A 57,671-nucleotide genomic window follows, 5' to 3' on the forward strand; every position below is an offset into this window, starting at 1 on the left:
CTAAAATCCTTCTCTCATCCAAATAATGGAGTACCGCGGGGATGTCTACGATACCACCACGGGCGCCCATTAAGAAGAATATGGGTTTGCGAAAGTGGAAAAGGTATTCCTTATCGACCATTCCTGTCGTTTCTCGAGTCAAGGGAATATGAAAGCTCAAGATATCGGCCTGTTTGACTACCTCTTCCATAGAAACTTCACGCACATATGGATCGGAAAAACCGGTTTTATACTTGTCGTAAGCGATGACTTGCACCTCAAAGCCCGAGAGTTTGCGTGCCATAGCTTGTCCGTTGTGGCCATAGCCAATCAGTGCGACTGTACGTCCCTTAAGCTCGTAACCGCGATTTTCCTCCCTACGCCATTTGCCCGCGCTGATTTCGCGGTGCCCACGGTTCAAGTTGTTCATTAAACTGAGCAACATACCGATCATGTGCTCGCCAACGGCATCTCTATTTCCTTCATTGGCTGGTATTAACTGTATGCTTTTGCGGTGGGCATAGGCTTCGTCAATATTGTCCATACCGGCGCCGGCTCTTGCAATGAAACGCAATCGAGAAGCTTTGTCGATAAAGTCTTCGTCTACTTGAAACTTCGAGCGTATAATCAAACCCGTATAATCCGCGATAATAGATGCAGCTTGTGATTTGTTCAATGCCGGTTGATAGTCAAAAGCAATTTTTGCAAGGCGTAGCTTTTCCAACAATACTTCATGTACATCATCAACAATTAAGATAGCGTCTCCCATTATTATTTATTAATAGCCATAAAATCTTCGTTTAATAGTTTGCGCAATTGGAGCTGCTTGAGTTTTTCCGGTAGGATCCGCATCAGCGCATTGCGAGCAGCGATGAGGAAAGGGTTTTCCCATTGCGCAACTTGTCCGATCTGCCAAGAAGTACGGGTGATATAGCGTGTGCGCGCTAGTCGGCGTTGGTTGAAGTGTTGAAATGCGGCAGTGGGTATGGTATTCTGCTTAAGCTCATCCACTAACACGGCAACATCTTCTATAGCTTGGCACGCTCCCTGCCCTAAATTAGGTGTGGTGGCATGTCCCGCATCGCCAATAAATAAAATTCTGCCGTAATTGAGCTGTGCTAACGGCTTTATATCGACAATGTCGTTCCACAAGAGCTCCGCATCTGAAGTTTGTGTCAATATTTGTCGGATCGTCTCATGGTAGCCCGAGAAATGCGTCAGGAGATCTTTCACTTGAAAATTTCTAAAGATGGGGTTGTCCGCTACCGAATTGATGCAGGCATACCAATAGAGCTTATTGCCCACAAGTGGCGTCATGCCGAAACGCCCTTTTGCTCCCCATGTTTCCGACCCATGTTGAAGCTGTAGACTGCTGTTGTCGATAATGGCACGCCAACAGGTGTAACCCGCATAGCGAGGTACGGCATTCGGGAGCAATTGCTGTCGAAGACGGGATTTTACTCCATCGGCCACAATCAAAGCGTCAGCTTCCACCGAGCTGCCATCATCGAAATGTATGCGAACCCTTTCACCATCCTGACGGGCATGGACGGCTTCCCTGCCCAAGATTACCGTATCTGCGGGAAGTTTGTTCAGTAAAAATGTATGGAGATCTCCGCGATGAACGGCGAAATTTTTCTGCTGTAGGTTTTGGGTAATACTATCCGTATCGGGTGCGGCCAATATACCGCCATATTGATCCAGAATATTATAGGAATCTAGGAAATGGCCGATCTGCTCGACGCCCGCACGCAGACCAAGGTAGTCGAACGCTTGCATGGCGTTTGCTGCAAGACCAAAGCCGGCACCGATTCCGCGCAGTATCGGTGCACGTTCGTAGACGATAGCGTTTATGCCGATGCTTCGAAGACCAATTGCTGCCGTCAGTCCGGCAACACCACCGCCAATAATAGCAAATTCCGTCTTCATAAAATCGTTTAGAGCGCTCCGCTTATTTCCCTAGTCAAGATTTCAAAATCTTTTACCGACAGGCGTTCTGCACGCAAGTCATACAAGGGGTTTTCGCTCATACGCTCTTTTGGAATGACGGCTGATAAGGAGTTGCGTAAAGTTTTTCGACGTTGGTTAAAGGATGCCTTGACCACGCGCCAGAATAATTTTTCGTCGCAATCCAGTGCTACCCGTTCATTTCGAGTCATTTTCATCACGCCGGATAGTACTTTGGGTGGTGGATTGAACGCACCGGCCTTTACGGTAAAGAGGTACTCGACATCATAGTAGGCCTGAAGGAAAACACTCAGAATACCGTACTCTTTGCTGCCGGGCTTTGCCACGCAACGTTCGGCAACTTCTTTTTGAAACATACCGGTCATCTGTATGACCCTATGGCGCTCATCTAAAATTTTAAAAAGTATTTGTGAAGAAATGTTGTACGGGAAGTTTCCGATAATGGCCATTGTCGAACCGAAATATCTATCGAAATCTAACGCTAGAAAATCCCCATGGATCAGCCGCTGTTCCAGTTGCGGATATTTCTCCGCTAGATAGGCGACAGATTCATCATCTACGTCGATCATCCAGGTTTCGTAAGCTGCTTTCTCTAATAAAAAATCAGACAAAACGCCCATTCCCGGTCCGACCTCCAGTACCTGTGTGAATCCAAGTGAGGGATCCAAGGCCTCTACGATCTTCTGTGCGGCATTTTTATCGTTGAGAAAATGTTGTCCAAGATGTTTTTTTGCGCGTACTGTACTCATATCGGTGATTTACGCAAAGATAAGCATCTTCGGCTTGCCACCGACTAAAAATCCATTTTATTCTACTCCTTGTTGTGCTCGTCGACCATCCGAGTTCTACAAATCTATGTAGGATACAGTAAAAGATGAAAAGGAGACAACGAAAATACTTAAAAATGGGGCAAGCGAATGACCGCAAGATACTCCTTATCTGTTTTGTAAGCACCCGGATAAAACATAAAACGTGAGATTACCTGCTTTTCACGCTAAGATTTGACATTATTTTTCGTTATTTTTGAAGGATTAAAGTGAACAGTTATGCTTGAAAAATTAAAAATTGGTATTACCATCGGCGATGTCAACGGAGTTGGTTTGGAAGTGATTATTAAGTCGTTGATGGACAATCGCGTTTTGGAATATTTTACGCCAATTGTTTACGGTAATACGAAAGTGGCTTCATTTCATCGGAAGGCTATTGGCATACAGGATTTCAGCTTTAATGTGATTCATAGTGCTGATCAAGCGAACCCTAAGCGCGCCAATATGATCAATTGCTGGCAAGAAGATGTAAAGATCACGCTCGGTGAACAAAATGAAGTGGGGGGCAAATACGCTTTTCTATCCTTGGATAAAGCCGTAGAAGATCTTCGTGCCGGTACCATTGACGCCTTAATTACCGCCCCGATCAATAAACATAATATCCAGCAGGAAGGCTTCAACTTTCCCGGACATACAGAATTTTTGCAGTCGAAAATGGACGCGAGCGACGTGCTTATGTTTATGATTGCAGACGAGCTGCGTATCGGCGTCGTGACAGGGCATATTCCTGTTAAAGATATCGCGGCATCCATCAGTGTAGAAGCTATCGTACAAAAGCTGAAGATGATGAACGATAGTTTACGTAAAGATTTTTGGATTCAAAAGCCGAAGATTGCTGTGCTTGGTTTAAATCCCCATGCCGGCGATAACGGTCTGATCGGAACTGAAGATGACGAAATTATCAAACCTGCCATACAGCAGGCAAAGGAAGAAGGGGTGTTTTGTTTCGGTCCTTATCCTGCAGATGGTTTTTTTGCGGGCGATGCTTTTACCAAGTTTGATGGGGTCTTGGCTATGTATCACGACCAAGGACTTATACCTTTCAAGCATATTGCCTCGCGCAAAGGAATTAATTTTACAGCGGGCCTGCCGATCGTGCGCACCTCTCCGGACCACGGAACGGGCTATGATATTGCCGGTAAGAATATGGCCTCTCATGAGTCATTCCTCGAAGCTATTTTCGCCGCTGTGCATATCGTCGAACGTCGGCGTGAGCAAGCGATTCTTGCCGCAAATCCGCTAGCCTTCCGTCGTCTATCTAAAGATCGCGATTAAACTAGACATCTTGCCATCGTATTTGCTGGTGCTGGATAAATATGCGCTCTATCATGGCGATAGAAAGATGATCCGCTATGCGGTTCTTATTTTATCCGCCTCTTTTATTAAATAATCATTATTTTTGACCATTGATAGGCTTAGGCCTAGAAATGATTGCTATGCGAGAAAATTTACAACACCCTATATTTCAGATAATCAGAGATTTAGCGGATAGGGAGCAGGTGGACTGTTATGTTATTGGTGGCTATGTTCGTGATCGTATTATGGGCAGGCCGTTTAAAAATGACGTGGATGTTGTGGTTGTTGGAAGCGGTATAGATTTCGCAAGTAAGCTCGGCGAGCAGTTACATACCAAAGTAGCCGTTTACAAGAATTTCGGCACTGCTATGCTGGTACACGACAACATCAATATTGAGTTTGTGGGGGCCCGGAAAGAATCTTACCGATCAAACTCCCGTAACCCTTCTGTGGAAGATGGCACATTGGAAGACGATCAGCATAGACGCGATTTTACCATCAATGCGATGGCTTATGGATTGAATGCACAAAATTTCGGGCAGTTGCTGGATCCCTTCCATGGTCGTCAAGACATCGAACTGCGAACTATCCGTACACCGCTGGATCCAGATATTACGTTTTCAGACGATCCATTGCGCATGATGCGGGCCGTCCGTTTTGCCTCACAATTGGGTTTCAAGATTGATGCACTCGCACTCGCATCGATGGTATCCAAGGCCGAGCGTATACAGATTATATCGAAAGAACGTATAATCGAAGAGTTGAATAAAATTGTTCTTTCCCCGAAGCCATCCGTTGGTTTTCGATATCTTTTCGATACGGGTCTATTGAAGTTGATCTTCCCCGCGATGCAAGACCTCCACGGGGTGGACGTCATCGACGGACGGGGGCATAAGGACAACTTTTACCATACCCTTGAAGTGTTGGATAACATCGCGGAATACAGTTCCGATCTGTGGTTACGTTGGGCTGCTATCATGCATGATATTGCAAAGCCGGCCACCAAAAGGTTTGATAAGCGAGCGGGATGGACCTTTCACGGACACGAGGATCGTGGTGCCAAAATGGTGCCTAAGCTTTTTGCAGAATTAAAGCTGCCGTTAAATGATAAGATGAAGTTCGTGCAAAAATTGGTACAGCTGCACCTTCGTCCGATTGTCTTGGCACAGGATATCGTTACTGATTCTGCTGTCCGCAGGCTCCTCTTTGATGCGGGGAACGATATCGATGCCCTGATGGCTTTGTGCCATGCGGATGTGACGACCAAAAACGCGTACAAGAAAAGGAAATATCGAGACAACTTTGAATTGGTCAAACAAAAGTTGCGCGATGTGGAAGAACGTGATCAGATCCGAAACTGGCAACCACCGGTGACAGGCGAGGACATTATGGAGCTGTTCGATTTGAAGCCCGGCCGCATCATTGGTAAGATCAAAAACGCGATGCGAGAGGCTATTCTAGAGGGAGATGTTGCCAATACGCGGGAGAGTGCCCTGAAGTTTGTCCTTCAGCAAGGTGAAAGTTTGGGACTCGTCCGTAAGAACACCGCGAAGCTTTAATTTTTTAAAATTTATTGTATTTTTATCCTTCGGTAAAAAACTAAACGATACAACAAAGAATGGCTATTTACAGATTTCGAGTGACTTTTGAGGATTATGAGGATATCTACCGTGAAATTGATATGCCCTCAAAAGGTACATTTTTAGCGCTTCATGAGGCAATTCATCAATCGACAGGCTACAAAGCAGATGTTTCTTCTTCTTTCTATGTCAGTAATGACCAATGGAAGAAAGGCACGGAAATAGCACTTCTTCCTTCATCACGAAAAGCCGATACGGGCGTTCTGTTGATGGAAACCATCCGCCTGAGCAAATTTATTGATGACCCACACCAAAAGTTCTATTATATATACAATTTTGACCGTCCTTATGATTTTCACGTTGAGCTGGTCAAGATCCTGAAAGAAGAGGATGGCAAAGTCTATCCTTTGATCTCGCGGGTGGTGGGCGATGCTCCGAAAAACGCTTCTGCAGCAAACTTCCCGTTATCCACTGGTATAGACGACGATGATGAGGATGAGGAGATTACAACCGACGAGACCGAATATGGCGTAGATGACGAAGAGGAATTCGATATGTTCGATGATGGTGAAAGTGAAGGCGAAGAGCAAAGCGAACAGAAAAGTGGGTACGAGGATGAATTTTAATCATTTATCAACGTGCAACACATACAGCAAATGCCTTAAGTTAATTACTTAAGGTATTTTTTTCACGGTAATATGAGGGAAAATAAAAAGCGGCTCCTTGTCGTTGTCGGGCCTACGGCTGTCGGAAAGACAGCATTGGCAATCCGATTGGCGCAACATTTTAAGACAGAGGTGCTGTCCGCAGACTCGAGGCAGTTCTATCGAGAAATGTCTGTTGGCACGGCAAAACCTACGCGGGAGGAATTGCAGCAGGTGCCCCATCATTTTGTGGATTCGCATACCGTTGCGGAGGAATATTCAGCGGGCGACTTCGAGCGTGATGCCTTGAAATTATTGGATAGTCTGTTTCTTGAACATGACCATGTTGTACTTGTGGGTGGATCTGGTCTTTTTGTCCGAGCCCTTTGTGAGGGATTGGACAATTTCCCTAAGCCCCCAATGGCGGTTCGGGACAAACTTAATGCGCTTCTCCACGAAAATGGTTTGGAGGTTCTGCAACAACGATTACAGAACGTAGATCCCGCATATTATGCAACGGCCGACATACAGAACCCGCAACGGGTTGTCCGTGCGCTGGAAGTTTTTGAAGCAACCGGCAAGCCCTTTTCATCTTTCCGACAGCAGGAAACCGTAGAAAGACCATTTGAAATTTGCACGATCGGTCTTAATATGGAACGATCTGAACTCTATGAGAGGATAAATCGGCGTGTAGATAACATGATGGACAACGGCTTATTGGAAGAGGTGAAATCGTTATTGCCTTATCGCGGCAAGCCGGCTCTACTGACTGTTGGGTATGCCGAAATATTCGATCACTTAAATGGCCAATGCAGCTTGGAGGACGCCGTTGATCGAATTAAACAGAACTCTAGACGATATGCCAAGCGGCAGATAACTTGGTTTAAGAAGTATGGAAATACACGCTGGTTTTTGCCAAATGCTTGGGACGAAATTTTAGCCTATATAGGCCGTTAAAAAAAGGGACAATCCATGACCGTCCCTTTTTCTATGCTATATAATAAAGTTCCAACCAAATGGATCTTCGATTTTACCGTAACGTAGCTGATTTAAGTAATCCAATACCTTGTTCGAGAACTCACGGCCCTCTACTGCTGGCAGTTCATAATCTTGACCCTCGAATCCGATTTTGGAGATATGCGTTATTGTAGCAGCGGTCCCTGCGGCGAAGGCTTCGGTTACACGGCCATCTTTAATGCCATCCAACAACTCCTGTACGGATACCTTACGTTGCTCGGCTTTAAAGCCCCATTTCTCTGCAAGTTCCATAATCGTACGCCTCGTAACACCGTGTAAGATGGTGTCGCCGTGTGGAGTGATGATGGTATCGCCGATACGGAAAATAAGATTGGCGGTACCTGCTTCTTCGATGTATTTGTGTTCAGCGGCGTCGGTCCACATGATTTGATCGTAACCTTCGTCATTGGCTAATTGTGTCGGATAAAGCGATAGCGCATAGTTGCCCGCATTTTTGGAAAAACCTACGCCGCCTTCTGCCGCACGGGTGTAATGGGTTTCTACTTTCAAGCTGATGGGCTTACTGTAGTATGCACCTACTGGACAAGTGATGATTATAAACTTATAGGAGGCGGAGGGGTGCACACCTAATGCGGCCTCGGTAGCGAACATAAACGGCCTGATATATAAGGACGTTCCATCCAAAGCGGGCACCCAGGCCTTATCGACCTGTAGGAGCTCCTTCAGGCCTCCTAAGAAGATTTCCTCTGGTATCTCCGGCATCTGCAGGCGTCGTGCAGATTTGTTGAATCGTTCCCAATTTTTATCAGGACGAAAAATACTGACCGTGCCATCGGCAAATTTGTAACCTTTAATGCCTTCAAAGATTGATTGACCATAGTGTAAGGAAGACATGGAGGGACTTATGCGCATCTCGCCATATGGAACGATGCTGACGTCTGTCCATGCGCCGTTGTCATAATTAGCCACCAGCATATGGTCTGACATGATTTGACCAAACTTCAGATTGTTGAAATCCACTTGCGAAAGTCTCGACTGTGTTGTCTGCTCTACGCGAATGGAGGAGGTATTCGTCTCGCTCATCACATTAAAAATTAAGAATGTGCAATTTAGGAAAAAAGAATCAAAAGATTCTCACCTCGATGATCGCTATTGTTTATTGATTGATGATTTTGAGGAGATCATCCAAGTAGGAACGATCGTTTGCTAGCCGAGGAACCTTATTTTGTCCGCCCAACTTTCCGCGAGAAGCCATCCAACGGTAGAAGAGATTTTTTTCTGCGTTGTGGACGATTGGGAAGGACAATGCCATGTCTTTGTAACGTTTGGCATCATAATCCGAATTGATCTCACGCAAGGTGTTGTCCAATATTTCGCAAAATTCCTGGAAGTTGCGCGGTTCTCGTTCAAACTCAATAATCCATTCATGCGCACCGGCTTTACCCTTATCGAAATATACCGGCCCCGCCGTGTAATCTTTGATAATGGCTTCTGTTATTTGGCAAGCTCGCTGCAAGGCGTGTTCGGCATTGTCGACGATGACCTCTTCACCGAACGCGTTGATGTAGTGTTTGGTTCTGCCGGATATCTGAAAACGATAGGGGGACAGTGACGTAAAGCGAATGGTATCACCAATCTTATAGCGCCATAGGCCCGCATTGGTAGATATAATTAGTGCATAGTTTTTATGGAGCGCGACCTCGTGCAAAGCGAGCGTTTGTGGATGCTCTTCGTGCATATGCTCGACAGGAAGAAATTCGTAATAGATACCATAATCCAGCATCAATAGCAAATCTTCGGAACCGGACTGATCCTGCAATCCGAAATAACCTTCTGAAGCATTGTAATTTTCCAGGTAATACATGTTTTCGGAAGGGATGAGTTGCTTGAACTGTTCCCGGTAGGGTTTGAAGCTTACGCCACCGTGCCCATAAAACTCCAGATTAGGCCATACCTCCATGAGGTTTTCCTTGCCGGTCAACTCCAGCACTCGCTTCGCCATGACGATGTTCCAAGTGGGGACGCCGGCGAGACTAGTTACATTCTCTTTGATTGTAATCGATGCTATTTGGTCGATTTTTTCTTCAAAATTTGGATTTAAAGTCACCTCCAAGTTCGGGGTACGCTTAAATTCAGCCCAAAAAGGTAAATTACGAATAAGGATAGAGGAGAGATCGCCGTAGTAGGAGTCTGGGCTGAAATTATTTATTTGCGAGGAGCCACCAATTACAACGGACTTACCCGTAAACACTTTATTGTCGGGCTTATTGTGGCAATAGATCGACAGCATGTCTTTACCGCCCTGATAGTGGCAATCTTCCAATGCTTCCATGCTCACTGGAATAAATTTCGATCGATCAGATGTTGTTCCGGATGATTTAGCAAACCATTTTACATCGGTGGGCCATAGCAGATTTTGCTCGCCTTTGATCATGCGTTCTACATAGCCTTTGATATGGTCGTAATCTTGGATAGGAACCCTGTTCTTGTATTCTTCTGGCGTAAGGATACTGGTATAATCATACTTTTTTCCCCATTCTGTCGCTTCGGCTGTTGCAATAAGACTTTGGAACCATTCATCTTGGACATCATGGGGATATTTCATGAAAAGCTCGATCTGATGAATGCGCTTTTTCATAATCCACGTGAAGAGAGAATTGAGTAATTCCATAGTTAAGTACTGTCTGTGGGCTTTTGTTTATAGCTTTTTTCTTCGTAGTTCGAAATGACGACCGAGATAAAACTTACGGGCGAGCTCATTATCCGCGATCTCCTCGGGCGTGCCGGTGAGCATTATTTTCCCTTCGGTCAGCAGATAGGCTCTATCAGTTATCGACAATGTTTCCTGCACATTGTGGTCAGTAATGAGTACGCCGATATTCTTTCGCTTCAATTTTGAGACAATGGTCTGTATTTCTTCCACAGCAATAGGATCCACGCCGGCAAATGGCTCATCGAGCAGGATAAAATTTGGGTTAGCAGCCAGTGCGCGTGCAATTTCTGTCCTTCGCCTTTCCCCTCCAGAAAGGAGGTCGCCCCGATTTTTACGTACCCTGTTCAGGCTAAACTCTGCCAGTAGCTCTTCGAGTTTTTCTACACGCTCTTGCTTATTTGGATAGTGGATCTCCAAGACAGCTAAAATGTTGTTTTCTACAGAAAGCTTTCGAAAGACAGATGCTTCCTGCGCAAGGTAACCGATGCCTTTCTGAGCCCGCTGGAACATGGCGTCCTGCGTGATTTCTTGCTCGTCCAAAAATACCTGGCCATCGTTTGGCTTTATCAGGCCGACGATCATATAAAAGGAAGTGGTTTTCCCTGCCCCGTTAGGACCCAGCAAACCGACGATTTCACCCTGTTCCACATGGAAAGATACGTCGTTGACAACGGTGCGCTGTTTATACTTCTTGATTAAATTTTCGGCCCTTAAAATCATCTGTTCCTTAAACGTTTGATTACAAATATATTTTAATATCGAATCGCTTTGATATTTAATTGTAAATTCTTTTTTCCGCGCCAGTTGTTTTCTTCAATGGTATAGCAAATATCAAAAGGTTTTCCGGCGTTTATATGATCGATATGACTCGCTAATCCGAAGCCAATGCAATCAAAACGATGAACACCTTCTTGGTGTACCGTAATCTTAATATGGTTGCTTCCAACGACATAGCCCGTGCCATAGACGTTGCGGCTCAAAAGAATTGGCGCCTCGTTATGAGGTCCAAAAGGCTCAAACTGGCGAAGTAAGCGGTAAAACTTGGCATCGATATCTTGAAAAGCCAGTTCTGCTTCGATCAACACTTCCTGTTGAAGCATTTCTGGTTTTATATTGCTGCTTACTACCTGTTCGAATTTTTCTTGAAAAGCGGGCACGTTTTCCAAACTCATGGTTAAGCCCGCTGCATACTTATGCCCGCCATATTGTTCAAGTAGATCGCTGCATTCACTAAGCGCTTCGTAAAGATCAAAGCCTATCACAGATCGCGCCGAGCCGGCAATATGACCGTTCGTTTGTGTCAAAATGATGGTGGGGCGGTAATATTTCTCCGTTAATCGCGAAGCTACAATACCGATCACCCCTTTGTGCCAATCCTCCTTAAACAATACCGTGGATTTTCTAGCCTTTAATATTTCATCATTGTTGATGATTGCTAAGGCCTCTTCCGTTATTTTAAGGTCGAAATCCTTCCGCAGGTTATTTTGGTCGTCTACGGTCACAGAGAAATCCTTTGCCTCTTGCAGCGACTTGGATATCAGTAATTTGACGGCATCTTTTGCATGCTCGATCCTGCCCGCCGCATTGATACGTGGTCCAATTTGAAAAACGATGTCATTCACTGAGAATTGACCTGTCTTGTTGGACGAAAGGTTGATCAAGGCCTGCAATCCGCAGTTGGGATTGGTATTCAATTTCTTCAGCCCAAAATGGGTCAAGATCCGATTTTCTCCGGTTATAGGTACAATGTCAGACGCAATGCTAACGGCCACTAAATCCAAATACTGGTAAGCAAGTTGGATGTCCATCGCATTTTTTTGTATAAAGGCTTGGATGATCTTGAAGCCGATGCCACATCCCGATAGTTCTTTATAAGGATAAGGGCAGTCTATACGCTTAGGATCGAGTACGGCAACGGCGTCGGGTATATGGTCGCCGGGCAAATGGTGGTCGCCTATGATAAAGTCAATGCCTTTTGCTTTCGCGTAGCTTACTTTGTCGATAGCCTTGATACCACAGTCGAGCGCAATAATTAACGAAAAGCCATTTGCTGCCGCGTAGTCTACCCCTGCCAAGGAGATACCATATCCCTCGAGGTACCGATCGGGGATGTAAAATTCCAGCCCCGAATGAAAGTCACGGAAAAAACTGTAAACGACAGACACCGCGGTTGTGCCATCCACGTCATAGTCGCCGTAAATGAGTATTTTCTCCTTATTGCCAATGGCCTGTTCGATTCGTGAGATGGCTTTTTCCATGTCACGCATCAAAAAGGGGTCGTGCAACATGTCCAACATGGGGCGGAAGAATTGTTTGGCGGTGTCGAAGGTGCTGATGCCGCGATTTAAAAGCAACTCCGCAATAACCGAGTTTACGCCCAGCTCATCACGTAGTTTGTTCGTTTTTTTGACATCATTTTTTGGCTTTACTACCCACCTTTTTTGCATATCTTTGCACCTGTATTAACGTGTAAATATACGTTTTGTAAATTGGTTTACCTAATAGATGGCCGCTCGGAAGAACGAATCCGTTGTGGCATACGTTATTATAAAAATAAAAAATGATTCAGGCATATTCTCTTTACGAAGGTTCTTTTTCTGTTGACGCATCGAAGGAGTTTGTTCCCTTCGATCCCGAAAAAGATGATCCCTTAAGCCGTAAGGGCTCCATATTCGTTCATGTACATCCTATTCTCATCGTATCGGACGATGGCCTTATCCTCTGCGATACCGGCTTGGGCTTTACAGATGAGCAGAATGCATTGTTGATACATCAAAATATTCGAAACTTGGGCTATGAGCCTGAAGATGTCAAGTATGTGTTGATGTCCCATCTGCATAAAGACCATACCGGTGGAATGGTAGATTTCAAGGACGGTAAGGCGCGCATTGCATTCCCAAATGCCGAATATTATGTGCAGCGAGGTGAATGGGAATCTGCTTTCAGCGGTGAAAACCCATCGTATAAAACTGAGATATTCGACGTCCTCCACCGAAGTGGTAACTTGGTATTGCTTGAGGGCGACGGGAAGATCAACGGTATGATTTCGTACGAGGTAAATGGCGCGCATACGCCCTTTCACCAAGCTTTTCATATCCATGTCGGTGGCGAACATTACTTTTTCGGCGGAGATGTGCTTTCTGAACCCGCGGAGATCTTCAAAAATTTTATCGCGAAATATGATTACGACGGAAGGTTAGCTAGAGACCTAAGAAAACAGTATTGGGAAGAAGGTCGAGCAAATGATTGGACCTATCTTTTCTATCATTCCAAAAGTATAGTCATCGGCAAAGGTGAGCAAAGCGAAGATGGCGCCTATAAGATTGTCGACGTGGCCGTGCAATAATTAGGCTCTTAAAAAGATGAGCGCTGCTGCGCTCATCTTTTTAAGAGATATTTATTTTGTGGCTTTGATCTTAACGTCAAGCGTGAATTCATCTTCAATAGCGCGGTTGCCCAAGTCTGAGAAGAAGCTGGCCGAGCGATACTTGATGTCGAAATCTAGTCGGTTTATTTTCAGGCCCATGGCTTCCGCCTCGATGCTGTTAGCGGTTACCGCGGTTACTTTTGCAGGAAATGAAATCGCCTTTGTTTTGCCTTTAATGGTGATGTTGCCGGTTATTATGGGGTTGACTTGACTATTGTCTACCTTCGTGATGAGCAGCTTTGCGGTGCCGTATTGCGAAACATCGAAAAAATCTTCATTTTTCAAGTGATTCGTTAGTTTTGGCGCGTCCGTGCATACCAGTGAATGCATGTCAATGATAAATTCTCCACCAATTATTTTATTTTTGTCCGTCTGTAACGTTCCATTTTTTATTTGGATGGTTCCCTCGTGCCCACCGACAATCTTCTTTGCTACCCATTTGATACTGGAGGCATCCTTATCTATGTTAAAGTTAGTTTTCTGAGCGAGAGCAGATGTAATGGCGAAAAATATTGCCAAAAATAAGGTCGTTTTTTTCATTATCCTAGAATTTTATTATCAAACATAAATAAAAATAGACAATTTTGTAACGCTGCGATGATAAAAAAAATGTTCGCGCTAAGTAGCTTTACAAACGTAATATTTTTCTGCATAGTAGTGGTGTGGAATCGTCTGCTACGTCTGCGGTGGACTTTCCACGTTTCTGTAATATTTTTAGTAATTTTGCACCTAATATTTGTAGTGTACAATCTACAAAATCAACTAAATTTTTTTACTATGTCTATAGTTAGGGAAAGTGAATTGATTGGTATTGGGAAAAAATACCAAATTGAAACGGAAGCAGGCGATAACATGGTCGTTGTTATTCACGACGACGGGCGACGCGAGCTTTATCGTTCGGAAGACGATGACAACGAAACGCACTGTGTGATGACCTTATCGGACGATGAATCCCGTCAGGTTGCCGGCATTATTGGCGGGCTATACTACAAACCGAAAGCTTTGGAAACAATGGAGCTTGCGTTGGATGATTTGCGCATCGAGTGGTATAAGGTGGGAGCGTCTAATGATGGTGTGCATAAAAGCATTGGTGAGCTAGGTGTTCGCCAACGTACTGGGGCTTCTATTATTGCGGCTATCCGCGAGGAAGAGACCATCATCAATCCGGGGCCCGAATACATCATTACCCCTGATACAACCTTAGTTGTAGCCGGAAAAAAACAAAATATTAAATTGTTAAAAGAAATTTTAATTTAACCCTATGTTATCACCTACCTTAGTATTAGAAGTCGGTATTGCTGTTTTCTTAGTTGCCATCGTTGGCCTATTGGCCAATCGGTTGCGCTTTTCGGTTATTCCGTTTTTTATTATTGTGGGTATGGTGGTGGGCCAGCACGCTCCTCAATTTGGACATATCGATCTGACCTTTACGGCGAGCAAACCCTTCATCGATTTTATGGGTCGCTTGGGTGTTCTTTTCCTGTTATTTTACTTGGGACTGGAGTTTTCCGTCGGTCGTCTGATGAAATCCGGCAAAGCGATCGTTACCGGTGGTTCCATATACGTAGCACTCAATTTCGTGTCGGGGCTGTTGATCGGCTGGCTGATGGATCTGCCCTTCAAAGAAGCTATGGTGCTATGTGGCGTAATGACAAGCTCCTCGACGGCTATCGTGGCGAAAGTGCTGACAGACCTGAAGCGAACGGCAAATCCAGAAACGGAGATTATCATGGGGATGATCATGTTTGACGATTTATTCATTGCGATGCATATTTCCTTCTTGTCCGGTTTGATTTTAACGGGCGGAACTTCCTTTTGGTCGGTGCTGGGAACATCCATGTTGGCTTTGGGCTTTATTTTGGCTTTTTTGGTACTGGGCAGAAAGCTTGTTCCTGCGATCGACAAGTTGTTACAGGATAAATCGCCGGAATTATTTATATTGATTGTATTCAGCCTTCTATTTATTATAGCAGGTTTTTCGGAAACTATACATGTTGCGGAAGCGATAGGCGCCCTCATGGCCGGATTGGTTTTTGCCGATTCAAAGTACATCAAGAAGATTGAAGGTCTAGTTGCTCCCTATCGGGATTTTTTTGGAGCGATGTTTTTCTTCAGCTTTGGGTTATCCATCGATATGTATACCTTGGGCGGCGCGGTGGGATGGGCTGGCGTTGCTGCCGTAGTCACGATCTTGGGCAATTTGGCTTCCGGCTATTTCGCAGCCAAATTTGCGGGTAGAAAGCCTAAAGCATCCTTTGATATAGGCTTTACATTGTCTGCACGAGGTGAATTTTCAATTATCATGGCTAACATAGGTAAGGCAGGGGCTTTAATGCCTGTTATTCAGTCATTTGTCGTGGTATATGTTTTGATTTTATCCATTGTTTCGCCACTCTTGACCAAAGAATCTAGAAATCTATGGTATCTGCTTTTTGGAAAAGATCAAGCGCCGGTTAAGACAAAGAAAACACTCGAACAATTGGAAGAAGCAATCAAACAATCTCCATAAGCGCTTCATCCCATAGGTATGCCACCCGGCGATTAAGTTGGTTCATAAAGATGTCATCCAATGTGTTGAACGATTTAGCAAGCACTACATGGAAAAATGATCCGCATCTCTCAAAAACGGTAATTGTTCCCTGGATTTCAAGAGGTCGGCCGGATTGAGCGTAAACGTATACAGATCTTCATCCTCAGGCTTATAATAAACCACATCCCCCATGGGTGAGATACACATGGATCCACCGGAATAATAGATTTCGTTGCCGTCATAACCCACACGATTGACACCGATTACATAGGCTTGATTCTCAATGGCACGCGCAGGAATCAGGGATCTCCAATGGGCCGAACGCTTATCCGGCCAGCTTGCCGTATACACCAAGAGGTCATAAGCAGCGCCTAGATTTCGCGACCAGACCGGGAAACGAAGGTCGTAACAGATCATCGGACAAACTTTCCACCCCTTGAGGTTTAACACGATGCGTGAGGTTCCCGCAGTAAAAACCTGATCTTCGTTCGCCATTCCAAACAGGTGTCGCTTATCATAGTGTACAAAGCTGCCATCAGGAGACATCCATATAAATCGATTGTAATAGTGACCTTGTTCTTCGATAATAAGTGTTCCTGCGATGACACAATCGTAAGATTTCGCATGCTCGTAAAGCCAATGCATGGTCTTTCCGTTCATCGTTTCGGCACATTTTTCCACATTCATGGTGAAGCCCGTATTGAACATTTCCGGTAGGATAATTAAATCAGTCTTCTCCTTTAATCCCGACAGCCGCAGTGATAAATTCTGTAGGTTTTTCTCTGCGTTCTCCCAAAATAAATATGCTTGGAATGTTGTAATCTTTATCGGTTCCATATCTGCCATGCGCAATCGCTCTTAAGTTTAAACTTGATGTTTTGACAAATTACTAAAAAACTAGTAGGTTAGCAATGATTAGTCCAAATTACTATTGCTGGCGATGCATCAAAGCGTCCGCTAACGAAAATAGTTGATCTTTTTTTGATTCTTCGACAGAAATAGCCCGCAACCGATCATAAGCAAGCGCAGTAAATTCTTCCTTTAAAGCCAGCCCGATGTTCTGGATGTCATATTTTGCATAAAGCGTCTGCATTTTTGCTACTTTATCGGGCTCCTGCTGTACATCGCAGGCCAGCAAATGTTCGAATAATTGCAGATCATTACCCTGCAGCTTTTTTTGGAGCTGTATAAACAATATGGTCTTTTTGTTAGATAATATATCGCCGCCAACCTGCTTTCCAAACGTATTTGGATCGCCATACACATCGAGCAAATCGTCCTGAAGCTGAAAAGCAATGCCTAAGTTAACACCGAAATCATAAAGCAGCTCTTGCTCGTCTTTTCCCGCACCACCAATGATAGCGCCCATCTGCAGCGCACAGCCCAGCAACACGGATGTTTTTAGACGTATCATCTCTATGTATTCATCCTCGCTCACGTCAGGACGTATCTCGAAGTCCATATCGTACTGCTGCCCTTCGCACACGGCTAATGCCGTCCGATTAAACAGCTGCAACAAGGGCACCATTTTATCAGCAGGACACTTGGCCAGCTCCTCGTAGGCTTTCACGAGTAGAGCATCGCCGGATAGTATGGCTACGCTGTCATTCCATTTTTGGTGTACCGTTTGTTTTCCACGTCGTAGTGGAGCCTTGTCCATAATGTCGTCATGGATAAGCGAAAAGTTATGGAAATATTCTATTGCGGTAGAAGCAGGTAGGGACGCTTCAACTTGTTTTTCGTCAAACAATGCCGTACCCATGCTGACCAACATCGGGCGTATACGTTTACCGGAAAGGGAAAGGATGTATCGAATCGGATCGTACAGGTTGCTGGGAGCAGTTGGAAACTGGGATTGCTCGATATAGGATTGGAAAATTTTTGCGTGTACTAGATTTTGGAACATAGCTAAAAAATGTTAGGCGAAGATACGTATTCTCACGTAAATACTATCTTTGTGAAAAGCGTAACATCATGCGTATTTTTGTTATTCATAACTTTTATCAACATGCTGGCGGCGAAGATCAGGTTTTTGAGCAGGAAGTGCGCGAGCTTTCAAAGGAGAACGATGTACAAGTGTACACCTGCAGCAATGTAAAGGGCCTAAGAGGTTTTATGCAGTACCTAAGCTATCCGACAAACTTGCTGGAAGCGAAACATATTTTGAAGGAGGTGCAAGCTTTCTCTCCAGATGTCGTTCATATCCATAATCTCCATTATGGCATTGGACCTTGGGTGGTTAGGCGCCTCCGCCGAGCCGGGATTCCGGTGCTGATGACTTTACATAACTTCCGTCTCTTATGTCCCTCGGCGAGCCTCTTCGCCTCAGGGAAAATTTTTACGGAAAGCCTACAGGAAGATTTTCCCTGGACAGCGATCAAGAAAGGCGTGCTGGATCATTCGATCTTGAAAACATTCTTGACCGGATTTACCTATTGGGTGCACCGTAAACTGGGTACTTGGAAGGGCGTTAATCGCTACGTAGTGCTGTCCGATTTTGCGAAGCGGCTCTTCCAAAGCAGTAGTTTCCCCGTGCAGCAGGATCGTTTTGTGGTACGTCCCAATAGCATCGATCTGCATCCTATAGATGTACAGAAAAATGATCGGTTGCTGTATATAGGACGACTTGCTGAAGAAAAAGGTATCGTGCCGCTTGTGGAAGCCCTTGTTGGTATGCATGTGCCTTTGGATATCTATGGCGCGGGGCCGCAACTTGAACATGTGCTGCAATTGATTGAAAACCACCCTCAAATCCGGTATATGGGTTACCAATCTGGCGAGGTGTTGACTAGCGCCATTGCGGCTGCCGATGCCCTCGTGGTGCCTTCCGTGTGTTACGAGGGGATGCCCATGACCATTATCGAAGCTTTTGCGCAGGGCACACCCGTTATTGCGAGCGCAATTGGTATTTTAAAAGAAATGGTGGTACCTTTGTATACAGGTATGCATGTTGATCCCTTTCAAAAAGAAGATATACAGCACAAGATCAGGCAATGGAGAACGCTAGATCCGGTGCAAAAGACGTTAATCGGACAAAATTGCAAACGGGAATACGAAGCACATTATACCATGGAAAAAAATATGCAACGATTGGTATCCATCTATCAGGAAGCCATAGCGGAAAATAAAAAAATATAATATGGCTATAATCATTATGGATCCGCTGCATCTCGCGGACAAGATTCAGGCACAGCTAGAGACCGTTTACGATCCGGAATTACGTCCCGCGAACATTGTCGATTTGGGATTGGTCTATGAAATTATTACCAAACCGGGCGGTATCGCTAAAATCGTCATGACACTGACCGCACCGGGGTGTCCCGTCGCCGGAGAGATCATGAACGAGGTGCAGGAGAAGGTGGCTGCTGTCGAAGGGGTCAATGAGGCATTGGTGGAATTGACTTTTGATCCAGCTTGGACGAAAGATATGATGACCGAAGAGGCCAAGCTAGAGCTTGGTTTTTTGTAGGCAAATGTATGTAACAGTCGGCAGCGTGCATAATCATTCCTGCCGTTGGTGGAAGCTAATCGCGATAAGGTCTTTCCAGTATAGCAGATTGAATAACTGCTTGCCGTAGGTCGAAATCCAACGAGTGCTCCGGAAGAACCTCTAGTTTGGGCGCCGGTATGGCTTTGCTATGCTCCTTCATTACCTTTTTCTTTTCTCGGAGCTGCTGTACTTCACTGGGCACCATTTCTTCTACAACTACCCTGCTGCGTGATGGCATCTGCTTCCTTATTGGGGGCGGGATGGATTTGGCCTTCCGCATCTTCGTAACGGGTTCCGCTGTTGTAGGCGGTATTGGGGGTACCTGCGGTTGCCGTCTACGAGCCTTCTCCTGTTCCTTTTGGTACTCCGAGTAAATCTTATACATTACACCGGCAATAATCAATAATACAGGTAAAAAGCTCTCCATTTTGGGAAATTATATAAAAAACACATAAATGTCAAATTTAATTTGCATTAACGTCCGTTTTTTATTTTGTTTGTATAAACAACTAACCCAAATATTATCCTTTATGACTGGAAATTTCGAACATGCCGATGAGTTTTTTTCATTTTTGACCGGAAAAGCCACTGCTGCCTTAGCGAGGAGGCTCCAGCGAAATTTAAAAGAAGAAGGCATCAACGTGACATCAGAGCAATGGTCCCTGCTATACTATCTATGGATGGAGGAAGGGCGGACGCAACAGGAGCTGGCCTGCCTGACCTTCCGGGACAAACCCAGCGTATCCCGCCTTATCAATAATTTAGAGAAGATTAAACTGGTGATGCGCGTTAATGACAAACAGGACAAGCGTTCCAATTTGATCTTCTTAACAAAGCAGGGGAGGCAATTGCGAGAGGCCTGCATGCAACAGGCTACCCGAACCATCGGCCAAGCGTTTGATGGATTGCCCTACGAGGATATGGTCCGCGCAAAAAACACATTGGATGTCTTGTACACAAACTTGAAATAAGTGCCTGGAGGCAATGCACAGGTGGTATTGCCTCCAGCAAAGCCTAAAACTCTTGGGCTTCGAAAGCACTGTGGCTGTTGACTAACTTTCCGGTGTCCCGGAAATAAATCTCTTGAAAGCTCAACGTATTGATAGTATCGACTTTGCGGAAGAATTTATCGGCCGAAACATCGTCCAACGTTTTAAAGCCGCAGGCTTCCATGATTTCCACCGTGGCACGTAAGGTGTTACGGTGGAATTGGGCTACCCGAACATACTTATCTTGGACATCGAGTGCTTTGTAGAGCTGCGGTCTTTGCGTCGCTACCCCTACCGGACAAACGTCCTCGTTGCACTTCAATGCTTGTATACACCCCAGTGCGAACATCATTCCACGTGCACTGTAACAGGCGTCCGCACCCAGCGCGATTACCTTAAGTAAGTCAAATCCTGTAATGATGCGGCTGGAGACAATGAGCTTAATATGTTTTTTAACGCCAAATTTGATGAGCGTGGTCGTAACAAAGGTCAATGCATCATAAAGTGGCATACCCAAGTTGTCGGTAAACTCCAATGGGGCTGCTCCCGTTCCGCCTTCGGATCCGTCTATCGCGATAAAGTCTGGAAAGATTTGGGTTTGCAACATCGCGTTGCAGATATCGATAAACTCCTGTTTGTCACCGATACACATCTTAAAGCCTACCGGCTTGTAGCCGGATAGTTCGCGCAATTGCTGGATGAAATGCATCATTTCTTCGGGCGAACGGAAAGCACTGTGCGCTGGCGGTGACATGACATCCGTTCCAGGCACGACATGACGGATAGCTGCGACTTCAGGTGTGTTCTTTGCCGCGGGAAGGATGCCTCCGTGCCCCGGTTTGGCTCCTTGTGACAGCTTCAGTTCGATCATTTTGACGTACGGACGCGCTGCCTTTTCTGCAAATAATTCGGCATCGAACATGCCCATCTCGTTGCGGCACCCGAAATAGCCGGTGCCGATTTGCCAAATCAGGTCGCCTCCGCTGATGTGATAGGGACTGATGCCTCCTTCTCCGGTATTGTGTGCAAAATTCTGCAGGGCAGCGCCCTTGTTTAACGCACGAATAGCCGTCTTGCTCAATGCGCCATAGCTCATGGCTGAAATATTGAATACACTTAAGCTGTAGGGTTGTTTGCACAGATGGTTGCCTACAGTGGTGCGAAGGTCATGGTTTTCGATATGGCAGGGAAACACGGAATGTGCTACCCATTCGTTACCGATCGCTTGTGGATCGGACTGCATGCCAAACGCTACTGTTTCACGCTCGTTTTTGGCGCGTTGGTAAACAATCGATCGTTGCCGCCGATTGAAAGGACGACCATCGGTGTCCGATTCCCAAAAATATTGGCGCATCTCTGGGCGGATACTCTCGAAAAAAAACCGGAAATAGCCCACCACCGGATAGTTCCGAAGAATAGCATGTCGGGTTTGTGTACTGTTAATCACGGCCAATATCAACAAAGGGAAAGGGACCAAAAGGAGCCAAAACCAACTTGTTGTGAAAATGATGCCGAACGACACGATAATCAGATTGATAAGGACTATCGTAGCAAGAATTAGTTTTCTAAGTGCCATAAATAAATGTGTTTATGCTGCCCGCCATTCCGATTCCACAGCGCATACTACCTGCTGATGCTAGCAAAACACGAGCCATTGGCGTCAGGTTTTACGACATATACTGGATACATCATGTTGCGGCCGTTGCAAAATTAGGAACTAATTACAGGATTAAGAAAAAAGAACGATGTTCGGTGAAGATTTGTTTATTTGCTAATGTATTGGGTCAATTAAGCTTTTTACTACGGATTTCTTCGGTTAGTTGTTGATATATTTTGACCCAATTCGACTTTTTACTGATAAACTGTAAATGTTTTTCTATTGTCAATTTATCCCCACGTAGGGCAGGGCCCGTCTGTATCGTTCGAGGCTCATGCTGCAGCGCCTTTTGTACCGTCTCTTGCATAATGGGGTGCAGTAGGTCGAATGGCAACCCCTCGGCCTGAAGCAGTTCATAGCTGATCTGAAATAGGCTATTGGTAAAGTTGTTGGCAAATACCGCGGCGATGTGCAAAGCCAAACGTTGCCGGCTGTTGCAGCGAAAGGAGGTGGGAGCAAACTTCCGTGCCATTGCGAGCAATTCATCCTCAGCAGACTTTGGATGACCTTCCACGGCGAAGGGTATATCCGCCAATTCGCTATATATATCTTTTTGGAGGCTTTGCGGTGGATAAATGACGCCACGTCGCGGGAAGCGCGCTAGGTAATCTAAATCGGTGGCGCCAGAGCAATGCACCACCATGCCGCGAAGCGTGTGCGGAAGTTCATCTACTAGGTGGGCAATAGCATCGTCGGTAACGGCCAAAAGGTACAGGTCTGCATCGGCATGTAATTTCGTTACGCTAGCTGTCGCCTGCGCCCCGATCAGCGAGGCCAATGTTTGCGCGTGGCCAAGGTCTCTGCTGTAGACTTGCCCGATATGATGACCAACGGATAGAAAAGCTTTTGCGAGATGTGTGGCGACATTGCCGCTGCCTAAAATTGTGATATTCATGGGCTCCAAAACTAGCATGACAATGTTCCAAAAAATGGACGACTAACTAAATTTGCCATCTTTTAGGCGACGATAGATGGATAAACCAAAACCCAGTGTCATAATAATGGTACCCGCCCAAAAGAAATTGATGAACGGAAACTTAATGGCCTTAAACACGACCCATTTCTTCTCGGGTAGGGGCTTTTGATACAGCATGATCTCAAGCTTATCTTCTTTTGGCAGGATATTGGTGAAACGAAAGCGCAAGCCTTCTTCCGCGACGTCCTTGTTGAAATCGTAGGTATTCCCATCTTTGATTACAAATACCGGTTCCACGGGATAAGATTTGTTGTCAGCCGTCACCACTTTAATCGTTAATCCCACGATGATATCATCGGGCCCTTTCGGAATGTTATTCAGTTTAGCATTCCTATTTATTCCCTCAATGACGTAATACCCATTGCGGTAACGTAGCGTGTCGCCTATATTGACCTGATAGGTTGCAGGCTCCTCATAGTCTTCATACCCCGTTTTTTCTTCTTCGGGCATACCGGAAGCTTTTGCCTGCGATTCGGATGCTGCGGCCGTAATCAATGTGTAGATATCGTGGGTGATACTATGGTGGGTGCCTGGTGTGCCAATCAGCCCTCCCATGTCGGGATTGTTCTGCGCGTATGGTCTTAGCACAAAAGATTCTTTGACTTGTCCACTTTCTTCATCCAATCGCTCATATTTGATCTTGTAGTATACATTTGGCGAGGCGACACTGTCACCGATATAGGTGACGCGATAATCGCCCATTTGGACGGGTTCGTCTTGTGTCAAAAACAGATTTTCGCCCGGATCGGAGAACTTATCGCCTTCTTTACCGAAGTTCTGCACGGCAATATATTTGCTTTCATTGACCGACATGACTTCATTTGTCGCGGCTGCAATCAAAGCACCCAGTAACAACAGGGCAAAGCCGATGTGTGCCACGGCCGATCCTGCCAAGCGCCATTTTCCTTTTACGGCATCGCCCAACACGCGCAAGTTTGCCAACAAGCAAAATACACAGGTAAATGTCAAGAGTATGTACATCGCATTGCCATAAAGCTTTGCAAAATATATGATCAAACCCGCGATAATGAAGGCCATGATGAAAGACGCCAATGTCGCGGCCCAAAACTTGCGGCTGTCCGTTTTTTTGTATTTCAAGAATTGTGTGAAGGCTGTCAGCAACATCACGACGACAGCAAAGGCACCTTGGTATTTGTTGTAGTGCGGGATAGGATCAATAGGAGGCGCTACTTTGGTTCCAAATATTGTGTTGAATACAGGTATGGATGTGGTCGCAATCATCTGTATGCAGGCTACGGTGAGCACCAAACCACCGATGAATAGCCAAAATTCCCGCGAATAAATATCTTCTTCTTTTTGGGTAGAGGGCATTTCTTTATTGCGCATTACCAAAAACAGGATGGTCAATAGTAGAAACGTGACGTTGAAGGCGATGAGCTGTCCAGACATCCCCAGGCTGGTGAAAGAGTGGACGGAGGTTTCGCCCAAAACGCCACTTCGCGTCAGGTAGGAAGCATAGATCACCAACACAAAGCTGATCAATGCTAAAAAGGTCGCCGTAAAGAAACCATGCCCAGAATTTTTATAGGCCACCATCACGTGTACGGCTGCAATGAGGGTTAACCAAGGGATAATGGAAACATTTTCCACAGGATCCCAAGCCCAAAAACCGCCGAAGTTAAGAGCTTCGTAGGCCCAGAAAGAGCCCATGATAATCCCAGCTCCTAAAACCATAACGGCAAATAATGCCCAAGGCAACCCTGGGGTGATCCATTCCTTGAAACGTTTGGTCCAAAGGCCAGCGGCCGCATAGGCAAAGGGTACGATCATAGATGCGAAACCTAAGAAAAGCGTAGGTGGGTGGATCACCATCCAATAATTCTGTAAGGTAGCGTTTAGACCACTTCCATCGGCAATCATCGATAGGTAGTTCGGATCTTTAAAAATTGGCGCTACCAAGGCGTCGCGAAGGAGGATAAAGGGCGAGCTTCCTATGCGGGATCCGAAAAACTCGATCCCGATCAGCATGGACGCTAGAAACGTTTGGCTGAGCATAACGAAGGTCATGACCGGTGATTCCCAACTTTTGGCTCGGAAAAGGAGCACCGCGCCTAACAGCACCTGCCAAAACATCCATAGCCAAAAACTACCTTCCTGGCCTTCCCAAAAGGACGAAATAATAAAATGTGTAGGCAACGAACGCGAGGAATGTGCCCAAGCATAATGGTATTCAAAAAGATGGTTGTAAATGATGTAGAAAAGCAACGATCCGATGGATACAACCGAAAGGAGATTGGTCCAAAAGCCAATACGCCCCATGGTTCGCCAAGACTTTATGTCGGGCTCCTGTGTGGCAAAAAAATAACTCACACACGATAGGATGGCAGAACCAAAGGCCAAAATAACAAAAAATTGACCTATTTGTCCGGGTAAAAGTTGCTCGCCAACGTAATTTACGTCCATTATTTAAATTGAAAATTAAAAATTAAAAATGTGATAGTGGCACTCTTGCTAGGAGTGGCAACGCATAGCCTATCGCTGCGCTACAAAGAGGCTGTGGTCTCGATCACTTCGACCTGATCCTTGTTGTATTTAGAAGGACATTTCATGAGGATCTTACTCGCGTGGAAAATGTTCCCATCCATCCTTCCCGTCAATACAATCTGCTCGGAGCGCTCAATGTCCTGCGGCTTAGAACCATTAAAGATCACTTGGCATTCTGTACTATCACTATCGTACATAAAGAACGAAAAGTGATTGGCATCCTTTACCGGATCATAATGCAAGGCTTTCTCTTTATTTAATACGCCGACCACATAAAGCTCCGTTTGTTTTTCCTTTGCTTCCGTAAAGTTAGCATACGTACTCGAGTCGGTATAGATCACCAGTATCATGGAAATCGCTACAGCGATGATAACAATCAGGATAATTGAACTTTTCTTCATAGTGCGCTATGTCTAAATAAAATACAAAATTACGAAATGCTTTTGCAAGAAATGAATTTGGCAAACTTTGAATATTATTTAGAACCGTTCTATGGAGTGGTGTTGACGTTGTTTAACATTTCGGTCGATAGGATTATGTACCGGATCTCCAGATTTAACTGCCTGAGATATACTTTACAACCAGCAGTGTTACACCCACTAACAATCTTTTTCATCGTCCAGCGACGCGAAGGATTCTTTGGAAAGCCGGGTAACCAGCATGGCAGCAACGGTGTCGCCTGTGGCATTCAGAATCGTTGCCAGTGGATCTACTAAGGTACCGATGATCATCACTGCTGGAATTGCCTCGGTCGGCAATCCATAAACCGAAATCATCAACATTTCGCCCATGTAGCCACCGTTGGGAATGCCGCCGGCGACAATCGTGACCAGTACCGTGATGCCGATAGCGGTAATGATGGTGCCCCAATCAAAAAAGTTCCATCCCAACATCGTAAAAGCCACATAGATCTTGAGGATCGATGAAATAGCGGAGCCATTTTTATAGAGCGTATTTCCCAGTGGAATGACGACATTGGCAATGGCTGCTGGAACGCCGATCTTCTTGGCAGCGGTGAGGTTGGCGGGCATTGTGGCTAGGCTGCTGCAGGTACTTAAAGCGGTTAGCGAGGGGATGATATTGTTTTTCCAAAAAACGGCGGGTCCTTTTCTGCCATAGGCCAAGAAAGCGTAAAGACTAAAGAATAGGAGGAAAAATACGGTTCCGAAACTGTAATAGAGCGCCATTGGCTTGGCATAGAAGCCAAAAAGTTGGGGTCCAATGGTCTTCACCTGAAAGGCAAAGTAGGCGCCCAAGCCTATTGGAGCCGCTTTCATCAACAGTAAAAGCAATTGTTTTAGCACTTCATTTCCGGCTTGGAGGAAGTTTACGAATGCCGCGGCAGCGGTGCCGGCGCGCCGGGCCGAAATGCCGACAAGGAAAGCGAATATCACAAAGGCCAACATGCTTTGTCGCGATAGCAGGTTGTTAAACTCCGATACGGTCAGGAAGCTAACAATACGGTCGCCCCAACTGCTGTTGTCTGCCATAGGGTTTTCCACCCCGCCGGTTGGTGCAACGCCCGCGTTAACGGGGAAAAGGTATAGTGCCGCAATAGTCGCTATCGATGCCAATAGTATGGTCACCAAAAAAACGATGCTCATCAAGCCTATGATTTTGCCTAATTTCTGTTCGCCCTGTATGTTCGCTACCGATGAGGAGATCGCGAAAAATAAAAGCGGAATGATGGATACGAATAGCAGGTTCAAGAAAATATCGCCTAGCGGTTTGAGGTAGTCGACTAGGTTTGGGATCCATAAACCCACCATGCTTCCTAAGCTAACACCTAAAAGGAGAAGAAGGATACTTCCGTAATTTGCTAGAATCTTGCCCATGTTCGGGCTAAAATACTTGTTTTTTATTTAGTTTTGCGATAAAATAGGCGGAAGTATGGAATTTGTTATTACGGGGGATGGATCGTCAACGCTTTACCATCCTGAGGTGGGGGAGCATTACCATTCAAAGCACGGGGCGCTGCAGGAAAGTCGTCATGTGTTCTTGGAAACAGGGCTTGCTTTTTTCTTGCAAAAGGAGCAGACCAAACAGGCTGCTGTATTGGAGGTAGGATTTGGTACAGGACTGAATTTCCTGCTGACGGCAGATTATGCTGCTCAAGCGGACCTCGACATCACGTACTGCGGGATTGAAGCTTTTCCCTTGGAAGAATCGCTTATTTTCGCAACGGGATATGATCAATTTGTGCAGGCCACACTATGGACAGCATTTACCGAACAGTATCAAAAAGCGATGCAGCACAAAGTGCGGCTCTCACCGAATGTGCAGTGGCAGATCGCCCATGAGAAGTTGTTGGACTTTACGACTGAAGATAAATTTGACGTCATCTTTTTCGACGCATTCGCAGCAATCCACCAACCGGAAATGTGGACGGATGAAGCACTCGCAAAGGTTTGTTCGTTCTTGAAAGTGGGGGGCGTATTTGTGACCTATGCGATCACCGGCAATTTGAAGCGTTCGATGAAAACGCTTGGATTTTCGGTGGAAAAGGCCCCTGGCGCGCCTGGAAAACGGGAGATGCTACGCGCTATTAAAACGTAATGATGGCAAGTGGATGAAGTGCCGGGGTAACAATGGGATGGATGGATAAAAAACGAGGTGACAAAAATATTTTTTGTCACCTCGTAACTTTACGTGTTTTATATCTATTCGTGTCCAGATTGGCCATCAGCACCATGTGCATGTCCATGTGCCAATTCCTCTTCCGTAGCAGGACGTACGCCTAGCACTTCGATATCGAAGTTCAACGTTTTACCAGCCATCGGGTGGTTCAAGTCGGCTACCACAGCTTCAGGCGTTACCTCGATTACTACCGCACGGAATTGGTTGCCTTGGTTGTCTTGCAAAGGCAATACCTCACCTACCGGAGGAAGTCCGGTTTCGTTAAACATATCCGCGGGAAGTTGTGCCACTGCGCGATCGTCTTTCTCGCCATACGCATCAACAGCCTCCAGTGTGAAAGACGTTTTGTCTCCTTCACCCAAGCCTGCGATATTTTCTTCAAACTTAGGCAACATCATACCTACGCCATATAGAAAAGTTAAGGGGTTTTCATTTGTCGTTTCTTCCACAAAAGTTCTTTCTCCGTTTTCCTCAATTGTGTGAAGTTTGTAATTCAACGTGACCACGTTGTTGTTTTCTATTGCCATTTTACTTAATTTATTTGGGACGAATCCCAGTTATCATTTAACAGCTGCAGCAAGTCCACCACAGATTTTTGCGGTAAGCTACAGGTCTTATTTCGACAAAGGTAGGCTTTTGATTGCAAACCTTCTTTATCCTTTAACAATGGTAGGCTACTTTTTGTTCCTCCCATCGTTATTTTATTCGGAATGTAGCTTTGATCCAGTGTTTTGCGCCAAGCGAGTGCTTCTTCACCAACCAAAGCGATTTCGTGGTTTCCATAGACATGCTCCAACAGCTGTATAGCCCAGTTGGAGTAGGCCGATCCGTATTGTTTGATATGTGGAAACACATTGGCGAAAAGCTGATCCGCGATGGCGAGGTAGTCGTCCTTATCCCACATTTCTGCAAGGCGATACAGGTTACGGACCATTACGGACGAGGAGGCCGGTATCACATTGTCCATGATTTCACTCTTGCGCGTGATCAGCTGTTCGCTCGTTGCTGCAGACGTGTAGTAGAAGGCGGCATCGTTGCGATCGTAAAAAAGGTGTATAGCCTGATCGCTGAGCCGAAGGGCCTCACGAAGCCAATGCTCATCGAAGGTCGCTTCATATAACGCTATAAAAGCTTCGATGGTGAAGGCATAGTCATCCAGGAATGCCGCTATCTCTCGGTTTTTATCTGCAGGCTGATGGAGAAGCGTGTCTCCTGAAAAGCAGTGGTCACGAATAAAACCGGCCGTTTGTTGGGCCAGTAATAGATATTCGTCTACTTGGAAAACGCGGTAAGCGTCGACAAAGCCTTTTAACAGCAAGGCGTTCCAGCTGGTTAGCTGTTTATGGTCTAGTCCAGGCCTAACTCGTTTTTCGCGATAATCGTACAGCTTCTGCTTGATCTCTCTAAGGTAGGCTTCCCATTCCGCTTCGCTAAAACCACTTTCCGCCGCGAGGCGGTCTGCATCCATGGCGCAGTTTAGGACATTGGTGCGCTCTTCTTCCCAATTGCCGCTTTCGTGGATGTTATAGTAGGCAATGAACAATGCTGCGTCTTCGCCCAGTATTTCTTCAATTTCACTGCGTTGAAAACTGTAGTACTTCCCTTCAACGCCCTCGCTGTCCGCATCGAGCGCAGCATAGAAACCGCCGTTGGGCGCTTGCATTTCGCGTTTTGCCCATTGGATCGTTTCGTTCACCACCCGTTGGTATTTTAGGTTAGGCCGTTGCTGGTAGGCCTCTGCGTAGAGTGAAAGCAGCTGTCCATTATCATAAAGCATCTTTTCGAAATGGGGGATATGCCAAGTACCATCCACCGAATAACGTGCAAAGCCACCACCGATATGGTCGTATATGCCGCCATTAGCAATTTTTTTCAAGGTGAGATGTACCTGTTGAAGAACATCTTGATCATTCGCCAGCACGCCATAACGCAAGAAAAATAGCCAGTTATTCGGTAGCGGGAATTTAGGAACGCGGTTATAGCCGCCATCTTCGCGATCAAATTGTGCTTTCCAAGGTTCCACAACCGCTTCTAGATCATTTGCCGTATAAGCTGCTGGAATACGCGCTATGGGAAGGCGCTCGGCTTTGTGGATGCCTTCGGTGAGGCGTGCGGCATAATCGATGGCTACCTCGGGTGTATCTTCCCACATTTGTGCAATCTGGAGCAATACCTGCTGCCAGTCGTGCGGTCGGAAGTAGGTGCCCCCATAGATTGGCCGCCCATCAGGTAGGCAAATGCAGTTCAATGGCCATCCACCAGCATTCGTCATCAACTGCACGGCAATCATGTAGATTTGGTCGATATCAGGTCGTTCTTCGCGATCAATCTTGATCGATACGAAAAATCGATTCATGGTTTCAGCAATGGCTTCGTTTTCGAAACTTTCCCGCTCCATAACATGGCACCAGTGACAGGCCGAATAGCCGATGCTAACGATGATTAGCTTGTTTTCGTCCTTCGCTCTTTCTAAAGCTTCCTTGCCCCAGGGCATCCAGTCTACTGGGTTTTCCGCATGCTGCTGTAGGTAGGGGGAATTTTCCTGTTGAAGTTTATTTGCCATAAAACGAAGGTACGTAAATTTTAAAAATAGGCGATCGGTATGTTACTTCGCCCGTATTCAGCTTCCACACATAGGCAAACGTTAGTCCGATTCATCAACGATAGCATCAAGGAGCGCTGTGTTTGCCGATAGTGTCGAATAATCCAACCCCTCCTCCAAGGTTAAGCAGGCCACATGTGCCGTCTTTAAATTGATATAGTCGTCGGCAATGTAATCAACCAAATCGGAGAGCCCCGGATTATGTCCGAACAACAATACGCGATCATATTGTGCTGGTATATCATTTAGTCGTTTTAAGATTAAGAGATAATGGGCCTCATAGATGGATGGCTCCCACATGATCCTGTCTTCTGGATAACCGAGCGTGCGTGCAAAGATTAGGGCGGTTTGGGCTGCACGGTTGGCCGTGGAGGAAATAATTAAGGTACGCTCATCCACAAGGGAGATTTTCTTCTTTATCTTTTCTGATACCAATTGAGATCGTGCAATCCCTTTTTCTACGAGATCACGGCTGAAATCATCTTTTCTAAAAGAAGGATCTTCTGCTTTGCCATGCCGAATGATGTAGAGTGATTTTGTTTCCATAGCTAAATATAAGGAGGTGCGCGATGTAATCCTAAATTTTAAAAGTTTCAATGGATGACCGTGTTCTGTTCCTGTGGTAGAATTGCGTTTAGATCATTGAAACTTCTTTACGCCGAGTGCTTTTAGCCACCGAAACCCCTTCGCTGATTTTATTCGTTTTAGCTGAGCTGAGGTTTCTTCATGCTGTTGGTAATCAGCTAAAAATAACGGGAATTCCTTTTCCAGATATCGTCTTCTTTCAGCAAAAATCGCCGACATATTCTCTTGTATCGAACTCATCCCTTCCATATTAAAGTTGGAAATGACTTGCGCAATGTGCTTTGTTTTAACATGCTGCTTGACGATAGTGTTCATGAAAAACACCCAATCTGCAGCAATTTTGTAGCTCTGATCGTAGTATCCAAAATCAGCAAACAGCTGTCTTTTTATAAAGGTCGCAGGGTGGCCCAATGATGCTTTATGAAGGAAATCGAACGTAAGTATCGCCGGATAATTGTAAACGTGAGGCCGTTCTTTTTCTTCGAAAAATAGATCTCCATAAATGATATCGAAGTGGTCTAGTTCACCTATTATTTTTTCTAGGGTGGTTTTTTCGTGTAAACGATCGCCACTGTTTAAAAATAAGATATAATCCCCTGCAGTAATTTTAATTCCTTTGTTCATCGCGTCGTAGACGCCCGCGTCTTTCTCACAGATTAATTTATCGATTCTTTTTGTTGTCTTTGCTATTTCTTGACTGCCATCATCGGATAATCCATCTACAACGATATACTCAAAATCCTGATAAGTTTGGCTTACAATTGAATCGAAGGTGGCTGTTAAACCTTCATGGTTATTCAAATTAATAGTTACTATAGATAGCTTCACTTTTGCACATTAAATTATTGAAAAAGAATAGCTAAAAATACGATCTTTTGATAGATTTTTGATAATTTTAAACTTAATTATTATTGTTGATTGTAGATGGTTAAAGATGTGTTTCCGTTGGTTAGCGTTGTCGTACCGTGTTTTAATGCTGAAAGCACAATTATCGAAACGCTGGACTCAATATTATTGCAAGATTATCGTAATATTGAAATTATTATAGTTAACGATGGGTCAACAGATAGTAGCTTAGATTTGATTAATGCTTTCGCAGCTAGAGGAACTAACGTCAATGTGATTGCTCAAGCTAATTTTGGACAATCTAGGGCAAGGAATGTCGGTATGCATGCGGCTAAGGGGGAGTATATCATGTTTTTGGATGCTGATGACCTGCTTGCTACTACCTATGTCTCCGAATGTGTAGAGGTGTTTCGACAGCGACCTGAAGTTTTGTTGGTATATAGCGATATGGAGTTATTTGAACGGGAAACCGGTGTTTTTCATTTAGACGCATTTAACTTAAGACAGTTTTTGATTAGGAATTGCATCCCATCATTTTGTATGTGTCGGACGAAGCAAATTAGGGATCTTGGGGGCTTTGATGAAGCCATGGAATGCAACGAAGATTGGGAATGTTGGATAAGAATGATCGCCAACTACTCGCCGGACGTCTTTAAAATTCCGAAACCATTATATTTTTATCGTAAGAGAAATACCTTGGATTCTGTAACTGACCGGAGCGTAAGACAAGATAAAGTCGATGATTCCTTTATTTATGTTTATCATAAACATTACAGGTTTTACAAGCAAAATAAACTAAGTATCTCCGATTTTTTCGCCCTTGTAATTGATAATGGTTTTTGGAAAGCGCGCTACTATAACGTCTGGTTCAGACGCTTTTTTTATAAGCTTTTTAAAAAATCAAAATACGAGGCTATAGAAGCCAATACATCTTTTTTTCATGTAAGACGTGATGGAAAGTAGAAAGCGTAAAGTTCTGTTGTTGGCGCTGCGAGATTGGAATTTGTTTGACCTTATTGTTTCTAATCTAGAGATGTCCGGATATGATGTGACGCTCGTGCTTAATCAGGGGTACAAGTTTAGTTATAAAAATTTGGGACAAAGACTAAAAAATCTGTATCGAAAAGTTTTTTTTAACGATAGATCTTACAAGCTAGAGCTTCGCAAAAAGTTTGATAAAAGTCGGCAACTCTCCTTTATTAATCAGCAGGATGCATTTGATTTTTGTTTAGTCATCAGGGCAGATTTGTTTGATAGCGAAGTGTTGAATGCCGCAAAACAACGTTCTGTACAATTTGCATCATACCATTATGATGGGATCGCTACCAACAAAAAAGTTTTGGACGTAGTTCATCTGTTTGATCGTTTCTACGTGTTCGACGTAGAAGATACCGTGCGTTTTCCGGATTACAATCTACAGCTTGCAAATAATTTCTATTTTGACCACATTAATCTGGAACAGAAAAAGTACATTGGAGCAAAGCCCTTGTTCTTTTTTCTTGGAACTTATTATCCAAGTAGAATCGATACGTTGATGAAATGTTACGACAAATTGGTGAGCATGAAATTCGATGTAAGATTCGAATTGTTTTTTAATGTCGAAGATAAACATTACAAGGATGAAGTGTATCGAGCGAACATAGTTTATTTAGATAAAGTTCTTCCCTACACCGATTATTTGCAGAAAGCGAACAAGTCGGATGTTTTGTTAGACTTCGTGATTTCAGAACATAAAGGGCTTTCTTTCCGTATTTTTGAAGGGTTGTATTTTAAGAAAAAGGTGGTGACTACAAATAGCAGCGTTCGTGATATGGATTTCTATCATGAGAATAATTACTTCGTACTGGAGAATGATAATTATGCTGAGTTGATTTCATTTTTGGAAACCCCGTATGTAGAAATAGCTCCGGAAATTTCAGAGAAATATAGCTTCAGTAGTTGGTTTCGAAAGATTTTCGAATTTGATATGAGTTAAGGAGAACGGAGTTACTCCTCTACAATATTTTCCAGTCGACTCAATATTAAAGACCAGTTGTAATTTTGAACTATGTAATCGACACAGCGTGCACCTAACTCTTTTTTTTGTTCATGGGTGAGTTTCAACAAACGATCTAATTTTTGGGTGAAATCCTTTTCACTGGTATAGTATGCAGAAGCAAAGCCGCTATTTATGCAATGCTGTTTTAATACCTCGGATTTTCCATTTACGAGCGACGGCTTCCCCAGCTGCATGGTCTCCAGCAGAAGCAGTGATAAGCTTTCCCTATCTGAAGGATTAACAACAAGTTGGGAATGTTGTATGAGAGCAGTTTTTTCAGACTCTGTGACGAATCCAGTGTATATAATGTCCGGATGATCTACTTTATCCATAAATAGACCACCTGTCAGGACCAACTTAACAGGGTCTGCACTTATTCGCTTAAAATTTAAAAACCATTGCAGCAGATTACCAATTTTTTCCTTAGCGATTCGACCAAAATAAAGGATATAACGCTCAGGCAATTTAAATTTTTGACTAATTGTTTCGTAGGTAACCGGCGGAATAAGATCTGTCCCTACAGCTAAAATACTATTGTTTACCATTTTTTTTCCAAAAATATCGCGACATAATTGCCGTTCTGCCTCTGTGTTAAAAGCGATATGATTGATCGTGGTAAAAATATGCGTAAGATAAGAACGGAAAAAATCACCTTCATTGTGCGCCGTGGGAATCAAAACACATTTTTGGGCGATAGCGGCATTGATAAAGAAAAAATTAGGATTCGGATAGGAAAGTAGAAAAAAGGCTTTATAATGATGTTCGTTTTCTATGGCAAACTTTATTAATTCTTTAGAAAACAATCCGTGCGATTTCAATACCTTCAACTCGTCTTTCAGTGCAAATGTGAATCTTGGAAAGATGTTGGCAAGATGTTTCAGGATTCCCGCTTTGTAAAGAAATCGCCGTATTTTCCTACCCCATCGGCTTTTTTTGTAAGCCTCATCGAATGCAGCAGGATTAAAATCTTGGGTTTTGAATCGTCTTACAGTGACATTATCAATTACTGTGCTTCCTTCGGCATAGAACGGATTAAAGGATGTGTAGTTATCCGTAGTGGATGTTAAGACTTCGACTTGATAGCGGGAGGCCGCTTTTTCAGCAAGCATCTTGCAGTGTTTTTCTGCTCCACCGTTTACCTCATCACCGTAAAGTCCTACGACAAAGCAAATTTTATCCATGCTGTCTTATAAAATCTTTAGATCCCTACCACCTCATGAAAGCCAGGGGTTCGGTGCCACATCTTATTATCTACCGTTTCCCTGTAAATCATTTCATTGGGTTTGAAATTCGATCGCGAGGAAAGCGGATGGAAGATATGGTAGCCGATAGCGGCCCATTTTAAGCGTTTTTTCTTTATTCCAGAGTTGATCAAGCGTTCCGCGAATTCGTAGTCTTCCCATCCCCATCCAGTAAAGCCGTTGAAATAGCCGTTTATGCGGACATAGTCATCCAACCAAAAAGCCAAGTTACAGCCTTTTACATTGTGGGAGCTATAGGGGTTGGTCTTAAAGATGCCGGAAAACAGCGGAAAACGAATGGCATTAAATCGGGTGGTCATGCCGTTGGTTAGGCAGGAAAAAGACATCTTTTTATCGCGAAGCGTTTTTTCCGAGAGTTGTTCTCCGATCATGGCGCGGCTTCCCTGCACAAAAAAGCCTCTTTCTGCAGATGCTATGTGATCCTTAATAAAATGTTTATGCAAGATGATGTCGCCATCGATTTCGATGATATAATCGGTTTTACAAACCTTCAAGGCTTTATTTAAAATCAACGTTTTTTGAAAGCCGTTATCTTCATGCCACACATGTTCTATCGGGAGATCTCGACGGAAACCTGCAATCAACGCTGCGGTACGTTGGTCGGAACCATCATCGGCGATAACAATTTGGTCGGGCAATACACTTTGTTTTGCTACACTTAAGAGCACCAATTCGAGTGCCTCTGGCCAATTGTATGTGGATATAATCAGACTTACAGTCATATATTGTTCTACCTTTGTTTTCTTCTCCTACTATAACGGTGGCGATCACAAAAACGTTACACTTTTTACAAAAATAAGTAAAATCTCTGAGTTATGAACTTTTCGAACCGATCAAAAGGCTATTAAATAGGCATGAGCGAGCTAATGAACCCTTATCGCCTGCGAGATTAGGCTAGTGGATCTTTAACGCTAATCTATGCTTTCGTTCTTCTCTTTTTAACGATAGAAATGTTTCGTGAACACTAAGACTTTGTAAATAACAGAGCTGAAAGCCTCGTTTTCCATCCAAAATACCCAAGTCAATAATGTATGCTTTAAAGAATCGGAACAATACCTTCGCGAAATGGATAAAAGCGAAATACACTTCATTTTTGAGGTGTCGTTCTTGTCCCTTAAGCATGCCATAGTGAATCATTTTGTTACGGTAAGAGGCGTAATCGGCGAAAGAATAATGATGAATTTTGTGTTTTAAAATGCCTATCGAGCCGTTTACCACCAATGTTTCGTGAACTTTCTTTTTACCATCGTACATGGCTTTGCTCCGTCTGAACAAACGGAAGTTCTTATCATTTTGCGTGCCCGAAAAGCGTATTTTCTCGCCACAGAAATAGAATAGCCGATACATATAATAGGCATCTTTTGCAGCTGGATTGTTAATGGTTCTGCAGATTTCTTGAACAGACAGCGGTGTAAGTCGTTCGTCGGCGTCGAGAAAGATGATCCAATCGTTTGTGGCATAGGAAAGCGCAAGATTACGTTGCTTCGTGAAATCTTCGAAATGGTGCTGATATACGCTTACTTTCGGCATCGTCAGCGCAATCTGTACCGTCTCGTCGGTGCTGTAGGAGTCTACAATGATGATCTCATCAGCAAAATTCAGACATGCTATCGCATAGCGAATATTACTCGCCTCATTATAGGTAATGATTAGTGCCGTCAGTTTTTGGTCCACGTGCAATGCCTGTTAAGTTGACTATCCCTCGGTTACAGCAAGTTTTCTGTCGCCGCCAAACCGATTATAAAAATCCAACTGCGGCGATCCGTTCACTTCGTATAGAAAGGTTCCGCAAAAGTATAATTTTTATATCATTGGTATGTATCCCAAATGTAAAATATATTTTGAATATTTCACAGCGAAGTTATGCTAAAAGCGTAAACTATCGAAACTGGGGAAATGGCAATTTTTAACTTTTAGCTTGCCGTAATCCCGTATATTTGGAAATATTTAGCAGCACCATAGCTTACATGAATTTTAAACGGTACTTTTTGCGTAACAAAAACAATAAGTTCTTGTATTACGTCCGTGCAATATTTCGCAACATCATACCCTACAGCCTTGCTAGCAAGCGGCTCAAACATTTGTTAAAAACAGGTTTGGACAGCGAGGAGCTTGACATTCAGGATCGTGTCAACTATTATAATAAATTAGAGGAACCGCAACCCCTCTCTTCGGCAGCAATTACCATTGGGGCCTACAAAATGCCAAAGCGAATTAAAGTGTATTATTTTGATAGCAAGGAATACCTGCGTTTTTTCGATCCAGCCCTACGGTTTGAGCTGCTACCCGGCGATGTAACGCATATCCCTTCCGTTCCTACACTTGTTAAAAGTAGGCCCATTATCGGGGATAATAAAAATGCGGTACTGCTCAATCTGGATAAATCAAGGCATTTCAATTTTGTAAACGATACGGTGCAATTTGCGGATAAGGCGGATCGTTTAGTGGGGCGCAGCGGTTTCAGTCAACAGCACCGCCAGCGATTTTTTGATAGGTATGTCGGGCATCCGCTCTGCGATCTGGCAAAGGCCACGAAATCTTCGCATCCCGATTTTAAAAGTATTGCGCAGCATCTGCATTATAAATTTATTTTGGCATTGGAAGGTAACGACGTAGCAACCAACCTGAAGTGGATTATGTCGTCCAATTCCATCGCTGTCATGCCAGTGCCTACCTATGAAACCTGGTTTATGGAGGGGCGGCTGCTTCCGGATGTACATTATATCTGCATCAAGCATGATTATAGTGATTTGGAAGAAAAATTAACGTATTACATCACGCATCCGGAGGCTGCGCTGCAGATCGTCAAACAGGCAAATGCTTATGTAAGGCAATTCCAAGACAACAGACGGGAGGATATCATTTCGCTACGCGTCTTGGAGAAATATTTTAGGTTAACTAATTGATTGAAATGGCTATACCGAAGGTGATTTACCAAACATTCAAGACGAACAAGATCCCATGGCTGACTCGGTTTTATATTTGGCGTTTTTTAAAAAACAACAAAGGGTATCGGCATGTTTTCTTCGATGATGAGCAGGTCGAGACTTTCATGAAGCAATCCTTCGATGCGCGAACCTATCGCGCTTATTGCCGTCTGCAGATTGGCGCCGCAAAAGCGGATTTTTTCCGATATGCAATTTTGTACAAGCATGGTGGTATTTACCTGGATTTGGATAGCGATCTGATCGGCAAGCTGGATGACGCTTTGCTTCCTACTGACGTGGCGGTAATTGCGCACGAAGGGAATTTTCAGCAGTTTTTCTCACAATGGGCTTTGATCTACGATAAAGGGCATCCCTTTATGGAGGAGACCATTCGGCTAATGATCGAAAACATTGAACAGAACAAATATCCGCATGATGTGCATGCCATGACTGGCCCCACTGTTTATGCCCAGGCTATCAGAAACGTGTTAGCGCGTCAGCCCGATGTGGCGTATCGTGTTTTTGAGGATGATTACAAAGGATTGATGCAATTCAAATATAAGCTGGGGAAGATATTGATCTACGGTGATCGATCCAAACATTGGAAGAAGCTACAGCACGTCATTCCAGTTGTTCGTCCCGACGACCATCAGGTTGATAACAAGGATTTATAGCAGGATATCCATTGTTGCGCCAATATGTCGTCGTTGAATTGCTGGGCATAAGCGATCCCCTTCTCGATCATGTGTTGCTGCATACTGCTGGACGATAGTACCGAAGTTATGGCATAGCGGAGTTCTTCGATATCCTCGGGGTCGATGAAATAAGAAAAAGGACCTGCGGCTTCCGGAAAGACGCCAGCATGGGTCGTGATTACCGGTGTGCCTGCGTACAACGCCTCAATGATGGGAATGCCGAAGCCCTCATAGGTGGAGGGGTAAACGAAGAGTTTCGCCATGTGGTAGATCGCGGCCAAGTCGTCCATGCTTTGTACCTTCCGAAACAAGACTTGCTGTTCCAGTTTACGTTCGGCTACATACTGCTTGATTTCCTCTGCATAGGCTGTTTCTTTTCCGATAATCACCAGGGGGATATCCAATGTTTCCATTGCTTTAACAATCTGAAACGCATTTTTTCGCGGTTCGACAGAGCCCACGTTCAGGACGAAATCCTGCGGCAAGTTGTAGACGGCTTTGATGCGTTTCAGGTCGTCGCTGGTTTTATCGACTTTGAAAGCGGGATGACAGCCTTGATAGATCACATCAACCTGTTTGTCCGCAAGCTTGAAAAAGTGCATCAGATCCAATTTGGTTTGCTTGCTGATGGCGACGACTTTGTCGGCATGTTCGGCAGCATGTCTAAATTTTTTGCCGTAGATGAAACGGTCTATGGGCTTGTACAGTTCAGGATAGCGCAAAAAAATCAAGTCATGGATCGTGACCACAGATTTGATGCCTTGCTTGGCAAGGTTCAGCGGTATTTCGCCTGATAGCCCATGAAAAATTTCGATGTCGTCTTTCTGTAGATCCGAAACAATGCCGCGGCTACGCCACAGGGAAGGTAGGAGGGAATAGAGTGTGCCCTCTTTTGGATAACGGATCTCAAAACCTACCGCGTTATGGTGAGCGGGATTTTTCGTCGTATACAGGTTGTAGTCGTTCTCTGGATGATGCGTTTTTAATATCCGAAGCAGATCGCGGCTATAATTGCCCAAACCAGAGGTGTTCTGAAAATATCGCTTCGCATCATACCCTATATGCATGTTCTGTTCGGTGAGATAGTGAATTGTAAAATTGAAAATAAATATTGATAAAACCTGCCGTTTTGTTTAACACTTTGGGCGTTTGTCTTGTTTTCACGATCAGCTCGTGGCCTGCTTCAATTTGTCGATGACCATGGCTGGTGTAACCAGATCAATGGCTTCTACACCGTTGCATAGGCACGATTTGTTTCCATAGATCGAACTTGGTCGATTAGGGTGTTCTACTTGGATGCAATCTGCGATGGATTGTCCATAGCCCAAAAATCCAGCATAGGGATGTGTGGCCCCCCAGATAGATAGACATCTGATCCCTACCAAAGAGGCCATGTGCATACCAGAGGAATCCATGCTTAATACCAGATCGAGGTTGCTGATCAAGTCCAACTCGCTCTGGACACCAAGAGTGCCAATGGTACTGTGTACATGGGCAAAACGTTTGCTCCAGTCGGCAGCGGTTTCCTGTTCTTGCCGACCACCGCCAAAGATGTAAAAATTGTAATTCGGAAAGTTCGCGAACACCAACTCCCAATTGGACAATTTCCACACTTTATAGGGGTGCTGGGCAAAAGGTGCTACACCAATGTTGTGCCGTGCCGTTGCATGGATCGGTATGTAGTCCGCGGGCAGCGGTCTATCTTTCTTCTTTAGGGTATTATCCAATTTTAGGCTGAAGCCCAAATGGCGAAACACATCGGCATAGCGCTCTATCGTGGGGCGTAGAGGTGTAAAAACCTTGTTTCTACGGCGTATTAGATCTTTCTTGTGCTGCCTACCCTTATTTAAAATTGCTAAACGATAACCCCCAGTCTTGAAAAAGAGTGTGAGGATTTTTGAGCGGATGTTATTGTGCAGATCGGCCACGTAATCGATCTTGTATTTTTTTAGTTCCTGAAAAAGACGCCATAGACCTTTGGGGCCCTTGTGCTCTTCCTCCGGAAATATGGGGTGGAAGGTGAGATTAGGGATGTCGTCGAAGAAAGGTGCGAAATGCAGTCTGCTAACCATAATAATCTCCAGCCCACGGTGTTGTGCCTGCAGCTCGCGCAGAAGGGAGGCCACCATGGCAACATCGCCCATGGCCGAAAAGCGTGTGACCAACACCCGAACTTTCTTCATTGATTTACGTTATTTTTTCTGGCTGTACAAAACAGGATTTAAGGAAGGATCGTTGTACATTTTCATCTGTTTGTACACCTTCATGTATTTGTTTCCCTCTGCAATATCAATCAGCAGTTCGTCGATACTTTGCGAGAGGTCTTTGCGCTGCTCCAAAAGCACGGCCAACTTTGTATGGCAGGCTTGGATATGTGTTTCGTCGGCATCGGCACGTAATGTCTCCTGTTCCATGTGGTAGATCTTCAACGCCAAGATGGATAACCGGTCAATAGCCCAGGCCGGACTCTCCGTGTTGATACGCGCTTCCGGTTTTGGATCCACCTGTGCAAACAATTGCAGGTAGTAACTGTCAATGTATTCGACGGTGTCCGTTCGTACTTGGTTGGATTCGTCGATGCGCCGCTTCCAATACAAGCCGTCTTTCGGATCGATACCAGGCTCCCGAACAACATCCTCCATATGCCATTGCACTGTGTCTATCCAGCACTTCAGGTAGAGTAGATGTTTCAGGCTGCTGCGTTCGTATGGGTTTTCCAAGGGATGGTCGATCCGATCAAACTGATGGTATCGATCAATAGCTTGCTGAAATATCGTATTGGCAATTTCGCTGATCATAGGCGCAAAGATAATAATAAATTCAATTGTCCGGCAAAAGATCGTTGGCTGTACTAGTTGTTTAAAGGAGCAGATCTAATAGCAGCTGAGGAAACAACCCCAACAATAAAACCAAAAAAACCAATCCATAGCCGACCGACAGCAATAGGCCTGCAGACGAGGATTGCAGGTGCTTAAAATCGTCTTCCTTTCTGATAAATGCATATAGCGGAATCCGAAAATAAAAGAACAGCGATATGACGGCGGTTAGTGCGCCAACAACGAGTAAAAGCAGCACACTAGTATCTTGGCCATCCTGATAGCTATCGAATACTGCCGAAAAGACCATGAGTTTGCCTATAAATCCAATGGTTGGCGGAAGTCCTATAAGGGACACCGCGACGATGGTAAATGCCGAAAACAGCAGGGGCAATTTCCGTCCTAGCCCCATGTAAGAACGCAGGGTCGTCGATCCGGTCCGTTGCTCAAGATGATCAATAAAGATAAATGTCGCGAGGTTCATCAGGACGTAGGCCACCAAATAGAAAAACAGATAGCGGAAGGTATCTTGGTAGGCAAAAATAGCCATCATCAAGAAACCCGTATGCGCAATGGAAGAGTAGGCCATTAGTCGTTTTACGTCCTTTTGCCGCAACGCGGCAAGGTTCCCGATCAACATGCTGGCCAACGCGACAACCACGATGATCCAGGTAGCAAGTTCCGAAAAATAAAAGGAGGTGGACGACCAAGCTTGATAAACTCGGGTAAACAGGATGATTGCACCGACCTTCGGAACAGTGGACAGAAAAGCGGTGATGGCTGTTGGCGATCCTTGATACACATCTGGGCTCCAAAGGTGGAGCGGCACAAAGCTGAGCTTGAAGCCTATTCCAACGCATACAAAAAGGATTGATAAGGTTACCAATGGCTCGGATGCGGTCATTAAGCCCTGCAGGTGTTGTGCAGATTTAAAATCGAGATTGCCGGTAAGCCCATACATCAGCGACAAACCGTATAACATGACCGCCGCACAAACGGATCCAAACAAAGCATACTTCATGGCCGCTTCCGATTGGGCCTTGTTTTGGGAGAAGTAGCCCACCAACAGATAAGATGCGATAGAAACCATTTCTATACCGATAAAAGCGAGAAGCCAGCTACTGGTGCTACACAGCACATGCATACCCAATGTAGCCGCCAATAGCATGCTGTAGATGTCACCGTTCTGCTGCCTTGTATGGCGTTGCTGTATGAAGAAGGCGATAAGAAGTGTAGCGGTAGATATCAGTATACGGGCGTAGGTGCCCAGCTTGTCGACCAACCACATGCCTGAAAAACCTGTGGTGGCGCTGATCGGAACCTGCAAAAAGAGACAATAAATGGTGGCACCTAAGCTGAGCGCCGTAACGGTAAACGTTACGTTCTTCAAACGTTGTTCAGCAAAAAGCGCGGTCGCAATCGCACAAATGAAACCTGCAGTAAGGCAAAACTCGGGCTTGAAAAGCGGAAGAGATGCTAGGATTTGATCGAGTATGGCGGTAATGGGAACGTTCACTTTTTATGTTTTATCCCTACAGGTAGGGCTGTATCAAATCGATTAGTTGAAGGACAGAAGCATTGATCTTACTAAAAACAAGCGAGGGCATAATCCCCAGTATAAGTGCCAGCGCCAAGGCTGGGAAAAGAATCAGCTGCTCGCGACGACTGAGATCTGTTAGTGCTTCCTGCCAAGCTTGACCGCCCTTAACACGTATTTTTCCAAAAAACATACGTTGCAGTGTCCAAAGGAAATAAGCTGCACTGAGAAGGATGCCGATGGATCCTCCAATAGCCATCCAGCGCGGTACACCGGTAGCCATACTTTCGGCATTAAAAGCACCGATAATGACAAAGGCCTCGCCGATAAAGGCAGAGAAACCGGGTAAACCCAAAGATGCAAAGAAGGCCAGCGCAACGTACGCGGTATATTTCGGCATGATGCTCGCCAAGCCGCGGAAGTGATAGATGTAGCGGTCGTGTACCCGATCGTACAGTACACCAACTAGAAAGAACAAAGCGGCGCTTAAAAAGCCGTGGGAAATCATTTGAAACATCGCGCCAGATAGACCTTCGGCCGTTAGTGATGCAATGCCCAGCAACACAAAACCCATGTGCGAAACGGAAGAATAAGCAATCATGCGCTTCAGGTCCTTTTGTGCCAACGCATTGAATGCGCCATACAGAATCGATATTACCCCGATCAATGCGAGCCAATAATTGCTGTTTGCAGCTATATCAGGGAAAATACCATAGCAAACACGGATAATGCCATAGCCCCCGATTTTCAGTAAGATTCCCGCTAGAATAATGGATACCGGTGTTGGCGCTTCGACGTGTGCATCAGGCAGCCAAGTATGTAGTGGCACAATTGGAACCTTGATGGCAAAGGCAAAGAATAACACGGCAAAGCCGATCCAGCGGGATGGAACGCCAAAAAGCTCATGGTAGTTACTGATAAAGCCAAAGAAGGAGCCATCAATGTAGTTGGCGGGATCCATCATGAGGAGCATATTAAAGCTGTGTGCGCCCGTGGTTGGGTTGATCACCGAAAAATAAAGTCCGACGATCACCAACAGCATCAGCACAGAACCCAGCAACGTGTAGATAAAAAACTTAATAGCAGCGTATTCACGTCGATCTCCGCCCCAAATACCTATCAAAAAGTAAAGGGGTAGCAGCATGACTTCATAGAAAACATAGAAAAGAAAGAAATCGAGCGCAGCGAAGATGCCCATAACGGCCATGTTCAGCAACATCAACAAGGCATAATATCCCTTTGTGCTTTTTTGAATATTCCAAGAAGCGCCTATCCCCATCAACATCACTAACGTGCTCAAGACGAGCAAGGGTAAAGAAACACCATCAATTCCGACGAAATAATCGATCTCTAAGATTCCGATCGTGCCGAGATCCAACCTTATCCACGGGAGCTGTTCTACATATTGATATCCTTCATAGTTATGGATACCACCTAGGCTGTCGTCAAAATTGCTGTACATATAAGCAGATAGCGCAAACTGGAGCAATGTAAAAGCCAAGGCAATATATTTATAGCTATTGCGAACGGATATGGGCAACGCCAAGATCAATAGCGTAGCAAGCAATGGTAGAAATATGAGGATAGTTAATAGACCCATTTCTATTTAATTATCAAGTAAAGAATTCCTAAGATAACGATGGTAAGTGCAAATCCAAGATAGTTTTGCAGTTGTCCGTTTTGCACCTGTCTCACTAAGTGCCCCATATAGTAGGTGCCGTTCGCAATCCAGTTGACGATCCCGTCAACGATGTTTGCGTCGAACCAGTGAATTAACCGTGCAAGCTGTTGGGTGGTCCACGTGAAAAGTTTCGTCGCACCATCTACCACATGCCGGTCGAATGCATAAAGCAGCCTGCTTAGGCCCACCGTCCCTTTTATGAAAACAAGTTCGTTAAATTCGTTTAAATAGCCTTGCCTGTTTGCGAAACGGATCCATCTGTTTTGTTGCGAAATCGGATAGCGATTTTTTACATACCAGAACCAACCGAGCAGCAGAGCAAGCAAAGTACCTACCGTTAGGACGATTGGAATGATCAAGTGTGCCGTTTCCTGCTCCGTGAAGCCAGGTCTTGCGTGGAAAGTCTGGATGATCCAAGTTTGGTGGTAGGCTAAGGGATGTAGGCCAAATACGGGGAAAAAGCAGCAAATGCTTAAGACAGACATAGGCCACCACATGCCAGCTGGCGCTTCGTGCGGCCTATTGTGAGCGGTTACAGATGATTGCATGGCAAAAGATCCGAAGAATGTTTTGAAAATGAGCCTCCCGATATAGAAGGCCGTCAACAGGCTAACAATGATTAAGGTTACTGGTATGACAAAGTAGAAACCACCAGCGGTTGAGGCCCACTCGTAGGCACTGACTACGATGCTATCTTTGGAAAGATAACCGGAAGTTAGCGGGAAGCCCGCTAGCGCGAGAGCAGCAATGCTCATGCACACGTAAGTTTTAGGCATGTAACGCCTTAATCCTCCCATATTGCGTATATCCTGCGGATCAAAATCCAAGTTGGTCTGGGCTTTAAAGTGCGCCATCTCGTGTATCACTGCGCCTGCCGCCAAAAAAAGTAGGCATTTGAAAAAGGCATGTGTGGCTAGGTGAAATAGCGCGGTGTCCCACGCGCCGATCCCGACCCCGACTATCATAAAGCCTAATTGCGAGATGGTCGAAAATGCCAGGATTTTTTTTATATCATATTGGGCCAAAGCGAATACCGCACCGGATAAGGCCGTTATGGTACCTATGGCGGTTATAACCAGTAATGACGTTGCGTTGAATAGTGGAAAAACTGTACATAGCAGGAATACACCGGCCGCAACCATTGTGGCCGCATGAATCAGCGATGATACCGAGGTAGGGCCTTCCATGGCGTCGGGCAGCCATACATGCAATGGAAATTGGGCCGATTTGGCCATGGCGCCCAAAAAGAAAGCTAGGCCGGCTAGGGTCACCCAAGTATTGTCTTTCTGTACGACCTGCAGCCCGCCCGTCTCCGTCAGGCCTTGAACGAATCGGCCCGTTTGATCGAATAGCGCTACAATGTCCAGCGTGCCCACGTGGCTATAAACCAAAGCTATGCCGATCAGGAAACCGAGGTCGCCAATCCTATTGATTAAGAAAGCCTTTTTGTTGGCCTGGACGGCAGCATCTCGTGTAAACCAGAAACCAATCATCAGGTAGGAGGCAAAACCAACCAATTCCCAAAATACATATAGCTGCAATAGATTGATTGAGATGGACAAGCCCAGCATCGCGAAGCAGAACAGGCTGAGGTACATCCAATATCGATGAATGCCGCTATCCCCCTTCATATAATATCGCGAGTAAATATGTACAGGTACTGCGACGACACACACAATAAGCTGCATCAGGACCGTAAGGTTGTTTAGCAACAAACCGACTTCAAACGATGTCTGTCCTATTGTAAACCACGTTATACGCTCGGCCATTGGGCTATTGCCCCATACAGGTAGAAAGACAGCAAAAAAACTCAGCAGTGCACTGGATACTATTGCAATCAGGCTGATGTTGCCCGATATCGATTTCCGGCCTAGCAATGCCTGTACGACACATGCAAGGAAGGGGAGCAGTACGACAAGTAAGCTCGCAACCGAGGGCGATATGGGCGACAATTCGTTCACGTTAGTCCTTTAGCTCATTGATATTTTTTGGGTCGATCGTTTTATAGTGGCGGTATACGTTGAGTATAATGGCTAGACCCACTGCTACCGCGGCGGCGGCAAGTACAATCGCAAATAGCGCAAACACTTGGCCGCCATAATTGACGCTGTCGTAGCGGGCGAAGGCTACGAAATTGAGGATCGACGCATTGATCATCAGCTCAATTCCCACGAGGATCATAATGGCATTCCGCTTGGCTAAGATAGCATAGACACCGATACAAAATATGATGGCACTGACGATCAAAAAGTGTGTGATGCTTATCATGGACGTTCCCCCTTTCGAGAGATATGCGCGGCACCGATCAGCGCCATCATTAGAAAAATGGAGATGATTTCAAAGGGTAGCACGTATTGGGTCATAAACTTGAAACCAAGCATTCTGATATTGTTCTCCGTAGGTTGGATCAAGCTGCCGTCAGCTTCCGCTGCCGCCATCCATTCGGGCATGTTGTTGTTCCAAGAAGAAAGTGCAAACAACAAAATTGCTAGAAAGACCGAAGCAAGCAGAAAGGATGGTAAGTTTGGAAGTGCCGTAAGGCGATGCGACACGGTGTGTATATCGCTCAGCAAGGATTTGTTGGATAGCATAAAGGCAAAGATCAACAAAATAAGTACACCCCCAACGTACACTAATATTTGCGTGATAGCCACAAAATCAGCCAGGGCGAAAAGGTACAGACCTGCCATGGCAAAGAGGACGATGAACAACAGAAACAGCGCGCGCGCCGTGTTGCGAATGCTGACCAGTAGAAGGGCAGAGCCGATGGCCATGACAGCGAATGCGTAAAAAAGTATGAAGTCTACGCTCATGATCCTTTCTTTGCCGCCTCCTTTTCAGCTTGGAATTTAGTCCATTCTTCTTTGCGCTGCTGCACTTCCTTATCGGTCATTTCTGAAAAGCCGTATATCAAATCGGTAAGCTGCTGCGTGCTGCGGTCATACTGGTTGGTCATGGTGATGCACTCTGTAGGGCACACCACGGTACACAGGCCACAATACATACACTTCGCCATATCGATATCGAATTTGGCCGGGTACAGTCTTTTCACACTGCCGTCCGATGTTTTTCCTATCGCATTCGGCGATTTGATCGATTGGATGTCTATACAGTCTACGGGGCAAGCTTTTGCACAAAGATCGCAAACGATGCAATCGTCGATCTCGACTTCCAGCTGGTAGCGTGCTACTTCCGGAATAGGCATCTGTTGTCTTGGATATTGAACAGTGGTCACGCCTTGTTGCTGCTGGAAATAGTCTTGGTCGCGAATGTCAAGCGTTTCGCGGGCTTTGCGTGCAGCGAATAGATGCCGCACCGTTAAGAGCAATCCCTTAACAGCTGTTAAAAATCCTTGTATGGTTGTTTTTAATACCAAAATCTATAAGATTATCATTATTCGCCACAATCCAGAAATCGCCATGCATACGAAGGCTGCTGGAATAAGCACTTTCCAACATAGCGTCATCAATTGATCTGCCCGAAAGCGAGGCAACGTCCACCGTATCCACATCTGTACGCCAACGACGGTAAATGATTTTAAGATGGTCCAAAACAAACCCCATCCTAAGCCTGTGGTCCAGTCTGCCAAAAGCAGCCCACCGACATTGGGTAGTGGACTGTTCCATCCGCCGAGGAAAATCACGACGCCCAATATAGCGACCAAAAACATCATGGCGTATTCTGCGAGAAAGAGAAAGGCAAATTTAATACCACCATATTCGGTATGAAAACCCCCGATAAGTTCCGATTCAGCTTCGGGAATGTCAAATGGTGCGCGGTTGCATTCTGCCAACGAGGCAATAAAGAAAATGACATAAACGATTAGCAGGTGTGGTGCTTGAAAAATATGCCAAGCGAAAATGCCGCCTATATGGCTCACTTCCCAAAAACCCATAAAATAAATGGGCTCTGGCGATTGGATACCCTGTAGATAAGCGATGTCGTTTAAGTTCAGTGTTTGCGTGATCATCACCGCGGCGATCAACGAAAGGCCCACCGGAATCTCGTAGGAAACCATCTGTGCAATCGCGCGGATAGCGCCTAATAGCGAATACTTATTGTTTGAACCCCATCCGGCCATCAGGATGCCAATGGCGTCGATAGACACAACAGCCATAATAAAGAACAAGCCAGTATGGGTATCTGCCGGAATGAAATCCGGGGCCCAAGGAATCACACTAAAGCCAATGAATACCGCGACGAAGATCACGACAGGGGCCATTGCGAATAAAACTTTATCGGCAGCTGCAGGTGTGATAAACTCCTTCTGCAATAATTTGAGGATATCCGCTATAGTCTGTACCAAGCCATATTTCCCCGTTTCCATCGGTCCCAAACGGTCCTGCACAAAGCCGGCTATTTTCCGCTCGGCATATACCGCAAATAGGGTGAAGGCAGCAATAAAGCTAAATATTGCTACAGGAACTATAATATGGACAATCAGATCGGTCAAGATGACTTTTTTAGAATAATTCTTAATTGGATGCAAACATACATAAATCGTGGCACATGCCAATAAAAATAGCTAAAATATACTAAAGTAGTAGATAATAAGGTAGTGCTTTGACAGAAAGATGAAGACGCCCCGCGCGTTACGATTTTTCGTGGCTTTTTGGTTTTCGAAAAAAAAATGTCGCGACATATTCAAACCTTTCGTTTTATGGGTTGTATATAATTAAAATAAGATATAGATATGAGATTTTTACAGGTATTTTTTTTGGGTGCTTTGGCAGTGTTGTTTTTTTTCGGAAGTTGTGCTGCACGGAAGTCCGGTGCTGACGGCGCGGCAGCCGGGTCTGGTCTAACGGGAGGTCGTTGGCAGTTGATTGAACTGAATGGGCAGCCGGTACCGGCCATGGTAAATGGTAAAATGCCTTATCTGGAGTTTTCGGAAGAAGAGGGACGGTACAGTTCGACAGGAGGTTGTAACGGTGTAGGAGGGGAATATGAACTGAGCAAAAGCAATGGAATCAAGTTTGGTCGTGGTATGTCGACCATGATGTATTGTGATGATATGACCATAGAAAACGGATTAAAGCAACTTTTCGAACAAGCCGATACCTACAAAGTCGATGCAGGGACATTATTGTTGTCGAAAGGTAAAGGGAACGTCTTGGCAAAATTTGCTATGTTGGAGGATCAGAGTGGTCGCTTGGCGGGTACGTGGGAGCTCGACTATATCATGGAGGCGGGTCTGTCCTTCGACTCGCTCTATGCTTCGCGGAAGCCAACTATCAGCTTTGACCCAGCCACAAAGAAAGTGAATGGAAATAGCAGCTGTAACAATTTTTTTGGAACATTCGAGTTAAATGGGAATGATATTCAATTTGGCCCGTTAGGGTCCACCAAAATGGCTTGCCCAGGAAATGGGGAACAAGTGTTTTTCAAAGGATTGGAAAAAATAAATCGCTTTGATGTGCATGGAGATGTTCTGAATATGATTATGGGGGATATCGCCGTGATGCGCTTTAAAAGAAAATAGACAAGCGTGCATACAAAAAAGAAAAAAGCTCAGATCCATATCGGTCTGAGCTTTTTCTATGCTATTTATTATCGACGATTAGCGATCGTTGATGTCTATATAAGCCCTTGTGGTGGAACCTGTGTATACTTGGCGTGGACGACCGATAGGCTCTTTGTTGTCTCGCATCTCCTTCCATTGGGCAATCCATCCTGGAAGACGTCCTAGGGCGAATAGCACCGTAAACATATCCGATTCAAAGCCTAAAGCGCGATAGATAATACCGGAATAGAAATCCACATTAGGATATAGTTTACGATCGATAAAATACTGATCGTTTAATGCGGCTTCTTCTAGCCGTTTTGCAATATCTAAGACAGGATCATCAACGCCGAGTTTTTCCAAAATGTCGTCACATGCTTTCTTGATAATCTTAGCACGGGGATCGAAATTTTTGTATACGCGGTGTCCAAATCCCATCAAGCGGAAAGGGTCATTTTTGTCTTTTGCTTTGGCGAGGTATTTTTCGGCATCGCCGCCATCGTTTTTAATCGCTTCCAGCATCTCGATTACCGCTTGGTTTGCACCGCCATGCAATGGCCCCCAAAGGGCGTTGATGCCCGCCGAGATAGAGGCATAGAGATTGGCGTTGGAGGACCCAACAATGCGCACGGTTGATGTCGAGCAGTTTTGCTCGTGATCCGCATGCAAGATGAGTAATTTGTGCATGGCGCTGATAACCACAGGATCAAATGTAGTCTCGCCTGTTACCTCTCCAAAAATCATGTTTAGGAAGTTCTCGATGTAACCAAGGTTGTTTTTAGGATATACAACGGGCTGCCCAAGTGATTTTTTCTGTATCCATGAAACGATGGTTGGCATTTTTGCCAACAAGTTGATGATCGTTTTGTTCTCCTCTTCATCCGTCGGGTTGGGATTCAACGACTCTGGGTAGAATGCAGACAAGGCACCAACCAAGCAAGACAATTGTCCCATAGGATGCGATTTTGATGGGAACCCCGTGAAGAAATTTTTCATGTCTTCATGGATCAGCATCTGTTTTCTGATATCTCCGCGGAATTGCTCTAACACTGCTTTACTCGGAAGTTCTCCGTAGATCAATAAATAGGCGACTTCGATGAATGTTGACTTTTCAGCTAATTGTTCGATAGGATACCCACGGTAGCGTAAAACGCCCTCTTCGCCATCCAAAAAAGTAATGGCGCTTTTTGTGGCGCCCGTATTTTTGAAGCCTGGATCAAGGGTGATATATCCCGACTGGTCTCTAAGTTTCGAGATATCAACAGCTTTTTCGTTTTCAGTACCAATAATAACTGGCAACTCGTAGGATGCACCGTCTAAATTTATTGTTGCTTTATCCGACATATTTAATAATCTAGTTTCTTACAAATGTATAAAAATCAACGATAAATTCGACCCCAGCATGAAATTAAAATGACACAAACTCGTCATTTTAGGCTTTTAAACGGTGAGGCCTGCTGCGTAAGCTCGCGACTGTTGATTCTAAGTCAGTCTTATTATTGTCCAGTTCACACTGGTCGGTCAGTAGCGCGATCAGCTGTGCAAACAGATAAAAACAAAAAAAAACAAATAATTTTTTGTTGTTACGAAATTTTCGTAACATTGTGATCAGTTAGTATTTTGATTATGGATAAGTTAACGATACAAGAAGAAGAAGCTATGTTGTCGATATGGCAATTGCAGGGCGGATTTGTAAAAGAGGTTTTAGACAATCTGAAAGGAGAGAAGCCTCCTTACACCACCCTGGCCTCGACGATAAAAAATTTAGAGAAGAAGGGCTATGTGCGGGCGGTAAGGTATGCCAATGCCAAGCGTTATGAGCCGATCATTTCGGAAGAAGAATACAAAGGCAAGTTTATGAGCGGATTTGTAGGCGATTATTTCAGGAATTCCTACAAGGAGATGGTTTCTTTTTTTGTTAAGGAAGAGAAGCTATCCCCACGGGAGCTAGAGGAGATCATGGACATGATTAAGAACAATAAATCATAAGGTTATGCAATCTACGCTCGCTTACATTTTACAGGTCAACATATTGCTTGCCGTTGTGTATATAGGCTATATCCTGTTGTTGAAAAACTTGACTTTTTATCAGTTGAACAGGGGGTATTTCTTGTCGGGCGTATTGTTTGCCTTGACTTATCCTTTTTTAGATATCAGATCGCTTTTTCAGCAACACATGGAGCCGGTGGGCGAGCTGATTGCCTTTATGCCGGATCTGTCCCTCGCAAACAAGGTACAGGGCGTCTATACGTTGGAAAATTTGCTATATGCCGTCATCTCCTTTGGCGTCATTTGGTTCACACTACGGCTTTGCATACAGCTTTTTAGCTTATTACGTATACACTTCCATTCTGTTGAAGCAGCTTGGAAGAGCTATCTCTACCGGAATGTATTGTTCCCCATTGTTCCATTTTCCTTCCTCAACAAAATCTATGTTAATAAGGAGCAGCACCAAGAATTAGAGCTGCACGATATTTTCGAACATGAAGATATTCACGTGAAAGGTCTTCACAGCTTGGATATTCTCTGTTTCGAAATCCTACTGATCGTTTGTTGGTATAATCCCTTTGTATGGCTTATGCGCAGAGCCGTACGTCAAAATTTAGAGTTCCTGACTGATCAACAGGTACTCAATAAGGGGGCGGATCGGCAAACCTATCAGTATTCATTGTTGCATGTATCGAAGCAGGGTGCTTCGGTAGCTATTAGCAACCAATTTAATTTTAAACTTTTAAAAAAGCGCATTATGATGATGAACAAAAAACGGTCATCGAAGCTCCAGTTGAGCAAGTATGCCTTCCTGCTACCGATCATTATTTTCTCGGCAGGTGCATTTACGGTGACAAAGGCGGATGACCATATTATTGAAGTGGTGAACATCGCCAAGGAAACAGAAGTATACGAGCTGGGGCAGGTATTGCAAACAGACGATAATCCACAGTTGCTGGATACTGTTGAGGGTCTCAGCGTCAATCAAGCAGATACCTTGAGCATCGTCACATCCGGCACCAAAGAAGATGTGGGCCGCGAACTTTCCGATCAGATGGACGAAGTTTCCATTTTTTCCGATACGATTGGTTCGACACAACGAACAATTGTTTTGCGCAATTCGCATGGCATAAAAAAGGATCCCCTGATAGTCGTAGATGGTGTGAGAAAGCCTCTCGGATATGATATTAAGGTCCTAGACCCGAACAATATTGAATCGATAGAGGTATTAAAAGATGCGGCAGCGATTACGGTTTTTGGTCAGGATGCAAAAAATGGAGTGGTCAAAATCCATACGAAAAAAATGGACGGGACCGCGGTATTTTCGCTGAAGGGTGGTCAAGCCGATACCACCAAAAATGGAAGGATACGGTCTGTCGTCGTCAAGGGCCGGGCGGCGGCGGCTCAGACCGCCGATGGTAGTTCGCTGCGGAATGTCTTACATATCGATGGCAAACAGCCCTTGATTATCGTCGATGGACGGGAAAAGACGGGTCAAGATCTCCACGGTATAGATCCCGACGCTATTGAAAGCATTTCGGTATTAAAAGATGCCGGTGCTAAAGCCATATATGGCGATAAAGGTGCCCATGGCGTCATACATGTTACGACTAAAGCCGGTGCCGGATCTGTCGAAAATAAAGCAAAAATCGTGCAGGGGGTTCCACTAGCGGAGAGCGTTAATAAGGAAGTCGTCGTGGTTGGCTATGGAACGAAAAGTAAGAGTCATGGCAGCGATTCCTTCTACAGCGCCAACGATCCGGAGAGCCTGAAGAAGTTCTTGGAGGACAATCGGGCAAATATCGATTTGAAAAGCGATGTGGTGTTGGTTATCAATGGTAAGGTAGCGCGTGAAGCTGACCTGAAGAATATTAAAGCTGCCGATGTTTCGCAGGTTGGGGCGATTGATCTGACAGAGAAAAATAGCAATCTGCCTAAAAACATGGTCGGCTTATTGTTCCTAAAAGATGGTAACCCTAGCGCCAATCGCGGTGCATCGGCCTCCGTGTACAATGCCAAACGGAAAATAGAGCTGGTGGTTAATCCCGATAAGAAGGTCATCCCCTATATCGAACGTAAATAGGCTTCCGTGTGCCTAAAATACGCCCAAAAAGAGTTGTTTAGTTAATAAATATAGTGAGCTGAAATACCGTCGATGTCCCGCATCAGACGGTATTCGCTTTACTTGCTGTTGAGGTTTGTCATCGTCAGCTCGATGCCGATGTTGACAAAGCTCTGTATCATCTTGACCGAGTGGTCGATCAGCCCGGGTAGATCTTTTTGCTCGTCCTGATCGAAGGGCCCTAGAACGTAGTCCACTTGTCTTCCCTTTGGATAGTTATCGCCAATACCGAAGCGTAGGCGAGGGTAGTTTTGTCCACCGCAGGTTGCCTCGATGGAGCGAAGCCCATTATGTCCAGCAGCCGAGCCTTTAGGTTTGATGCGTAGCGAGCCAAAAGGGATGGCAAGATCATCGACCACCACTAATACATTTTCCAACGGAACTTTCAGTTGCTGCATCCAATAATTGACGGCTTTCCCGCTAAGGTTCATAAACGTAGTGGGTTTGATCATGTACACGTTTCTGCCACGTTGCTTGAACTCGGTGTAATAGGCTAATTTTAACAGAGACCACGTCGCACCCGCTTGTTTCGCGGCTTCATCAACGACCATAAAGCCGATATTGTGTCGGGTATCTTCGTACTCTTTTCCAATATTGCCCAAACCAACAATTAAATAGTTCATGCCTGCAAAAATAAAAAATATGTTAGATAATCCATTATAGATAATGGGTAGCAAGACGGTTTGTTCTCGTTTCGAATTGCGTTGCCAGCTCATAAAAAAGGCATCGATTGCTCGATGCCTTTACATAACCTTGTCGGTTATAACTATTTTTTGCCGCCTTTAGCTGCTTTAGCTGCTTCCTGCTCTGCTTGACGTAAAGCACGAGACATGATCACAGAAACGATGGTATCGTCAGCGTTGTTCAACACTTTGGCATCCTGCAAGGCAATTTGTCTTACACGTACCGATTTACCCACTTCCAAAGATTCCATAGGAACTTCAATCTCTTGAGGTAAATTGTTTGGCAATGCTTTTACACGGAGTGTACGTAATTTTTGTACCAACTTACCCCCCATTTTCACACCTGGAGAAGTACCCGTCAATTTGATGGGAATATTAACAGAAACTTCTTTGTCGTCAAACAGTTCTAAGAAGTCAATGTGTGTAACGAGGTCCGTCAATGGGTGGAATTGCGCATCTTGAACGATCGCTCTCGTTTTTTTGCTATCTAAATTCAATTCTACGAATACTACATCTGGAGTATAAAGAATTGATTTTAAATCAGCTGCGGATACCGAAAGGTGGGTTTGCTCTTTACCACCGTAAAGAACTGCAGGCACTTGTCCTTCGTAACGCAACTCTTTCGAATCTCTTTTCCCTACGTTCTGTCTTACAGAACCGCTAATAGCAATTGATTTCATTATTGTTTTATATTAAATTGAGGTGCAAAAATATGGTTATTTTTTGTTAAAAAAAAATAATGTAATAAATAGGGTGAACGTGAAGTGTCCACCCTATTTATTACACCGAATTGGCGTTCTGTTATTTTTTTATTTGATATCGAAAAGATCAGAAATTGAGCCGTGTTCGTTCACGTTTTTGATTGCGTGAGCGAAAAGGTCTGCGGTAGAAAGAACCTTGATCTTGCTACATAACGATGATTTTTCAGCATCCAGCTGGATGGTGTCCGAAACGATCATTTCTGTCAATACAGAGTTTTCAATAGTTTCATAGGCCTTGCCTGATAGCACCGCATGCGTACACACAGCGCGGACCGAATTAGCGCCATGCTCCATAATCAAGGCGGCAGCTTTTGATAGCGTGCCGGCTGTGTCACAGATATCGTCGATTAATACCACGTCTTGTCCCTTTACATCGCCAATGATGGACATGGATTCGATTTCGTTTGCACGCTTGCGTCGCTTATCGCAAATGATGACTTCGGCATTAAAAAACTTGGCAAAGGTACGTGCGCGGTAAGAGCCCCCCATGTCAGGTGATGCGATTGTCAGGTTAGGCAGGTTCAATGATTTGATATAGGGCACGAAAATAATGGAACCATCAAGGTGGTCCATTGGAATATCAAAAAAGCCTTGGATTTGGGCAGCATGCAGATCCATGGTCATGATGCGATGCGCGCCGGCAGCGGTAATGAGGTTAGCCATCAATTTTGCACCGATAGCAACACGTGGTTTATCCTTCCGATCTTGACGTGCGAAGCCAAAATAAGGAACAACTGCCGTGATGTAGTGGGCAGAAGCACGCTTGGCAGCATCAATCATCAGTAAAAGTTCGAAAAGATTGTCGGTAGGTTGGTTGGTGGATTGGATCAAGAAAACGTCGCTTCCGCGTACAGATTCATTGTAAAAAGGTTGAATTTCTCCGTCGCTAAACTTGGACAAGGTCTTGTCACCAAGAGGTTTGCCATAAGATTTGGAGATTTTTTCTGCTAACTCCACTGTTCCCGACCCTGCGAACAGCTTCACCGTGTTAAATTGCAAAGGCATTATGCGTGATTTTATGTTGGACTAACTCAAATGTTTTCCGTATAACTTCCAAATAACGATCGTGTTAAGTTGTCCGACCTGGATTCGAACCAAGACTAAATGAACCAAAATCACTTGTACTACCCTTATACTATCGGACAAAACTTTTACAATGACCCTTCTTTGTTATGGGGGACAAAGTTAGATAAATGTTTGTGAAAACAAAATACTTTTTGAGCCGAGAAATCGCTTGTACTTGAAAGGGTTAGATAAAAAAAGAGAGCATGAAAATGCTCTCTTTTTTGTTGTCCGACCTGGATTCGAACCAAGACTAAATGAACCAAAATCACTTGTACTACCCTTATACTATCGGACAATCATACCGTCAATACAGCTGTTGTTTTGTTTTGACGATGCAAATATAAGGCTGTTTTTATTAGTTCC

General features: G+C 44.8%; 55 protein-coding genes (1 of these 55 only partly in view). 18 read left to right on the forward strand and 37 right to left on the reverse strand.

All coding sequences use genetic code 11. The annotated features are described in order from the left end of the window. The 3 genes in view from IE165_RS14420 to rsmA are tightly spaced (at most 8 nt apart) and all read right to left on the reverse strand, a layout consistent with a single transcriptional unit that may run on beyond the window. Positions 1 to 748: the 5' portion of an NAD(P)-dependent oxidoreductase gene (locus IE165_RS14420; RefSeq protein WP_189627348.1), read on the reverse strand. Its footprint begins 188 nt before the window's first position; only the first 748 of its 936 coding nucleotides appear in the window; it begins with the start codon at positions 746 to 748; its stop codon lies off the left edge, out of view. A gap of 2 nt (positions 749 to 750) precedes the next feature. Next, positions 751 to 1,908, reverse strand: coding sequence for an FAD-dependent monooxygenase (locus IE165_RS14425; RefSeq protein WP_189627349.1), 1,158 nt, complete (start codon positions 1,906 to 1,908; stop codon positions 751 to 753). An 8-nt stretch (positions 1,909 to 1,916) separates the two neighbouring features. Next, positions 1,917 to 2,696, reverse strand: a complete 780-nt coding sequence (gene rsmA, locus IE165_RS14430; protein WP_189627350.1) for a 16S rRNA (adenine(1518)-N(6)/adenine(1519)-N(6))-dimethyltransferase RsmA — start codon at positions 2,694 to 2,696, stop codon at positions 1,917 to 1,919. 297 nt (positions 2,697 to 2,993) lie between these two features. On the opposite strand from rsmA, the gene pdxA reads away from it, so the two are divergent. From pdxA to miaA, 4 genes are all read left to right on the forward strand, one after another. Further along, on the forward strand, positions 2,994 to 4,049 hold the full coding sequence (gene pdxA, locus IE165_RS14435; RefSeq protein ID WP_189627351.1) for a 4-hydroxythreonine-4-phosphate dehydrogenase PdxA: 1,056 nt from the start codon (positions 2,994 to 2,996) through the stop codon (positions 4,047 to 4,049). A 161-nt stretch (positions 4,050 to 4,210) separates the two neighbouring features. Further along, positions 4,211 to 5,629, forward strand: a complete 1,419-nt coding sequence (locus tag IE165_RS14440; protein WP_189627352.1) for a CCA tRNA nucleotidyltransferase — start codon at positions 4,211 to 4,213, stop codon at positions 5,627 to 5,629. Between the two features lie 59 nt (positions 5,630 to 5,688). After that, on the forward strand, positions 5,689 to 6,276 hold the full coding sequence (locus IE165_RS14445) for an IS1096 element passenger TnpR family protein (protein ID WP_189627353.1): 588 nt from the start codon (positions 5,689 to 5,691) through the stop codon (positions 6,274 to 6,276). Between the two features lie 72 nt (positions 6,277 to 6,348). Next, a complete protein-coding gene (miaA, locus tag IE165_RS14450) occupies positions 6,349 to 7,251 on the forward strand; it encodes a tRNA (adenosine(37)-N6)-dimethylallyltransferase MiaA (protein ID WP_189627354.1) in 903 nt (300 codons plus the stop codon). Positions 7,252 to 7,287: 36 nt separating this feature from the next. Here miaA and IE165_RS14455 read toward each other — a convergent pair whose 3' ends face one another. The 4 genes from IE165_RS14455 to recJ form a co-directional block, all read right to left on the reverse strand. Further along, positions 7,288 to 8,355: a branched-chain amino acid aminotransferase gene (locus IE165_RS14455; RefSeq protein WP_189627355.1), complete on the reverse strand. Its 1,068-nt coding sequence runs from the start codon at positions 8,353 to 8,355 to the stop codon at positions 7,288 to 7,290. A 73-nt stretch (positions 8,356 to 8,428) separates the two neighbouring features. Further along, a complete protein-coding gene (locus IE165_RS14460) occupies positions 8,429 to 9,943 on the reverse strand; it encodes a GH3 auxin-responsive promoter family protein (RefSeq protein WP_189627356.1) in 1,515 nt (504 codons plus the stop codon). Positions 9,944 to 9,970: 27 nt separating this feature from the next. Further along, positions 9,971 to 10,705, reverse strand: a complete 735-nt coding sequence (lptB, locus tag IE165_RS14465) for an LPS export ABC transporter ATP-binding protein (protein WP_189627357.1) — start codon at positions 10,703 to 10,705, stop codon at positions 9,971 to 9,973. 32 nt (positions 10,706 to 10,737) lie between these two features. Continuing rightward, positions 10,738 to 12,432, reverse strand: coding sequence for a single-stranded-DNA-specific exonuclease RecJ (gene recJ, locus IE165_RS14470; RefSeq protein ID WP_189627358.1), 1,695 nt, complete (start codon positions 12,430 to 12,432; stop codon positions 10,738 to 10,740). A 113-nt stretch (positions 12,433 to 12,545) separates the two neighbouring features. On the opposite strand from recJ, the gene IE165_RS14475 reads away from it, so the two are divergent. Next, entirely contained in the window at positions 12,546 to 13,331 is a 786-nt protein-coding gene (locus IE165_RS14475; protein ID WP_189627359.1) for an MBL fold metallo-hydrolase, read from the forward strand. A gap of 51 nt (positions 13,332 to 13,382) precedes the next feature. Here the strand turns inward: IE165_RS14475 and IE165_RS14480 are convergent, their stop codons facing one another. Continuing rightward, positions 13,383 to 13,952 (reverse strand): YceI family protein, encoded by a 570-nt coding sequence (locus IE165_RS14480; RefSeq protein WP_189627360.1) that lies wholly within the window; start codon positions 13,950 to 13,952, stop codon positions 13,383 to 13,385. Positions 13,953 to 14,189: 237 nt separating this feature from the next. Between IE165_RS14480 and IE165_RS14485 the strand changes: the two genes are divergently transcribed. Together IE165_RS14485 and IE165_RS14490 are read left to right on the forward strand one after the other, a co-directional pair. Continuing rightward, positions 14,190 to 14,669 (forward strand): cation:proton antiporter regulatory subunit, encoded by a 480-nt coding sequence (locus IE165_RS14485; RefSeq protein ID WP_189627361.1) that lies wholly within the window; start codon positions 14,190 to 14,192, stop codon positions 14,667 to 14,669. 4 nt (positions 14,670 to 14,673) lie between these two features. Then, positions 14,674 to 15,921 (forward strand): cation:proton antiporter, encoded by a 1,248-nt coding sequence (locus tag IE165_RS14490; protein WP_189627362.1) that lies wholly within the window; start codon positions 14,674 to 14,676, stop codon positions 15,919 to 15,921. An 84-nt stretch (positions 15,922 to 16,005) separates the two neighbouring features. Here the strand turns inward: IE165_RS14490 and IE165_RS14495 are convergent, their stop codons facing one another. Together IE165_RS14495 and IE165_RS14500 are read right to left on the reverse strand one after the other, a co-directional pair. After that, positions 16,006 to 16,779, reverse strand: coding sequence for an amidohydrolase (locus IE165_RS14495; RefSeq protein ID WP_189627458.1), 774 nt, complete (start codon positions 16,777 to 16,779; stop codon positions 16,006 to 16,008). A 91-nt stretch (positions 16,780 to 16,870) separates the two neighbouring features. After that, positions 16,871 to 17,848 carry a polyprenyl synthetase family protein gene (locus tag IE165_RS14500; protein ID WP_189627363.1) on the reverse strand — a complete coding sequence of 326 codons (978 nt, stop codon included), beginning with the start codon at positions 17,846 to 17,848 and terminating at the stop codon, positions 16,871 to 16,873. Between the two features lie 68 nt (positions 17,849 to 17,916). Here IE165_RS14500 and IE165_RS14505 point away from each other — a divergent pair, with 68 nt between their 5' ends. Both IE165_RS14505 and IE165_RS14510 read left to right on the forward strand, forming a co-directional pair. Continuing rightward, positions 17,917 to 19,080, forward strand: coding sequence for a glycosyltransferase family 4 protein (locus IE165_RS14505; protein WP_189627364.1), 1,164 nt, complete (start codon positions 17,917 to 17,919; stop codon positions 19,078 to 19,080). A 1-nt stretch (position 19,081) separates the two neighbouring features. Continuing rightward, complete coding sequence (locus IE165_RS14510) at positions 19,082 to 19,411, forward strand: metal-sulfur cluster assembly factor (RefSeq protein WP_229826573.1); 330 nt, start codon at positions 19,082 to 19,084, stop codon at positions 19,409 to 19,411. A 55-nt stretch (positions 19,412 to 19,466) separates the two neighbouring features. Here the strand turns inward: IE165_RS14510 and IE165_RS14515 are convergent, their stop codons facing one another. After that, on the reverse strand, positions 19,467 to 19,859 hold the full coding sequence (locus tag IE165_RS14515) for a hypothetical protein (protein WP_189627365.1): 393 nt from the start codon (positions 19,857 to 19,859) through the stop codon (positions 19,467 to 19,469). Positions 19,860 to 19,962: 103 nt separating this feature from the next. On the opposite strand from IE165_RS14515, the gene IE165_RS14520 reads away from it, so the two are divergent. Next, positions 19,963 to 20,403, forward strand: coding sequence for a MarR family winged helix-turn-helix transcriptional regulator (locus IE165_RS14520; protein ID WP_189627366.1), 441 nt, complete (start codon positions 19,963 to 19,965; stop codon positions 20,401 to 20,403). Between the two features lie 43 nt (positions 20,404 to 20,446). On the opposite strand, the gene IE165_RS14525 is transcribed toward IE165_RS14520, so the two are convergent. The 5 genes from IE165_RS14525 to IE165_RS14545 all read right to left on the reverse strand — a co-directional run bounded on the left by IE165_RS14525 (position 20,447) and on the right by IE165_RS14545 (position 27,394). After that, positions 20,447 to 21,997: an FMN-binding glutamate synthase family protein gene (locus tag IE165_RS14525; protein WP_189627367.1), complete on the reverse strand. Its 1,551-nt coding sequence runs from the start codon at positions 21,995 to 21,997 to the stop codon at positions 20,447 to 20,449. 208 nt (positions 21,998 to 22,205) lie between these two features. Continuing rightward, on the reverse strand, positions 22,206 to 22,973 hold the full coding sequence (locus tag IE165_RS14530) for a Rossmann-like and DUF2520 domain-containing protein (RefSeq protein WP_189627368.1): 768 nt from the start codon (positions 22,971 to 22,973) through the stop codon (positions 22,206 to 22,208). A gap of 42 nt (positions 22,974 to 23,015) precedes the next feature. Then, on the reverse strand, positions 23,016 to 25,478 hold the full coding sequence (ccsA, locus tag IE165_RS14535) for a cytochrome c biogenesis protein CcsA (protein ID WP_189627369.1): 2,463 nt from the start codon (positions 25,476 to 25,478) through the stop codon (positions 23,016 to 23,018). Between the two features lie 80 nt (positions 25,479 to 25,558). Continuing rightward, on the reverse strand, positions 25,559 to 25,960 hold the full coding sequence (locus IE165_RS14540; RefSeq protein WP_189627370.1) for a cytochrome c maturation protein CcmE domain-containing protein: 402 nt from the start codon (positions 25,958 to 25,960) through the stop codon (positions 25,559 to 25,561). A gap of 198 nt (positions 25,961 to 26,158) precedes the next feature. After that, positions 26,159 to 27,394 carry a dicarboxylate/amino acid:cation symporter gene (locus tag IE165_RS14545; protein ID WP_189627371.1) on the reverse strand — a complete coding sequence of 412 codons (1,236 nt, stop codon included), beginning with the start codon at positions 27,392 to 27,394 and terminating at the stop codon, positions 26,159 to 26,161. 55 nt (positions 27,395 to 27,449) lie between these two features. Here IE165_RS14545 and mnmC2 point away from each other — a divergent pair, with 55 nt between their 5' ends. Then, positions 27,450 to 28,115, forward strand: a complete 666-nt coding sequence (gene mnmC2, locus IE165_RS14550; protein WP_189627372.1) for a tRNA (5-methylaminomethyl-2-thiouridine)(34)-methyltransferase MnmC2 — start codon at positions 27,450 to 27,452, stop codon at positions 28,113 to 28,115. A 104-nt stretch (positions 28,116 to 28,219) separates the two neighbouring features. Here mnmC2 and IE165_RS14555 read toward each other — a convergent pair whose 3' ends face one another. The 4 genes from IE165_RS14555 to IE165_RS14570 all read right to left on the reverse strand — a co-directional run bounded on the left by IE165_RS14555 (position 28,220) and on the right by IE165_RS14570 (position 32,211). Continuing rightward, complete coding sequence (locus IE165_RS14555) at positions 28,220 to 28,723, reverse strand: FKBP-type peptidyl-prolyl cis-trans isomerase (RefSeq protein ID WP_189627373.1); 504 nt, start codon at positions 28,721 to 28,723, stop codon at positions 28,220 to 28,222. A 5-nt stretch (positions 28,724 to 28,728) separates the two neighbouring features. After that, the gene (locus IE165_RS14560) at positions 28,729 to 30,759 is read right to left on the reverse strand and encodes a thioredoxin domain-containing protein (protein WP_189627374.1); all 2,031 of its coding nucleotides are present in this window, start codon (positions 30,757 to 30,759) and stop codon (positions 28,729 to 28,731) included. An 81-nt stretch (positions 30,760 to 30,840) separates the two neighbouring features. Continuing rightward, positions 30,841 to 31,344, reverse strand: a complete 504-nt coding sequence (locus IE165_RS14565) for a SixA phosphatase family protein (protein WP_189627375.1) — start codon at positions 31,342 to 31,344, stop codon at positions 30,841 to 30,843. Positions 31,345 to 31,437: 93 nt separating this feature from the next. Next, a complete protein-coding gene (locus IE165_RS14570; RefSeq protein ID WP_189627376.1) occupies positions 31,438 to 32,211 on the reverse strand; it encodes a glycosyltransferase family 2 protein in 774 nt (257 codons plus the stop codon). Between the two features lie 96 nt (positions 32,212 to 32,307). Here IE165_RS14570 and IE165_RS14575 point away from each other — a divergent pair, with 96 nt between their 5' ends. Together IE165_RS14575 and IE165_RS14580 are read left to right on the forward strand one after the other, a co-directional pair. Further along, entirely contained in the window at positions 32,308 to 33,192 is an 885-nt protein-coding gene (locus IE165_RS14575; protein ID WP_189627377.1) for a glycosyltransferase, read from the forward strand. Next, the gene (locus tag IE165_RS14580; RefSeq protein ID WP_189627378.1) at positions 33,182 to 34,204 is read left to right on the forward strand and encodes a WaaS/CpsH family glycosyltransferase; all 1,023 of its coding nucleotides are present in this window, start codon (positions 33,182 to 33,184) and stop codon (positions 34,202 to 34,204) included. Before IE165_RS14575 ends, IE165_RS14580 begins: the two co-directional genes overlap by 11 nt. An 11-nt stretch (positions 34,205 to 34,215) precedes the next feature. Here the strand turns inward: IE165_RS14580 and IE165_RS14585 are convergent, their stop codons facing one another. From IE165_RS14585 to IE165_RS14595, 3 genes are all read right to left on the reverse strand, one after another. After that, the gene (locus IE165_RS14585) at positions 34,216 to 35,448 is read right to left on the reverse strand and encodes a glycosyltransferase (RefSeq protein WP_189627379.1); all 1,233 of its coding nucleotides are present in this window, start codon (positions 35,446 to 35,448) and stop codon (positions 34,216 to 34,218) included. Positions 35,449 to 35,465: 17 nt separating this feature from the next. Beyond that, positions 35,466 to 36,251 (reverse strand): glycosyltransferase family 2 protein, encoded by a 786-nt coding sequence (locus tag IE165_RS14590; RefSeq protein ID WP_189627380.1) that lies wholly within the window; start codon positions 36,249 to 36,251, stop codon positions 35,466 to 35,468. Positions 36,252 to 36,423: 172 nt separating this feature from the next. Beyond that, positions 36,424 to 37,203, reverse strand: a complete 780-nt coding sequence (locus IE165_RS14595) for a glycosyltransferase family 2 protein (RefSeq protein WP_229826574.1) — start codon at positions 37,201 to 37,203, stop codon at positions 36,424 to 36,426. A 293-nt stretch (positions 37,204 to 37,496) separates the two neighbouring features. Here IE165_RS14595 and IE165_RS14600 point away from each other — a divergent pair, with 293 nt between their 5' ends. Next, entirely contained in the window at positions 37,497 to 38,435 is a 939-nt protein-coding gene (locus IE165_RS14600) for a glycosyl transferase family 90 (protein ID WP_189627382.1), read from the forward strand. A 5-nt stretch (positions 38,436 to 38,440) separates the two neighbouring features. Beyond that, positions 38,441 to 39,130: a glycosyltransferase family 32 protein gene (locus tag IE165_RS14605; protein WP_189627383.1), complete on the forward strand. Its 690-nt coding sequence runs from the start codon at positions 38,441 to 38,443 to the stop codon at positions 39,128 to 39,130. Here IE165_RS14605 and IE165_RS14610 read toward each other — a convergent pair. The 10 genes from IE165_RS14610 to nuoH form a co-directional block, all read right to left on the reverse strand. Continuing rightward, a complete protein-coding gene (locus IE165_RS14610) occupies positions 39,106 to 40,218 on the reverse strand; it encodes a glycosyltransferase family 4 protein (protein ID WP_189627384.1) in 1,113 nt (370 codons plus the stop codon). The genes IE165_RS14605 and IE165_RS14610 overlap by 25 nt on opposite strands. Positions 40,219 to 40,317: 99 nt before the next feature. Next, positions 40,318 to 41,334 (reverse strand): glycosyltransferase family 9 protein, encoded by a 1,017-nt coding sequence (locus IE165_RS14615; RefSeq protein WP_189627385.1) that lies wholly within the window; start codon positions 41,332 to 41,334, stop codon positions 40,318 to 40,320. Between the two features lie 9 nt (positions 41,335 to 41,343). Continuing rightward, positions 41,344 to 41,949 (reverse strand): DUF4254 domain-containing protein, encoded by a 606-nt coding sequence (locus tag IE165_RS14620; RefSeq protein ID WP_189627386.1) that lies wholly within the window; start codon positions 41,947 to 41,949, stop codon positions 41,344 to 41,346. Positions 41,950 to 42,010: 61 nt separating this feature from the next. Beyond that, positions 42,011 to 43,483, reverse strand: a complete 1,473-nt coding sequence (locus tag IE165_RS14625) for an NADH-quinone oxidoreductase subunit N (RefSeq protein ID WP_189627387.1) — start codon at positions 43,481 to 43,483, stop codon at positions 42,011 to 42,013. Between the two features lie 16 nt (positions 43,484 to 43,499). Further along, the gene (locus IE165_RS14630) at positions 43,500 to 45,104 is read right to left on the reverse strand and encodes a complex I subunit 4 family protein (protein ID WP_189627388.1); all 1,605 of its coding nucleotides are present in this window, start codon (positions 45,102 to 45,104) and stop codon (positions 43,500 to 43,502) included. A 2-nt stretch (positions 45,105 to 45,106) separates the two neighbouring features. Next, positions 45,107 to 47,146 carry an NADH-quinone oxidoreductase subunit L gene (gene nuoL / locus IE165_RS14635; RefSeq protein WP_189627389.1) on the reverse strand — a complete coding sequence of 680 codons (2,040 nt, stop codon included), beginning with the start codon at positions 47,144 to 47,146 and terminating at the stop codon, positions 45,107 to 45,109. A gap of 1 nt (position 47,147) precedes the next feature. Further along, positions 47,148 to 47,453, reverse strand: coding sequence for an NADH-quinone oxidoreductase subunit NuoK (gene nuoK / locus IE165_RS14640; RefSeq protein ID WP_308434303.1), 306 nt, complete (start codon positions 47,451 to 47,453; stop codon positions 47,148 to 47,150). Next, on the reverse strand, positions 47,450 to 47,998 hold the full coding sequence (locus tag IE165_RS14645) for an NADH-quinone oxidoreductase subunit J family protein (protein WP_189627390.1): 549 nt from the start codon (positions 47,996 to 47,998) through the stop codon (positions 47,450 to 47,452). Before IE165_RS14645 ends, nuoK begins: the two co-directional genes overlap by 4 nt. Beyond that, complete coding sequence (locus IE165_RS14650; RefSeq protein ID WP_189627461.1) at positions 47,995 to 48,564, reverse strand: 4Fe-4S binding protein; 570 nt, start codon at positions 48,562 to 48,564, stop codon at positions 47,995 to 47,997. Before IE165_RS14650 ends, IE165_RS14645 begins: the two co-directional genes overlap by 4 nt. Continuing rightward, positions 48,565 to 49,638: an NADH-quinone oxidoreductase subunit NuoH gene (gene nuoH / locus IE165_RS14655; protein WP_189627391.1), complete on the reverse strand. Its 1,074-nt coding sequence runs from the start codon at positions 49,636 to 49,638 to the stop codon at positions 48,565 to 48,567. It abuts the gene before it with no gap. Positions 49,639 to 49,878: 240 nt separating this feature from the next. Here nuoH and IE165_RS14660 point away from each other — a divergent pair, with 240 nt between their 5' ends. Further along, positions 49,879 to 50,667: an META domain-containing protein gene (locus IE165_RS14660; protein WP_189627392.1), complete on the forward strand. Its 789-nt coding sequence runs from the start codon at positions 49,879 to 49,881 to the stop codon at positions 50,665 to 50,667. Positions 50,668 to 50,745: 78 nt separating this feature from the next. On the opposite strand, the gene IE165_RS14665 is transcribed toward IE165_RS14660, so the two are convergent. Then, the gene (locus tag IE165_RS14665) at positions 50,746 to 52,032 is read right to left on the reverse strand and encodes a citrate synthase (protein WP_189627393.1); all 1,287 of its coding nucleotides are present in this window, start codon (positions 52,030 to 52,032) and stop codon (positions 50,746 to 50,748) included. Positions 52,033 to 52,314: 282 nt separating this feature from the next. Between IE165_RS14665 and IE165_RS14670 the strand changes: the two genes are divergently transcribed. Then, positions 52,315 to 52,677 (forward strand): BlaI/MecI/CopY family transcriptional regulator, encoded by a 363-nt coding sequence (locus tag IE165_RS14670; RefSeq protein WP_189627394.1) that lies wholly within the window; start codon positions 52,315 to 52,317, stop codon positions 52,675 to 52,677. Positions 52,678 to 52,681: 4 nt separating this feature from the next. After that, a complete protein-coding gene (locus IE165_RS14675; RefSeq protein ID WP_189627395.1) occupies positions 52,682 to 54,760 on the forward strand; it encodes a M56 family metallopeptidase in 2,079 nt (692 codons plus the stop codon). 98 nt (positions 54,761 to 54,858) lie between these two features. On the opposite strand, the gene pth is transcribed toward IE165_RS14675, so the two are convergent. From pth to IE165_RS14690, 3 genes are all read right to left on the reverse strand, one after another. After that, complete coding sequence (pth, locus tag IE165_RS14680; RefSeq protein ID WP_189627396.1) at positions 54,859 to 55,422, reverse strand: aminoacyl-tRNA hydrolase; 564 nt, start codon at positions 55,420 to 55,422, stop codon at positions 54,859 to 54,861. A gap of 143 nt (positions 55,423 to 55,565) precedes the next feature. Next, positions 55,566 to 56,162: a 50S ribosomal protein L25/general stress protein Ctc gene (locus IE165_RS14685; RefSeq protein WP_189627397.1), complete on the reverse strand. Its 597-nt coding sequence runs from the start codon at positions 56,160 to 56,162 to the stop codon at positions 55,566 to 55,568. A gap of 129 nt (positions 56,163 to 56,291) precedes the next feature. After that, positions 56,292 to 57,248 (reverse strand): ribose-phosphate pyrophosphokinase, encoded by a 957-nt coding sequence (locus IE165_RS14690; RefSeq protein ID WP_189627398.1) that lies wholly within the window; start codon positions 57,246 to 57,248, stop codon positions 56,292 to 56,294. Positions 57,249 to 57,671: the final 423 nt, after the last annotated feature.

The organism is Sphingobacterium griseoflavum, assembly GCF_014653155.1.
Lineage (GTDB): Bacteria > Bacteroidota > Bacteroidia > Sphingobacteriales > Sphingobacteriaceae > Sphingobacterium > Sphingobacterium griseoflavum.

Excerpts from the sequence above, each read along its gene's own strand:
- IE165_RS14425 (WP_189627349.1), bottom strand. The coding sequence starts at position 1,908 with ATGAAGACGGAATTTGCTATTATTGGCGGTGGTGTTGCCGGACTGACG.
- rsmA (WP_189627350.1), bottom strand. The coding sequence starts at position 2,696 with ATGAGTACAGTACGCGCAAAAAAACATCTTGGACAACATTTTCTCAAC.
- pdxA (WP_189627351.1), top strand. The coding sequence starts at position 2,994 with ATGCTTGAAAAATTAAAAATTGGTATTACCATCGGCGATGTCAACGGA.
- IE165_RS14440 (WP_189627352.1), top strand. The coding sequence starts at position 4,211 with ATGCGAGAAAATTTACAACACCCTATATTTCAGATAATCAGAGATTTA.
- IE165_RS14445 (WP_189627353.1), top strand. The coding sequence starts at position 5,689 with ATGGCTATTTACAGATTTCGAGTGACTTTTGAGGATTATGAGGATATC.
- miaA (WP_189627354.1), top strand. The coding sequence starts at position 6,349 with ATGAGGGAAAATAAAAAGCGGCTCCTTGTCGTTGTCGGGCCTACGGCT.
- IE165_RS14455 (WP_189627355.1), bottom strand. The coding sequence starts at position 8,355 with ATGAGCGAGACGAATACCTCCTCCATTCGCGTAGAGCAGACAACACAG.
- IE165_RS14460 (WP_189627356.1), bottom strand. The coding sequence starts at position 9,943 with ATGGAATTACTCAATTCTCTCTTCACGTGGATTATGAAAAAGCGCATT.
- lptB (WP_189627357.1), bottom strand. The coding sequence starts at position 10,705 with ATGATTTTAAGGGCCGAAAATTTAATCAAGAAGTATAAACAGCGCACC.
- recJ (WP_189627358.1), bottom strand. The coding sequence starts at position 12,432 with ATGCAAAAAAGGTGGGTAGTAAAGCCAAAAAATGATGTCAAAAAAACG.
- IE165_RS14475 (WP_189627359.1), top strand. The coding sequence starts at position 12,546 with ATGATTCAGGCATATTCTCTTTACGAAGGTTCTTTTTCTGTTGACGCA.
- IE165_RS14480 (WP_189627360.1), bottom strand. The coding sequence starts at position 13,952 with ATGAAAAAAACGACCTTATTTTTGGCAATATTTTTCGCCATTACATCT.
- IE165_RS14485 (WP_189627361.1), top strand. The coding sequence starts at position 14,190 with ATGTCTATAGTTAGGGAAAGTGAATTGATTGGTATTGGGAAAAAATAC.
- IE165_RS14490 (WP_189627362.1), top strand. The coding sequence starts at position 14,674 with ATGTTATCACCTACCTTAGTATTAGAAGTCGGTATTGCTGTTTTCTTA.
- IE165_RS14495 (WP_189627458.1), bottom strand. The coding sequence starts at position 16,779 with ATGGAACCGATAAAGATTACAACATTCCAAGCATATTTATTTTGGGAG.
- IE165_RS14500 (WP_189627363.1), bottom strand. The coding sequence starts at position 17,848 with ATGTTCCAAAATCTAGTACACGCAAAAATTTTCCAATCCTATATCGAG.
- IE165_RS14505 (WP_189627364.1), top strand. The coding sequence starts at position 17,917 with ATGCGTATTTTTGTTATTCATAACTTTTATCAACATGCTGGCGGCGAA.
- IE165_RS14510 (WP_229826573.1), top strand. The coding sequence starts at position 19,082 with ATGGCTATAATCATTATGGATCCGCTGCATCTCGCGGACAAGATTCAG.
- IE165_RS14515 (WP_189627365.1), bottom strand. The coding sequence starts at position 19,859 with ATGGAGAGCTTTTTACCTGTATTATTGATTATTGCCGGTGTAATGTAT.
- IE165_RS14520 (WP_189627366.1), top strand. The coding sequence starts at position 19,963 with ATGACTGGAAATTTCGAACATGCCGATGAGTTTTTTTCATTTTTGACC.
- IE165_RS14525 (WP_189627367.1), bottom strand. The coding sequence starts at position 21,997 with ATGGCACTTAGAAAACTAATTCTTGCTACGATAGTCCTTATCAATCTG.
- IE165_RS14530 (WP_189627368.1), bottom strand. The coding sequence starts at position 22,973 with ATGAATATCACAATTTTAGGCAGCGGCAATGTCGCCACACATCTCGCA.
- ccsA (WP_189627369.1), bottom strand. The coding sequence starts at position 25,478 with ATGGACGTAAATTACGTTGGCGAGCAACTTTTACCCGGACAAATAGGT.
- IE165_RS14540 (WP_189627370.1), bottom strand. The coding sequence starts at position 25,960 with ATGAAGAAAAGTTCAATTATCCTGATTGTTATCATCGCTGTAGCGATT.
- IE165_RS14545 (WP_189627371.1), bottom strand. The coding sequence starts at position 27,394 with ATGGGCAAGATTCTAGCAAATTACGGAAGTATCCTTCTTCTCCTTTTA.
- mnmC2 (WP_189627372.1), top strand. The coding sequence starts at position 27,450 with ATGGAATTTGTTATTACGGGGGATGGATCGTCAACGCTTTACCATCCT.
- IE165_RS14555 (WP_189627373.1), bottom strand. The coding sequence starts at position 28,723 with ATGGCAATAGAAAACAACAACGTGGTCACGTTGAATTACAAACTTCAC.
- IE165_RS14560 (WP_189627374.1), bottom strand. The coding sequence starts at position 30,759 with ATGGCAAATAAACTTCAACAGGAAAATTCCCCCTACCTACAGCAGCAT.
- IE165_RS14565 (WP_189627375.1), bottom strand. The coding sequence starts at position 31,344 with ATGGAAACAAAATCACTCTACATCATTCGGCATGGCAAAGCAGAAGAT.
- IE165_RS14575 (WP_189627377.1), top strand. The coding sequence starts at position 32,308 with ATGGTTAAAGATGTGTTTCCGTTGGTTAGCGTTGTCGTACCGTGTTTT.
- IE165_RS14580 (WP_189627378.1), top strand. The coding sequence starts at position 33,182 with ATGGAAAGTAGAAAGCGTAAAGTTCTGTTGTTGGCGCTGCGAGATTGG.
- IE165_RS14585 (WP_189627379.1), bottom strand. The coding sequence starts at position 35,448 with ATGGATAAAATTTGCTTTGTCGTAGGACTTTACGGTGATGAGGTAAAC.
- IE165_RS14590 (WP_189627380.1), bottom strand. The coding sequence starts at position 36,251 with ATGACTGTAAGTCTGATTATATCCACATACAATTGGCCAGAGGCACTC.
- IE165_RS14600 (WP_189627382.1), top strand. The coding sequence starts at position 37,497 with ATGAATTTTAAACGGTACTTTTTGCGTAACAAAAACAATAAGTTCTTG.
- IE165_RS14605 (WP_189627383.1), top strand. The coding sequence starts at position 38,441 with ATGGCTATACCGAAGGTGATTTACCAAACATTCAAGACGAACAAGATC.
- IE165_RS14610 (WP_189627384.1), bottom strand. The coding sequence starts at position 40,218 with ATGCATATAGGGTATGATGCGAAGCGATATTTTCAGAACACCTCTGGT.
- IE165_RS14615 (WP_189627385.1), bottom strand. The coding sequence starts at position 41,334 with ATGAAGAAAGTTCGGGTGTTGGTCACACGCTTTTCGGCCATGGGCGAT.
- IE165_RS14620 (WP_189627386.1), bottom strand. The coding sequence starts at position 41,949 with ATGATCAGCGAAATTGCCAATACGATATTTCAGCAAGCTATTGATCGA.
- IE165_RS14630 (WP_189627388.1), bottom strand. The coding sequence starts at position 45,104 with ATGGGTCTATTAACTATCCTCATATTTCTACCATTGCTTGCTACGCTA.
- nuoK (WP_308434303.1), bottom strand. The coding sequence starts at position 47,453 with ATGATAAGCATCACACACTTTTTGATCGTCAGTGCCATCATATTTTGT.
- IE165_RS14645 (WP_189627390.1), bottom strand. The coding sequence starts at position 47,998 with ATGAGCGTAGACTTCATACTTTTTTACGCATTCGCTGTCATGGCCATC.
- IE165_RS14660 (WP_189627392.1), top strand. The coding sequence starts at position 49,879 with ATGAGATTTTTACAGGTATTTTTTTTGGGTGCTTTGGCAGTGTTGTTT.
- IE165_RS14665 (WP_189627393.1), bottom strand. The coding sequence starts at position 52,032 with ATGTCGGATAAAGCAACAATAAATTTAGACGGTGCATCCTACGAGTTG.
- IE165_RS14670 (WP_189627394.1), top strand. The coding sequence starts at position 52,315 with ATGGATAAGTTAACGATACAAGAAGAAGAAGCTATGTTGTCGATATGG.
- IE165_RS14675 (WP_189627395.1), top strand. The coding sequence starts at position 52,682 with ATGCAATCTACGCTCGCTTACATTTTACAGGTCAACATATTGCTTGCC.
- pth (WP_189627396.1), bottom strand. The coding sequence starts at position 55,422 with ATGAACTATTTAATTGTTGGTTTGGGCAATATTGGAAAAGAGTACGAA.
- IE165_RS14685 (WP_189627397.1), bottom strand. The coding sequence starts at position 56,162 with ATGAAATCAATTGCTATTAGCGGTTCTGTAAGACAGAACGTAGGGAAA.
- IE165_RS14690 (WP_189627398.1), bottom strand. The coding sequence starts at position 57,248 with ATGCCTTTGCAATTTAACACGGTGAAGCTGTTCGCAGGGTCGGGAACA.